The sequence below is a fragment of the Loigolactobacillus iwatensis genome (assembly GCF_003950295.1).
GTDB lineage: Bacteria > Bacillota > Bacilli > Lactobacillales > Lactobacillaceae > Loigolactobacillus > Loigolactobacillus iwatensis.
The window spans coordinates 1-57671 of sequence record NZ_RHNP01000009.1 but is presented as its reverse complement, the minus strand read 5'-3'; the positions used below and the strand labels follow the sequence as shown (position 1 = coordinate 57671).

Sequence of the window (57671 nt, the reverse complement as noted above, 5' to 3'; positions counted from 1 at the left end):
TATTACAGATATTTGGTCGTTCGGATCTTTTCTTACGATTAGAAGTGATTAAAAAAGGTGTCGGCCTGGGATTGTTTGGCCTAGTTTACCTCCTACAACTAAATATTATGGTACTAATTTGGTTGTTAGTTGTTCACGCACTGTTTTCTTTCGTACTTGACTCATTTTATTCTGGGCGCTTTGTGTCCTATACAACTTTTCAGCAAATTAAAGATAGTCTGGTAATTTTAGGATTAAGCGGCTTTATGGGAGTTAGTGTGGCGGGATTGCATTACTTCCTCGGGCAAATCACCTGGATTAATCTAATGATTGAAGTGACGTTTGGTGTAGGAATCTATCTAGTAGGTAGCCATTTACTACGCATCAATGAATTTAAATCTTATTTGGCCATTTTTGGCCGATTATTCCAAACAGGTTTTAAGGACCGTTTCATGAAGAAGGGAGCAATTAGCGATGACGAAGATAGTTGATAAAAATGGCCTTTTTAAGGTTATAAAACGTTGGTGGTGGTTAGTAATAGTCGTTACTGGTGTCGGAATTTTTGCCGGTTGGGCCGCAACTAATTATTTAATTAAACCCCAGTTTCAATCGGTCAGCGAGTTAGTTTTACGACCTAAAAAAAGTGCACCTCAAGATATGAGTGGTGAGCAAATTAACACGACTGTAGCCGGTTATCAAGATTTGGTAAAAAGTAATTTTGTACTTAATCCATCTAGACAACAATTACGTGAAAATGGAATTTCGGTTAATGCTAATTCGTTAGCTAATAATGTCAGTATTCAACACCAAGAAAATTCTAATTTATTTAGACTAATTGTTACTGCTGATACTGCGCGGAAGGCCCAGCAAATAAACCAAACACTTAGCAAAGTTTTTGCTAAAAGGGCAAATACACTTTCAGTTACATTACGGCCAATCAGAATCTCGCAGGCCCAATATAGTGGTGAATCGATTGCACCCAGCAGCTCATTTAATATGATGGTTGGTGGCCTAATTGGACTAATGATTAGTAGCCTGCTTCTGGTAGTAGTTGCTTGGCGGCGATCAAGTTAGTAGTGAAATCGGTAGTCGTTCAAGGTTAAGGAAGGAAGTTACGGTATGAAAAAGGCAGATGAGAAATATACGTCCTCAGTTTCTAAAAATATCGAAGCTATGACGACTAATAACCGTAAAGAATCGCAGGTTTATCAATTTAGTAAGCGGGGGCTAGACATTATTTTGGCAGGCGGCGGATTGGTTGTTGGCCTACCATTGATCTTAATTATCAGTGCTTTTAGCAAAATCAGCGACCCCAAAAGTCCCGTTTTCTTTTCACATGTCCGCCAGGGGAAGAATCAACGTGGTTTTAATGTTTATAAATTTCGCACAATGATTTGTAATGCCGAACAGACATTAAAGCAAGACGAAAAGTTATACGCCGAATTTATTCGTAATGGGCATAAGTTTCCTGAGGGCAAAGATCCGCGCATTACCCGCTTAGGTCGTTTTTTACGAAAAACAAGTTTGGATGAGCTACCTCAATTATTTAATGTTTTAAAAGGTGATATGAGTGTTGTTGGGCCACGGCCAATTACTTTTGAAGAGTTAAAACATTATGGGAATAAAACGGCGCTATTACTAGCAGTTCGGCCTGGTTTGACCGGTTACTGGCAAGTTAATGGTCGTAGCGATGTTCAGTATCCAGAGCGTTGTGAATTAGAGTTATTTTATGTCCGTCATCGCAGTATGCCGTTTGATCTTAAAATTATTGGCCAAACTGCCTTAACGGTTGTGACGAGGAAAGGAGCGCATTGATATGGACGAAAAGAAGAAATTATTACTTATTGCCGAAACAATGAGCGGCGGTGTTCGAAGGCATTTGGTGGATCTTATTCAGGCCCTGGACCAAAATGTTTTTGACATTACTTTATTTTATGGAACGCGCCGAGTTGATGCGGCCTTTACGAAAGTAAAATCTCAACTGGAGTCTGTTGCAACGCTAATTCCCTGTGAGGCGCTTGGTCGTGATATTGATTTGTATCAAGATGGGGTTGCTTTTTACCAATTATTAAAAGTAATTCGAAAATTACGACCAGATATTGTTCACTGTCATTCTTCTAAGGCAGGAATTTTGGGCCGTTTAGCGGCCAAGACTTGCCGGGTAGACAAAGTCTTCTATACACCACATGCATTTTCATTTCTTGCTCCAGAATTTAGTAAGCAGAAAAGATTTGTTTTTATCCAAATTGAACGCTTTTTAAGCAGAGCCGCAACAACTCGAATTTTTGCCGTCTCTAACGGAGAACGCACACGAGCGGTGTTGGCTAAGATTGATCATCAAAAAAAATTCAAGGTTATCTATAATGGATTACCCAAAAGCGAACAACGATACCGCGGCTATATCCGGCGTGAATTGAATATCCCTGCTGATGCAATCGTGATTGGAAACAATTCGCGCTTGTGTGAACAAAAAGATCCCTTCACTTTTGTCAAAATTGCAGAGAAAATCACGCAAAAATATCCTCAAATTCATTTTGTTTATGTGGGGGATGGTCCCTTGTTCAAGGAAGTTTCGGACTACGTAGCTAAAAATAATTTAGGTGGTCAAGTACATCTAATGGGCTACCGGGCGGATAGTGAACGTTTGGTTACGGGTTATGATTATTTTCTATTACCTTCCCTTTATGAAGGTTTACCATACGCACCGTTAGAGGCATTGCGCGCCCATATTCCTGTTATTGCTTCACGAGTTGTTGGCAATACCGAAGTTGTTCAAGAAGGCGTTAACGGCTACCTATTCGATGCAACGGACATTAAACAAGCAGTTTTGATGGTAGAAAAAGCAATCCAACAGGAATTATGCAAGGAAACAATTCAAAAGGATTTTCAAAAGCGCTTTTCTTTAGAACAGATGGTTGCTCAAATTTCCGAAGCCTATGGGACCTAATTATTAAGACGGAGGTGCGTTATGCAGACCATTGAATTACTTTATTTTGTTGATACACTAGCGCTTGGCGGTATTCAATCGTTGTTAAAAGAGTATATTGACCATTTTCCAAAAGGACAAATCAATGGCACTATCTTGACCCTTGATGAAGATCCACCAAGTCCACTAGAAATAGAACTCCAAAAAAAGATAACTATTCAACGCTTGGTGGGGGTAAAACTTAAAACGCCCCTAGATTTTTTGAAATTTGAAACTAAGCTTAAGCAATATTTTAAACAACATTCGAATTTTGATATTGTTCACGCCCATGCTTCGAGCAAAAGTTTTCAATTGTTACGCCAGGCAAAAATAGCTGGAATACCAGTTAGAATTATTCATTCACATAGTACAGAATTTACAAGTCAGAATTTTGCCAAACGTGCTGTGGGCAATCTTTTGAAACAGCCTGTCAAACAGGCCGCAAACACATATTTTGCCTGTTCACAGCTTGCAGGTAGTTGGTTGTTTGGTGATAAAAGCTCATTTGAAGTTATTCCTAACGCTATTTCATTAAAGGCATTTCAATTTTCACCGGCTACGCGTAAACATGAACGGGCCAAGCATCAGTTAACTGGGAAAAAAGTTTTTGCTCACTTTGGCCGCTTTACTGCTTCTAAAAATCACCGGCAGTTGTTGACCTTGTTTGCAGCATTTTGCCAAAAGGAAGCCAACGCACACTTACTACTTGTGGGAAATGGTGAATTAATGGCCCAAGTAAGAGAGCAAGTACAGCAGTTAGAGCTGCAATCTAAGGTTTCCTTTCTAGGTTACCGAACGGATGTGGCCGAACTATTGCAGGCCTGCGATGTCGTTTTGCTACCGTCGTTTTACGAAGGGTTACCAATTATTTTATTAGAGGCCCAGGCTGCAGGGGTTCCCTGTGTTGTTTCCGATAGAGTAACGACCGAAGTTTCACTAGCCCCAAACTATGAGGCTATTTCATTAGATGCACCGACTGTTGCCTGGACCCAAGCAATGCGGCGTGCATTAACTCAGCCATTAATTCAGCGAAAAAGTGGGCTTAATTACGTTCGCGCCGCTGGCTATGATATTAATGAAGCTGCTCCCCAAATGTTGCAACTTTACCGGCAATTGATAACTGAAAATAATTCCTAAATAAAGAAGGTGAATGTATGTTAATTAGTGTGATTGTCCCATTTTTTAATGCCAGACAATATGTTCAAGGTTTTGTACGGGATATGGCCGCGCAGACGTATCAAAATTATGAATTAATTTTGATTGATGATGGCTCGACTGATGGTAGCCAAAAGCACCTTTTAAAGTTATTGCAACGAAAAGAAATACCAACTAAAATGTTGCAACAGTCACAAAATCAGGGTGTCTCTGCCGCAAGAAACCTAGGCTTAGAGCATGCCCAGGGCGATTACGTTATCTTCAGTGACATTGATGATCACCTACGTTCTAATTACTTAGCGCGATTAAGTGAAACGGCAATGAAAACCCAACAAGATTTGGTCGGCTGTTGTGCTTTAAAAGTAAACCAAAAAGGTCAGTCAGAAAAAATTGGTCAGGCCGCAGAATATGCCACGCAAAAGGCACTTTTAACTGCATTCTTAGATGATCAGTTACCAATTAATCTGTGGACTAAGTTAATCAAACGTAAAGTTGCTAAACAAGTTAGATTTTTAGAAGATATCAAAATTAACGAAGATAAGCTATATCTTTATCAAATCTGCCGGTTAATTACAAAAGCAACTTTCATAGATGATATTTTATATGAATATCATTCTAATCAGGGCTTTAATTCACGAAATCCGAATGAGAATTTTAACCCAATCGTATTTGATATCGGTCGTGTCTCCCGCCTAATTTATTCAGATAGTCCCCACTACGCGCAAGAGCTGGCAAACAAACATTTTTATAGAAGTCAAATGATTCTCTTACGTTCATTAATACGCGCAAAAGATGGGCCAACTAATTTTTCTACGCAATTACACGAGCTACATCAAGAGCTCACGCAAAGTACCTACCGCAAACTTGAATTGGCAAGAATAGAACGAATTGAGGGCTGGCTATTTAATCACTTATGGTCCTTATATCAGATAATCATTAGATCGGGTGTGCGTGCCTATGGCTAAAATTAAAGGTAACATCATTTCTATACTGGCTTTTCTTATCGGCTTATTTGCTTGTTGTGACTCAATTTATTTCTTACTAGTTGGGATTACGCCTATTCTTTGGGTATATGTTTTTAGTTTCTTATTATTATTTTACCTTTGTATTAGTGATCGAAAGCGACTCATTTCTGGGTTTAAACGCGTCAGTGGTTGGTATTGGCTCTTTCTAGCTTCTTGTTTTCTTTCAATCATACCAACGGCAATCACCTTTGTTTATAAACCAGTTGTTTTTAAAAGCTTTTTTACCTGTCAATTTATGTTAATCTTGGCAACCTTCGTCTACTTAGCAGTTTTATGTCTACCCGATCGCTTAAGCATCGTGTATAAGGGCGTTTGGTTTGGCATTATCGCCAATGTTATTATGGCAGTTTTACAGTACATTGGTTTTACTACCAGCCGCTTTATAACACTTTATAACCTATTTCCACAGAAAGATTACTACGTTTCACTGCCATGGAACGCACAATTGAGAGAAATTACGGATATTAATTTCTTAACAACGTACCGTGCTTCGGGGCTTTACTTGGAAACGTCCTACTACGCAGTCTTTTTAATTGCTGCATTGTTAGTTGCGTTATATTTTCAAAAGATGGGCTTCTTCCATTGGCTTATACTCCTTCTATTATTTAGCTTTTTGATTATTTCTTCATCGGCAAATACTGCTTTACTGATTATTTTATTCATTGCCTTTCTGATTATTCAACGTAAATATATTATTCAGTCGTTAACGTATAGCAGTTTATCGCTTTTGATTATTGGGGGGACAGCAATATTTGGTCTTTTATTTATAAATTTTGCGAGTATTATTGATTTCTTCCAATCAAATCACGTAATGACTTCATTAATTGAGTCAGTAAGAACAATGAATTTGCAGGATCAAGGTAATCAGGAACGTTATCAAAATATGATGACTGTCCTGGGCCTGTATCAGAAAAATTGGTTTGGTGTTGGCTTTAACATGTTACCTAGTTATATCGAACAAACAATTGGGTCACAATTACGGTATAACACCGCCTTTAATTGGTTTATTAATCTGTTATTAGAAGTTGGTCCGTTGGGTGTCAGTCTTTATTGCTTAATGATATTTAGTTGGATTAGAAAAAATTTGCTGGCCGGCCGGTTAGGCTTACTAATTAGTATCAGCCTAATTGGGGTTACTGCAGTACAGTTTGCCAATGGGGTTAAACTTTTCCCAATTTTCCTAATCTTATTTGGTGCCGCAACCTTGAATGCTGAAACTGCTAAGTCCACTCAAAAGAAATTGAAGTCAACGTCTGACAAAGGTGAGTACTTGCTGCCACAGACTTTAGGATACTAGGGAACGAACCAAAAGGAGTGGAATAAAAGTCGGTTTGAAGTTCACGTTCTAGAGCAATGTTTGAAAACAATAAGCAGTTTTATCCCAGCCTCTGCAATTAAGAGTTGTTATTGGCCACACTAATGGCGATCAGATTAGAATAGATTGAGACAGAACCAGGGGCTCAAAGCACATCACTAATTCAAGTTGTGTTCTCGGCCAGGACGTGCTAAACTAATTTTAATTTAAAACGAAGGGATGTTGATGGGATTGAAGAATACAAGTTGTCGCTAATTGAAATTCGGCCGGTGCAGGGAACTATTCCTGAAGGCTATTTTCGGTGCAACTTGGACTCACTTTGATCACAATAACATCAAGTTTAGGTACTAGAGAGTGTTTGAAAAAGCAGATTCCTGCGGTTGCCATGTTTCAACTTGGCGCCTTTCGCCGTAGTTGAATGGATAACGGATGAAGCATCAAGATTATTAGCGTACTTGGCTAATAATCCTCAATTGCGGAATAGTAGCTACAACAGCCAAATCACCTTTTTCAAAGGTAATTCGTCTGTTTAGGCTGCGATTCGGACTTGGGTTCATCCTAGTCCGATCGACAACGTCAGTAATCCTCGGAATCTAAACGCTTGTCCCAACACTCTCCCAGGACATAATTTGTTAGTTGATCAAAGGACACAGCACTGTGTCCTTTTTTGTGTACCAGAAAATGGGTTTTAGCCGGTCATCACAAGATAACGGGGTGATCAGATATGGGAACAATTCAAATTCAAAATTTAAATTTTCACTATCCAGATATGGCAACAGCAATTTTTAAAAATACAACTTTAAAACTAGATGCCAGCTGGAAACTAGGCCTAATTGGACGTAATGGACGAGGAAAAACGACTTTATTACGCCTATTGTTAGGCCAACTAGCTTATGATGGTCAAATTATAACGGATCAAGTCTTTACCTATTTTCCACAAAAAGTCATTGATACTAGCTTGCCTTTTATGACAATTTTACAAACCGATGGTCAAATTGATCTCGGCGAGGAATGGCAAGTTGAGCGCGAATGTGAATTATTGGCTGCTGATCCAGAAATACTTTACCGCCCGTACCGGACGTTAAGTCCAGGCGAGCAGACCAAAGTTGGACTGGCCGCGTTATTTGCGGATAATACACATTTCCAACTGATTGACGAGCCAACTAATCACTTAGACCAATCTGGTCGGGAGATTGTTGCCAAATATCTTCAAAAGAAACGGGGGTTTATTGTCGTTAGTCATGATCGATTATTTCTAAACCAAGTGATCGACCATACTTTGGCAATTGAACGTGCTCAAATAACCGTTCAACAGGGTAACTACAGTACTTGGCAACAGGCCAAAAAAGAGCAGGAGCAGTTTGAACAACGAACAGAACATAAATTGCGCCACGACATTAAACGTTTGGAACAAACGGCTGCGCAAAAAAAGCAGTGGTCTAAACAGGCCGAACGCGGTAAGTATGTTAGTCATAAAAGTGAGGAGCACGCTAACCTTGATCGTGGTTTTGTGGGCCACCGTGCGGCCAAAGTAATGAAGCGATCACTGGCAATTCAGAAGCGGTCCACTGCAGCCGTCAAGGCCAAAAAGCAATTATTGCAAAACGTTGAGGAAACAGATGAATTGCCACTTAACTACCAGCTTGGACGAACTAAGCAGGCATTATTGACTATTGAACAGTTAGTTGTTAAGCAGCAACAACCATTAAATCAACCGTTGGCTTTCAGTATTTCGCCAGGTGAACGTTTAGTTTTGTCCGGTGCTAATGGAACTGGGAAATCAACTATTCTTAAGGCCATTTTAGGTGAGCAGCGATTAATTGCTAGTGGAAATGTTAATTTGGCGACTAGTCATTACTCATATTTGGCCCAAAAATTTTCTGAACTAACTGGTAGCTTATCTGAATTTGCCGCAGAAAAGCAAGTTGATTTAACGCAGTTATTAACGGTTCTGCGAAAATTAGGTTTTGAACGACAATTATTTAGTAAACGAATTGAGCAATTCAGTATGGGGCAGAAGCGTAAAGTGGCACTGGCCCGCTCGCTGTGTGAACCGGCAGAACTTTACATTTGGGATGAACCGCTAAATTACTTAGACGTTTTAACGCGGGAGCAGATTCAACAATTGGTTTTAGATTACCAGCCAGCAATGTTACTGGTCGATCATGACCGAATGTTCACTGCGGCTGTTGCCACACAAAAAATCGAACTGAAAAGTATAAATTGAGTAAATAAAAATAGTAGGCGGCTGGGACAAAAGTCCTGACTGCCTACTATTTTTGGGCATTACTCTAGAACGTGCGCCAAAAGTCTGGGCTCACGTGCCTAACTACAGCTAATTTAATAACCGTATTATGGTTATTAAATTAGCTTACGTTACGCAGTGAACCCAAAACCGACTTTTGCTCCACTCCCTAGCCATTTTTAGTGGATTAGAAAGTTAAACGATTATTACCATTACCTAGGCCAAGGTCAACCTCAGTCGAGTGAATGTGGATTTCATAGACAGCTAATTGATCGCCAATTAGGTTAAGTACCTTATCAAAACCGGGAATTTGTTTAAGGAAAGTTTCGCGCATTTCGGCCAAAGTTCGTTTTGATGCAATCCCCGTCGCATCGTTGGTTGCTACGTGAGCGTTACCGGAGTCAGGAATCGTTGAAAAGGCGATTTTTTTACTACTTAAAAACTCCTGAACACCTTGTGAATCGTGAACTGAAGCAAAATAGACAACTGCGGGTGTTTCTTTTTCCCAAACAAAATTTACAATTCTTAGATTAGGAATATTTTCCAAACTAGTGGCGTACGCTAATTTGTTGGCACCAAGCATTACTTTTTCTAAATCAGTCATTGTTAGATCCTCCCTAAAATTCAGCTAATTTCACCTTTATAATACCAGTTTTTTGGCTAAAACAGCATTACTTTGGCCAAATTAGTTCTTCATTTGCGCGTCTAGTCGGTCCACGGCAGTTGTTGGGCCAACGACTGACAATTCGTCATTTAGCTGAACCAGTGCGTCGCCCGCGGGTGAAACAGTTACTTTATTGCCGTGTTGAATGGCAATAACCGTTAGTCCAAATTGTTGGTGAAAGTTAATCGCCTGAAGTGTTTTACCGGTAAACTTAGGATTCGTAATTTTAATTTCTGCCATCGTTACATCATCATTTAGTGCCAAATAATTTAGAATATTTGGGGATAGCAAGTGATGAGCTACACGCTCGCCCATGTCACGTTCAGGGTGAACAACATGATCGGCACCAATTCGGGTCAAAACACGAGCGTGGGTATTATTTTCTGCCTTGGCGGTGATGTCAGGAACACCTAATTCCTTAACAATTAACGTCACTAGAATATTTGCCTGAATATTTTTACCGATCGATACGATGACGTGATCAAAATTACCAATTCCAAGTGATTTTAAAGTTTCTTCATCCTGACCATCGGCAACAACAACCTGAGTTGCAATATTTGCCAGACTATTCACGCGTTCTTCATTAATGTCAATTGCCAAAACATCTTGGTGCTCTTGGGCCAACACACGGCAAATGCTGGTACCAAAACGACCTAGGCCGATGACAGCAAAATTTTGTTTCATAAGGCTGGTCCTTTCTGGAAAATATTTTTGATACACACTTAAGTTAGGTAATTAGTGGTCATTTTTATAGCAGTCGACCAATGATTATTACCACATCCTAAAAGGTTCTAACCGATAAGAATATTTTCGGTAGGGTAGCGGTAACCTTTTTTTGTGCGGTTCGTGTTTAGGGCAGTGAACATCACGGTGTAAATTCCAACACGGCCTAGAAACATTAACAACATGATAATCAGCTTGCCAATTACGCTTAGGTGAGGTGTTAAACCAAGTGACATGCCGGTGGTACTAAAGGCCGAAACCACCTCAAACGTGACGTACTCTAACCCGTAGCGTGCCGGCGTTGCTTCCGTTGCCGTTAAAATCATGATAGCAGTGACGACAAGCGCTATGCTGGCAAAAACCAACATGAGTGCGCGCAGAATATTTTGGTCACTGAAACGGCGTTTGCTAAATTCGACATCGTGGTGGCCACGTAAAACTGCCCAACTCTGTAAAGTTAACAAACCGAACGTGGTTGTCTTGATTCCGCCGGCCGTTGAGCCAGAGGTCCCACCAATAAACATGAGAACGATCGTCAGGACAATTCCGGCAATTGAAAGTTGGTGGTAAGGCAGTGTTGTTAGGCCGGCCGTTCGTGGCGTTACCGCTAGAAAGAAGGTGTTAATCAAACGATTAAACGGGCTAACGTTAGGCGTCAATACAGCCAAATTATTTTCAGTCAAACTAAAAATAAGCGTGCCACCAACTAACAAAATGGCACTGGTGCTCAAAGCCAACTTAGTATGTAAGGACAGTCGTTTCCGTTTTCGGAGCAGAAGTAGATCCCGCCAGACTAGAAAACCCAGTCCACCAGCAATGATTAACGCACTAATCACTAAAAGTAAATAGGGATCATTTTGGTAGCTTTCTAAACTATTGCCAAATAAATCGAAACCGGCATTACAAAAAGCCATGATTGATTGAAAGACGCTGATAAATAATCCGCGGCCTAATCCATAGCGCGGGTAAAAATCGATAAATAATAGACCAGCACCAATGCTTTGGATAAGTGCGGATAGACCAATGACGTACTTCATAACACTACTAACATCTGAGAGATTTTCGAAGTTAAGTGATTCTTTGACCAGTAGCCGTGTTGTTAGATCGACATGGCGGCGGAACAGGATAAATGGCAGAACTGTAAATGACATGAAGCCCAGTCCACCAATTTCAACGAGCAGCATAATAATGCTTTGACCAAAGACCGACCAGTGCGCCGCTGTATTAACGGTGGTCAGTCCAGTGATACAAATGGCCGAAGTTGCAGTGAATAGTGCATCTATAAACGAAGTTGCGTGGCCATTGCGCGTGGCCATTGGTAATGATAGAAGCAAGCCACCTAGAATGATCAAAATAAAGAAACCAAAAGTTAATATTCTAGGCAGTGGTATCCGATGTTTGAAACCAGGCAGTTCCACTAGCTTACCCCCTTATTGTTAATGCCTTCATTATGCCATATTTGAGTGACAGTCACAAAAAGAGGCCAATAGGCAGTAAGTACATTTACTTTTTCAAGCTATGGTTGAAGACAAAAAAAACCTTCTAATTAGGGTTAGAAGGTTTGATTTAGAGGTAGCTATAGTTAGGGCTATAGCTGCTTATCATTAAATTAGGAGTTTTTAGGGTAGATTGATAAGGTAGGAAAGTACCTCATCTCTATGTAATTAGCATACTAATGGTTTTTGAAGAAAGCATGAAGACCTGGTAATCATTTTATGAAATAAATACTATTATTAGTATTTTTCAAGTACGCTTTAGTTCTGATTTTATAAAAATAAAATTGACAAGCGATCAATTTTGCGCGATAGTTTTATATTGTTAATGGCATATACGATATAGCCCATTAACAAGAATCAAAAGTGGCATTAAATTCTTCAGAAGGTCATATTTTTCGTGCTATCTGGTAATAAGATTTTGTACCAAGCACAGAATAGACCTTAAACTATTTAGGAGGTTGCTAGGGAGATGCAAACCATCAAGAATCATTCACGCCAGTTGCTACTCGTCGGGCTCATTATTATTATTCCGCTATTATTATTATTTATTGCGTTAAATTTTGTTGCCTACGAACAACGAACGAACACTAGCCGCATTAATGTGGCAGTTGTTAATCAAGACCAAAATGCCAAATTCCAGGGAAAGACGGTGGCATTGGGAACAGGTGTTGAAAAGGCATTACGGCATAATCATCAGGTCACGTGGCATTTTGTTTCCAAACAAACGGCCAACGAAAAATTAAAAGATGGTAGCTATTTGATGAAGTTAACGTTACCAACTAATTTTTCTAAAAACGCAACGACTGTTTTAAACAAGCGGCCAAAGGTCAGTCAAATTAAGGTTGATCTATCCGATCACAATAATTTTGCTTCACATTTGATTACTGATACGGTGGCCCAGAAGCTACGGTCACAAGTTGTTGCCAATGTGCAACGTGCTTACGATCAAGCAATGCTGAGTTCAATTAACCAGTTAGGACAGGGCGTTGAGCAGGCTCACAATGGGACCAAAAAATTAAAGAAGGGTACCGGCCAGCTTGTTAGTGGAAATAAGCAGATCGCTAGTAATTTGGATATATTAGCGGATAAGATGGTCACCTTTAAGGCGGGTGAAGCGAAATATACCGCTGGGGTTGATCAGCTAGCGGCCGGCGTTAAACAATTACAATCGGCCAGCAAACCCTTAGCCAGTGGTGTGTTCCAATTGTATACAGGTAGTACACAATTAAGCGCTGGTTTGAACCAATTACAGACCAAAACGCAACCTTTGGCCAGTGGTGTCTCACAGTTGGCCAGTGGTGGCAATCAATTAAATAGTGGTGTTACTGCTTATACAAATGGCGCTAGTCAAATTGCGACTGCCAATCAACAATTGGCCAGTGGTAGCCAGCAACTAGCAACGGGCAATCAGCAAGTTGCAACTGGGCTTAATCAGCTGCAAACAAAAATTCAACCGCTAGCTAGTGCTGTTTTTCAATTATATGATGGCAGTCAGCAAGTAAATAGTGGCGTTACTGCTTATACAAACGGTGCTAGTCAGGTGGCAACGGGTAATCAGCAGCTAGCAACTGGTTTAACTCAGTTACAATTGGCCAGTCAACCATTATCTAACGCAGTCTTTCAGTTAAATGATGGCGGTAGTAGCTTAAGCACCGGGGTTACAGCCTACACATTAGTTGCTAACAAATTGAATTCAGGCCTAGGTCAACTAACGAGTTCCAGCGCAACTTTAAATAGTGGTGGTCAACAAATCAATGGTGGTGTTAGTCAGCTAGTTCAAGGTAGCGGTCAATTACAGCAATCATTAACCCAGGCCGCACAGGAAATTGATGATCAAGTGAATACTAGCCAGCCAGATATTCAAAAGTTAAACGCCGGCTTTGATCAACTAAGTAAAGGAATTGATCAGCTTAGTGCCGGTATCAGTGGGCCAGTAACTTCAATTGATAGTGGTAAAATAACGACCGATTTAAACACGGTCAGTACAGCAGCGACAACTAGTGGTACTGCTGCAACCGCCGCTGGTAGTAATTTAAGTGACCTTAGTGCCAAAGTTTTTGCTAATAATCAAAGCTCGGCGAGTGGTCAATTGGCGACTGCTACAACCAGTTTGAATGATACCAAGGCCGCTGTAGCGAGTTTAGCCGCGGACGCTACACTCAAACAGAATCCTGATTTAGTTAAACAAGTGAGTGCCATTCAGGCTAAATTAGATACCAGTACTACTTCTGTCGCTGCTGCAGGCAGTCAGCTACAAAGTGCTGGTGGTGACGCAACGGCCTTACAAGCCAATTTAGGCAAAGTAGGGACAGCATTAGGTACTGTCAAACCTGCATTAGAAGATACTCAAACGCAGTTACAACAATTAAACGCGTTACAGCCTAAGTTAACGGCCTTGAAGAACGGTATTAATCAATTGGCCGATCAACAAACTGGCGCGCCAGCAGTGATTAGTGGTGCTAAAACGGCTATTAGTCAGCTTCAAGCAGGATTAGTTAAAGTTAGTTCTGGTTTAAAACAACAAGGTAATACGGCAACGACAATGGGTGCCATTCAAGCAACCGAACAATTACACACTGGCCTGCAACAGGTAGCCAGCGGATTAAACGGTGGCAATGGCCAAGTTGGGTTACTGCCAGGAATTCAGGCCTACACAAATGGTGTGGACACAGCTGCAGCAGGTAGCAAACAGTTGGTTGCTCAAAATGATAAATTAACTGGTGGTGCTACTGCATTAGCGGGTGGTTTAAATCAATTAAATGGGCAAGTGCCAAGCTTAACGGGCGGCATTACCCAATTGTCTGCAGGGGCCAATAAGGCCGCAACTGGCAGTCAGCAATTGGTTGCTCAAAATGATAAATTAACTAGTGGAACACAGCAGTTGGCTAGTGGTTTAGGCCAATTGAACGGTCAAGTTCCAAGCCTAGCAAATGGCGTTAACCAACTAGCTACTGGGGCCAATCAAACCGTTACTGGGGCCAATCAGTTAGCTAACGGTGCTAGTAAAGTCAACACTGGTAGTCAGCAGTTAGTCGCCCAAAATGGGCAATTAGTTAGTGGAACACAGCAATTGGCCAGTGGTTTAGGTCAATTAAATGGTCAAGTACCAACTTTAATTAGTGGTGTTAATCAGTTGGCTGGTGGTTCTAATCAGTTGACAACTGGCTTGAATCAGTTAAATAGTCAAGTGCCAACACTAATTAGTGGGATCAATCAGTTAAATTCAGGTGGTAAACAATTAACAAGTAACAGTAGTACGTTAAATGATGGTACCAGTCAATTGGCTGATGGCGCACAACAATTGGCCACTGGGGATCGTAAGGTTGATTCCGGCATTAGCAAAGTGGATAACGGAATGGGCACGCTCAATAAAAAATTGGCTGCCGGCAGCGCCCAAGTCAGTAATTTAAATACTGAACCGGCTAACGTTAATCATTTTGTCACGCCAGTTTCAAACAAGGTTCAGGCTGATAATTTGGCCAAACCATTAATGAATGTTTTGGCGCCATTAGTTGTATTGATGGTTTCATTTGTAGGTGCCATTTTAATCGAATTAGGTTTTAATCGTTATAGTTCACGTTGGCGCGCACAATCGCGGCGGCAAAAGGCATTGTTATTAGGTAGTGTATTAGGGCTATCAGCACTTTTGATGACCATCGTTATCATGTTAATGGGCATTACAGTTGCACATCCAGTCAGCTTATTCGGCTTCTTATTGTTGGGTGGCGGAATATTCACACTGATTGTCTTTGCTTTTGATCGCTGGTGGGGAACGCTAGGAGTTCTTGCAACCTTAGCCTTGCTTTTCGTTCAATTAATTGTCTCAGGTGGTCTGTTGCCTAATGCGATGTTATCAACCGTTTACCGCGGAATAAGCCTGATTTTACCAGGTACGTACTTGTTAAATGGTTTGAATTACGCAATGAACGGATTGGCAACTAGCCCAATCGCAAGTCTCATAGCTCTACTTGTATTCGCGGTTATTTTCAGTTTACCTTTATTAAAGGCCAAAAGAATTTCCAAGCAAGCAGCATAGTATGCTATTATGGAGGTATAAAATCGCTAATAAGGGGTGTGTCAAATGGCAAAAGAAAATAATGATTTACTAGAGAAATACATTAATGTTTATTTGACTTCCTTTAAGTACGTTGGCGATCTGGTTTCTGAACCGACCAAACGTTATCATTTATCCTTTGAACAATTTTTGATCATGCGTGATATTGATAACGGCCAGCAGATGGGTATGTCAGAAATTGCGGCCAAGCGGGGTGTGACTCGCGCTGCAATTTCCCGGCAGATTCGCGTCATGCTGGAACAAAATTACATCGTACAAGAACGCGATATAAATGATCGGCGCCGCCTATACCTTCTTTTAACAACTAAGGGCCAAGAAGTTACTGAAAGGATTAACCAGGCCATTCATAAACGGTTTTACGCCTGGGTTGATTTATTAGGTGAAGATGAGGCTAACGATTTATTACGGATTATGCAAGATGTTAGTAAGAAGATCATTAGCAGAGATAAAGCAACAAAAGAATAGTGATTTTGAATTTAGCTGAGCCAAAAGGTAATTAGATGTTGTAATTACCTTTTGACTCATTTTTGTTGCCAACTAATGAAAGAGCTTACCTTTCAGGAAAAATACTCATCTTTTATTACAAATAACGTGGACTAATCTCAAAATTTAAAAAAAACGGTGCGTTTTGTGTACGTGAAGGTAATTCGTTGTAGAATTCACTTGCTTAATTAGTGTAATCTAGAGAGTGTTTGAAAAAGCGGTTAGATTATGGCGTATAGCCTACTACTCCGCAATGCAGGAGGAATAGCAGCAAAGAACGCTAATATTCTTTGCTGCTATGAACGTTGTCCATTCTTGTGGCGAAAATTAGGGAGCACAGTTATAAAGTCCATAACTGTGTTTCCTCGACTAAGCCCGTCTCAGTCACCGCAAGAAACATGGCAGCCAGGCGAAAAAGAGTCGCGCGGCGGATCGTTCGACCGGCGTAGCTATCCGTAATAATCTGCTTTTTTAGACACGTTTCCGTCAACTTAGTCAGGAAAATACTAACGAGCGTATTTTCCAAATACGATCTAGAGTCATTGGAGGTGGCATAAATGAAAAAATGGTTATGGGGTCTGCTTGCTGGGATATTACTTCTATTAGTGGGAGCCAGCGGAATTATGTGGTATCAACAAAGGCAGCAAGCTGAAAGAACGGTACGTCAGTTTACCAGCCACTTTAATAAACAAGATTTTGTCGGGATGGTGAATTACATCGATAAGCGGCAGTTAAAGGGGATGGATTACCATTATACGACGAAAAAAGTTGTTCAAAGGAGTGTCAACGTTTTTGGGCAAATTAGTGCCAAACAAATGAACGTTAAAAATTTAAAATTAAAACGCGAAACTAAGCAGCGTTATCAATTTAGTTATGAACTACATTTAGTAACGGCGCTAGGACCGCTTACTGTTCGTAATTATCGTGGTGAAGTGGTTAAGCGGCAGGGAAAATGGCGGGTTATTTGGACACCTGCGCTACTTTTCCCGAAAATGTCTGGCACTGAAACAATTGATGTTGTTTGGGATCAAGGCCACCGCGGAAAAATTTTGGATCGGAAAGGCCGGCCATTGGCAGAAGACGGCCAGTTAATGCAGGCAGGAATGGTTCCACAAAAAATAACTGAGCAAAATTTAACTAAGATTAGCCAAACGTTTGCCGTTTCTAAGAAAACGTTACAACAAAATTTAAAACAATCTTGGGTTCAGCCGGATAGTTTTGTTCCCGTGAAGACGTTAGCCGAGGGTGCTGCACAACCACAATTGGCGGGTATTACTTACCGAGCAGTTGCTGCGCGAAAATACCCTAGCAAAGAAGCCAGCGCTCAATTAGTGGGCTACGTTGGCCAAGTAACGGCGGAAGATTTAAAGAAACACCCAACCTTACAAAGTGGCGATCAAATTGGGAAGACAGGTTTAGAACGAACTTACAATCAACGGTTGAGTGGTCATGATGGTGGTCGAATCGCTATTTATGATGACGATCAGTTAGTGCGGGTCATTCAAAAGAAACAAAAAAAGAATGGGCATAATCTAAACTTAACAATTGATCGAACGCAGCAAGAAAAAGCCTACCAGAGTTTAGCGGGGCAACCTGGTGCTGTGGTAACAATGGCTCCGAAAACGGGACAACTGACAACCTTGGTTAGTAGCCCAAGTTATGATCCAAATTTGTTTGCTAATGGTATAACGCAAAAAGATTATCAGAAATACCTTGATAATTCCAATAATCCATTTCTGGCTCGTTATTTAACCCGCTATGCGCCTGGTTCGACCTTTAAGGCTGTAACTGCAGGAATTGCGCTTGATAACGGGACCATCACTACCAATACGACCCGGAAAATAAGTGGTTTAAAGTGGCAGCCAAATCATAGCTGGGGAAATTATCAAATTACACGGGTTACAAATACACCAGAGGAAAACATGGCCCAGGCCCTGATTAATTCGGATAATATTTGGTTCGCTCAAACCACTTTGGCAATGGGCCAATCCGCCTTTTATAAAGGCCTGAAACCATTTATTTTTGGTAAAAAGTTGGCCATACCACTAACAATGCCAACTGCACAGGTTGCCAATCAACAACATTTGTCGGCCCAATTATTGGCCGATTCCGGCTACGGTCAAGGCCAGTTACTGATGACACCAATTCAGCAGGCGGTAACCTATAGTGTTTTCGCCAACCAAGGACGTATTCAATTACCAACTTTGCTGAGCAAACAGTCGGCGAAAAAAGGGCAACAAGTAATTAAACCGCAAAATACTGCGGCGGTAGTTCAAGCATTAGAACAAGTGGTCAGTGATCCGGCTGGCACGGCGCATGATTTACAAATTGATGGTCACCAAATGGCGGCAAAAACCGGAACGGCCGAATTAAAGCAGCAACAGGATATTCAAGGTAAACAAAATGGTTTTGTCTTTGCCTTTGATCCTGAGCAGGGCCGTTACTTAACGGTGGCAATGATGGAAGGCAAAGGCAGTGAGCCAGTTGTTCAAATGATTAAACCCTATTTAGAAGATTTCTATTAATGAATGTTGCGAAAAACGATCTGTTTTTTATAGCCGTTTAAATACTTAGCCGGCCAAGTAAATCTTTAAAGTTTTCTGGCTAATTAGGTTGTTAGCAGTTTAATGTTTTAAATCAAAAATGAGGCTGTGAAGTGAACCCCAAATATTGGACGAAACTTTAAGCAACTTTCTGGGTGGTAAGAACACGGTATTTAACCGGACGCTTACCACCCAGTTTTGTTTTGGTTCACGTGAAACGGTCTATTGGTACCTCGTTAAGTCAACGATTAAGCGTTAATCCTAAAAAACGTCACCTTGGTAAGCAATTTTCGGTAGGTTAGTAAAATTCAAGGTTGCAAGTTGTTTAGCTTCAGTAACGTAAGTTGTTAGACCTTGGCTAATCATTAGGTTCAGTGGCTCAGGGCCTTCGTGATAGAGGACTACTGGAATTTTTTTAGCAGTGGCGTAACCAATTTCGAACATTGTGCCGGGATCAGTGTAGCCAGGTATATAATCATAAATGGCAACAACAACATCAGCGGTTGTTAAGCCAGCCATGTCCTCTTGGTAGACTAAGGCTTGCCATTTTTTTGTGCCTTCTTCAAGTCCGGCGTGATTGGTATCCATCATGGGCGAAAAATAATTTTCGACAGTTGGATTCTGTTGTAATTTGACGGCAACTTTTTTTAAGCGTTTGATTTGTTCAGTTGAAAAAAAGGGGCCTGCTAAGTAAATTTGGGTCATAGCCGTTCACCTCACTGTTAGATTAGTTTTTATTATAACGATTTTTTATTAAGTTGCCTAGAAGCGCGTTTGGAAACACGCCGTTCTTCTTAGACCATTCCGAAATTATAGCACGTAGCAGAAAAAAACGCGGCGTAAGGCATTCAGTTTTTAAGTAGGGCTTCTTTGGTGGACTTTAATCGGCAGTATTTATTCTAAATTAGTGGAGCAACTAATATTATTATTCTAATTTGGAATGGATTGCTAATAAATTTGAATTGATGCCAGTAAATTTTAGCTATACTATAAGTTTGCTGGAAGTATTTTGTTTTGAATAGCGATCTAAAAATATTAAATGAGAGCAGTTTAGAACGCGTTTTTGAGATAATTAATTTTTCATTCACGCAGAAATCAAATATTAAGGAGGAAATAAATTGAGCAAACAACCTTATGATTTACGTAGTGTTTTGGCTGAATTAAAAGAAGAACCAACCCAGTACCACGAAACTGATGAAGCAGTTGATCCCAATGCTGAATTAGCCGGTGTTTATCGCTATATTGGTGCCGGGGGAACGGTCCAGCGGCCAACACAGGAAGGGCCCGCCATGATGTTTAATAACGTGATCGGTTTTCCCGAAACTCGGGTGCTAATTGGTCTATTGGCCAGCCGTAAACGGGTTGGACAACTATTTCACCATGATTACCACACGTTGGGTCAACTGTTAAACCAGGCAGTGGAACACCCCGTTGCACCGGTAACCGTTAGTGAGGAGCAAGCACCTGCCCATGAAGTAGTTCACCGCGTGAGTGATCCTGATTTTGATATTCGAAAATTAATTGCGGCACCAACTAACACTGAATACGATGCCGGACCTTACATCACGATGGGGTTAGTCGCCGGGTCCAATCCTGAAAAAACGATGAGCGATGTAACCATTCACCGGATGGTTTTGGAAGATAAGGATACAATCGGTATTTACATTATGCCAGGTGGCCGGCACATTGGCGCCTTCTTGAAAGATTATCAAAAGATTGATAAGCCGATGCCAGTCACAATTAACATCGGTCTCGATCCGGCAATCACGGTGGGAGCAACTTTTGAGCCACCGACGACACCACTTGGCTACAATGAATTAGGTGTTGCTGGCGCGCTGCGTCAAGAGCCTGTTCAATTAGTAGCCGGTCTAACCGTTAATGAAAAGGCGTTGGCCCGTGCTGAATTTACGATTGAGGGGGAAATTTTGCCGCAAACGACAATTCAGGAAGATATTAATACTAATACAGGCAAAGCAATGCCTGAATTTCCTGGCTATGATGGTGATGCAAATCCAGCGGTTAACGTTATTAAAGTAAAGGCCGTTACGCACCGGAAGGACCGGCCAATTATGCAGACGGTAATTGGTCCTAGTGAAGAACACGTTAGTTTGGCCGGAATTCCGACTGAGGCCAGTATTTTGTCGTTGGTTAATCGCGCCTTACCCGGCAAAGTTTTGAACGTCTACAATCCTCCTGCTGGTGGTGGTAAGTTAATGACCATTATGCAAATTCATAAAGAGGACGAAGCTGACGAAGGAATTCAACGGCAGGCTGCTCTATTAGCCTTTGCCTCGTTTAAAGAATTGAAGACGGTCATTTTGGTTGATGAGGATGTTGATATTTTTGATATGAATGATGTGATGTGGACGATTAACACACGTTTTCAGGCCGACGAAGATATTGTCGTACTACCGGGAATGCGTAATCACCCGTTAGATCCCTCAGAACGGCCAGAATATGATCCTAAATCAATTCGTACTCGCGGGATGTCTTCCAAATTGATATTGGATGGTACAGTACCAGTTGATATGAAAAAACAATTTACCCGGGCACAGTTTAAAAAAGTGTCGGATTGGCGGAAATATTTGAAATAATGGTATTAATGAAATGAAAGACGACCAAAAAGTAAACTAACTTTTTGGTCGTCTTTTATTTTTGTAGTAATTAAATTAGTAAAAAAGAGATGGCGGTAAGTGAATTCATTAGCTCAGTGACCCGTTTACTTAGTTGGTTTAGACAGTTTGGCGTAGGAAATGGCTACTTGTTTGGCTGGGTGTAAATTAAGCCAGTTCAGGGCCTGATTAGCAAGCGTATCAACCATGGTAAAAGAGGCATCGATCTGTGCCTGGGTAATCTGATTGACGTGTACGCCACCAATAATTGTACAAGTCCCAGTCAATTGAGATTGCAACTTATTGGCCAACCGTTCCGTTAGTACGTTTTCTTTGTGTAATCGACCGGCGTGGCTTGGAAAGCGGACAGTAGCTGGCGTTGTCGTCTTCGTTAGTGTAGTTACAACACCGAAATGAGGAACGTCGCCGCCAGTTAAAATTAATAGTAAATCCTGGTTCTCACGTTTTAAGTCAAGCTGCATTTCATAGGCTGTTTGTTTAACCGTAAATTTAGGCATTAATAGACCTCCTTAATGTATCTATATTAGCGGTAGGTTCTAATCACCTTGCCACCGGGGACTGATGCCAGTTGAAATGCCAACTGCGTCTAATAATTTCATTGTTGTGTGGTTGACGATATCATTAATTGTCTTTGGTTGATTGTAAAAAGCGGGAATTGGTGGAATGATTTGAGCACCTAAACGAGATAATTTTAGTAAATTTTCTAAGTGGATCGTGCTAAGGGGTGTTTCACGTGGAACAATAATTAATTTACGCCGTTCCTTCAGTGCAACGTCAGCCGCCCGACCAATTAAATTATCCGCAAAGCCACAAGCTATACCGGCAACGGTTTTCATGCTAGCCGGGACAACAACCATACCGTCATTTAGAAAAGAACCTGATGCAATCTTTGCACCTTGATCACGTTCGGAATAATTGAAGTTGGCTAAGGATCTAACATCCGTTAGGGTTAAAGTTGTTTCTAACGCTAAATTTTTCTGGGCCCAGGCGCTTAAAACTAAGTGAGTTTCAACATCAGAACGTGCCTGTAGCGCTTGAAGCAGCGCAATTGCATAGATAGTCCCCGAAGCACCGGTAACGCCGACAATAATCTTTTTCATAGGTTTAGCCTGCCTTTCAAGACAATTCATTTAATTCATTGTAAAGTTTGCTAGGTAGGCGAACAAGTCGACTTTCAAAGCGACTTATTCTATGATGGCATAATAGGAAGGTGACGTAATGAATTTCGATCAGTTAAAGGCATTCGAACAAGTTGTTAAAAGTAAAAGCTTCTCTGCGGCCGCGGTAAGCCTGAATATTTCACAGTCGGCCCTTTCAAAGCAGATCAAGCGCTTAGAGGCCGAATTAGATATTCAGTTAATTGATCGGCATAATCGGCGCCGCGTCATCATTACTGATGCTGGTGAAAGTCTCGCTCGTTATGTTGCAACTATTTTAACGCAACAGCAGCTTTTGTTGAATGAAGTTGGTGGTTACCAAACTTTGCAGCGGGGCAAAATTCGAATTGCGGCCGTTCCGGTTATGGCACAATACGGTTTAACGGCACGGCTGGCCGCTTTTTTACGAAAATATCCCCAAATTGATGTTGATTTAGAAGAGGCTGAAAATGACCAAGTATTGCAGCAATTAACTGCTGGTGAACGTGACTTAGCAATTGTGCGCGATACGCAATTACCCGCTAATTTCAAACGTGTAGATGTACTTGCCGAAGATGAGTTAGTTGCCGTTGTTCCTAAAAGGAGTCTCTGGGCCGACAATAAGCGGTTAGCGATTAATCAATTGCGAACGGCCAGTTTCGTTACTTTACCGGCAGATTCAGGTGTTCAACAGCCAATTTTAGATTTATGTCAGGCGGCGGGATTTACGCCCAACATTCATTTTGTTAGTTCCCACATTGAAACCGTTATTGCTATGGTTCGGGATGCCCAGCAGGTCGCAATTTTATTTCGGCGGGCCGCACAGCCATTTTTGGATGATCAAGTTCAATTGGTACCATTAAAGCAGACACTTCACAGTCAGTTATTATTGGTTCTACCAGAGGGACACGTAAAGGCACCGGTGAAACAGTTGCGGCGAATGTTGCTAAAATAATTTTGTTTGCTGGATTTGCCGGACGATCTCGCGAATAACAGTGGCGGTCGCATTAGATTTTCGGTAGGAAATACCAAAATTTAAAGAAAGTAGATCAGCGGGAATTTCCAGTAAATTAATCCCATCTGCGTTCGTTAAATGTAATTGTTCAATAATCTGTCCGGTTGTAATTGTGCAGCCTAGGCCACTAGCAGCTAGTGCCGTCGTAATTTGCGAATTTGGTGCCTCAATTCTATTTTCGATAGTGACGCCGCTATCGCGCAAGAAATGATCAACCATTTCTTGAAATCGTGACTCTCCGCCTAAGCTGATAAAAGGTTCGCTGTTTAGTTTTTGGATATCGGCAGCAGTAATTTCCCGATAGTATTGATTAGAGTGGTATAACTTTGATGTGCTTGGCACTAGTAAAAGTAGCTTAACGTTACCTAATTCATGACAAATGATTCGTTTATTAAAGATGGTTTTGCCAATAAAAATATCAATCTTACCGGAAGGAAGTTGCTGTTCGGCTAGGCTAGTTGTTAATTCAACAATATTAATGTGCAGTTGGGGGTATTGTGCAGAAATGGCCGGCAAAAACTTAGGTAGCCAGCGATCAGATAGAGGCTGGTTCAGCGCTAAGGTGACCGATCCAAATTTGTGCTGGGCCAAATGACTGAGTTCTTCCGTCATTTCCTGCTGCATTTGATCTTGTTTTTGTAAATAGGTTAGCATCCGTTCGCCAGCGTAGGTGAGTGTGATTGGTTTTGCATCGCGATTAACTAATTTAAGGTTAAAGTGCTTCTCAGTTTGGGCCAGTAGCCGACTAATATACGGTTGGGTCACGAAGCAAGCTTGTGCAACTTTTGTTATTGTTGGATATTTTTTCACACCAATGAGGATTGAGTGCAATTGGTTGTTCATTAAATCGCCTCTAAATGTAAATAGTTATAAATAAATTGATTATAACAGTATTTATACTATTACTAAATAGTTATAAAATTAATCTTGAAAAGTAATTTTACTTTTCAAGCAACCGATTACATAATGAAGATGTTCTATTTTAGGCTTCTTTTTAGACAATATTGTTAAAAAATATACAAATTAAGTGGTGATTGTTAATGAAATTAGTTGGCATTGTAGGGACTAACGCTGATTTTTCCTATAATCGATTTTTACTGCAATTTATGAAACGACATTTTGCATCCAGAGCAACGATTGATCTTTTAGAAATTCAGGATATTCCGTTGTTTAACGAAAATAATAGTGATTGCATACCAGCGGTTGTGACTGAATTTTCGCAAAAAGTTGCTCAGGCCGATGGCGTAATTATTGCAACTCCGGAATATGATCATGCAATTCCGGCCGCGTTAAAGAGTTTAATTGAATGGCTTTCTTGTGCCGATCATCCATTTGCGCATAAGCCGGTTATGATTGTGGGTGCCTCTTATGGTCCCCAAGGAACTTCCCGGGCCCAAATGAATTTACGGCAGATTTTGGATTCACCAGGTGTCGATGCGTCAGTTTTGCCGGGAAATGAATTTTTATTGAATTACTGTAAGGATGCTTTTGACGAACGGCATAATTTAAAGGCCGCCCAGACGATTTCATTTTTAGAGCAATGTTTTGCTAATTATATCGATTACGTAAAGAAATTGAATCCAACTGTTAAGGAAGGAGTAGATAATATGGCTTATACTGATCAAATTAATTGGAGTGCGACCTATGATACACTTGTTCTTGGTTTTGGTGGTGCCGGTGCAACGGCAGCCCGGTTTGCTGCAGATAATGACGCAAAAGTTTTATTAGTTGATGCGGCCCCTGCAGGTAAGGAGGGTGGTAATACACGTTATTCGGCTCAATTAATTGGAACGGGTGATAATTTTGAGGATGCAAAAGCGTACTATAAGATTTTAACGGCGCCAATGGCTCTTCCAGAAGATATGATTGATGTTTACGTTGATGGAATGGTCCATATGCGTGATTACGTCAAAAAATATTTAAATGTTGAACCATTTAGTTTTAAAAATGAGTTTGATTTGAGCCAAACTAATATTCCGATTAAAGACGCAATTTTTGAATATCCAGAGTACAAGGGTGTCGAAGCGTATGATTTCACAACTGTGCACGCAGGCATGTTTGATGCGGCCTTGTGGAAAATTTTACGGCAAAAAGTTCTGGATCGGACGGATAAGATCGATGTTTGGTTGAACTCACGGGCGACGCATTTAATTCAAGATCCAGAAACAAAGGTTATTTTAGGTGCGACAATTAAACGAGCAGGCAAACTTTATAATATTCGTGCTAAAAATGGTGTTGTACTGACTGTGGGTGGTTTTGAAAATAATAAGCAGCAAATTCAGAATTACTTAGGTGCAGAACATTTGGCACCACTAGGCTCACTTTATAATCGCGGCGATGGCCTGAATATGGCCGCAGAAGTTGGCGCCAAAATGTGGCATATGAATAATTATGAAGCTCTAGGAATGTTGCACGGAATGGCCTTTGATGTTCCAGAAGGCCAACGAGCACGCTTAATTATCGATCAATGGCCGGATCTTTATACAGGAAGCATCATAACCGTTGCCGATGATGGCAGTCGTTACTTTAAAGAGGATGAAACAAATCGCCACGGCCACATTTACGATCATGGTACTTGGCGTATTCCACGAACAAATGTCCACCCCTATTTAATTTTTGATCAGTCCCAATTAGACCAATTTAAGCAGAATAAAAAGATTCCGTACGCTGCCTTCTTGGAAAACTTAGTTAAAGCGGATTCCTTAAATGAATTGGCGAACAAGATCGAGGCTAATCCAGAAAAATTACAACAAACCGTAACTGATTTTAATGAATTTGCTAAAAACGGTCGTGATTACGCTTATAATCGTGATCCTAAAACACTACGGGCATTTGACGCAGGTCCATTTTATGCCGCTGCATTAACGCATGATGTTTTGAATACGCAAGGTGGACCACAGCGAAACGTTGATGCAGAAATTTTGGATATCAATAACCAGCCAATCCCACATCTCTATGGTGCTGGTGAGTTGGGCGGTATTAATGCTAATCAATATCAAGGCGGCGGAAATTTGGCCGAGTGTTTAATCTTTGGTAAAATTGCTGGTGAAAATGCCGCAAAACCAAAAGAAGATACTGAAGTTGTGGCCGATCCAGTTGCGGGTGCTGCCGCAATTGTTGGTCAAAATGATCTGGCTCAAAAGACTGATCTTACTGACATTAAGATTGAACCTAATCAATACTTAGGTGTAAGTGATGCTGGTATTGGCGGGCAGGTTGTTGCGCGCGTCACTTACGCGAATGATAAAATCAAAAAAGTTGAAATTGTTCAACAAAGTGAAAGTGCTGATGTCGGCCAGGCAGCTGTTGAAAAATTACCTACTGAGATGGTTGCTAAGAACACCTATGACGTTGATGCCATTTCAGGTGCCTCAGCCTCTAGCAGAGCAATTAAAAGTGCTGTTAAAAATGCCGTTGCTAAGGCACAGAATTCAGTTACTAACTAAAGCCGTTTTAAGGCAGCCTTAGTTTGGGCGTATGTTCTAGAAAAACGATTGGAAATAGCAATAGGCCAGGACTTTTGTCCCGGCCTATTTTTGCTGGGAATTATTAGAGGCCCATTCAGATTCTATTTTACAGAGGAGCTTTAGAGCATTTTTTAGTAGTGGGTAATTATAATGTAAAAGTTATTATAATGGACAGAAATAAATAAAAAATTGGGCCAAATTACAGTGCTGGACTGCCTTTTGATCACCTTGTCACTTTGTTAGTGACAAATAGCATATTAATAAAGTAAGCGCTGACAGATATAATAAAATTATGCTAAATAAAGGATAGCTACTTCAAGGACAGATTATGCTTATCATTAAGCAGGGCGTTCTTGTCAAATAAAAATTGTAATAAGCAAATGAAGGGGGAAATTCTATGAGTTTATTTTCAAAAGATAATATGATTATGGATTTAAAAGCCACGACACAAAAAGAGGTTATGCAGGAATTTGCTGAACTTGCGCAAAAGAACGGTCACGCTAAGGATGCCGACAATTTGTACAAGGACTTATTGGCCAGAGAAGAAGAATCAACAACAGGTTTTGGTAACGGTGTTGCGATTCCACATACAAAATCCAAAGAAATTTTGGAGGCCGGCGTTTTCTTTGCACGTAGTTCTAACCTAATCGAATGGCAATCATTGGATGATAAACCCGTTAATACCTGGATTTCTCTAATGATTCCTGTAGATCAATCGGATGTTCATTTGAAATTATTAGCAAAATTAAGTCGCCAATTAATGCACCAAGATTTTATTGCTATTCTAAAAAATGGTAGTCAAGACGAAGTGTTTGAAGCAATTCAAAATATTCTAGTTTCCTAAAAGTGAAGGAGGTCATCATATGACAAAATTGAAAATTGTTGCCGTGACAAACTGTCCTGCTGGTATCGCCCATACTTACATGGTAGCTGAAGCGTTGGAACAAAAGGCCAAATCGTTAGGTTACGAAATTCACGTTGAAACACAAGGTGCTAGTGGTGTTGAAAATAAATTGGCGCCAGCGGATATTGCGAAGGCTGATTACGTTATTCTGGCGCTAGGAAAGGGAATGACGGATGAGGATAAGGCACGTTTTGATAACAAGAAAGTTGTTGAACTACCAGTGTCCGAAGCTTTAAAACATATTGAAACTATTTTTGATAACATCGCTAAAAAGGCTAAATTATTTAATGCCTCTAAGGTTAAACTTGGCGACAGTGCAGTTGCCCAAGACGGCATCATGAGTCATTTGATGGCCGGGGTTTCCGCAGCTTTACCATTCGTTATCGGTGGTGGATTACTTGTTGCTATTGGTAGCATGATGGTTCAATTCGGGATGCCAGACACGGCGTTGGCAAATGGAGTGCGGCCATCCTTAGCCTGGGTTGTTCAACAAATTGGTAATTTAGGCTTCACTTTTATGATTCCAATCATGGGGGCCTACATTGCAATGTCGATTGGTGATAAACCAGCCTTTGCGCCGGCCTTTATTGCAACGTATTTGGCCAACGATAGTACATTATTGGGAACTGAATCAGGTGCTGGATTCTTAGGAGCAATTGTTCTTGGGCTTAGTATTGGTTACTTTGTAAAATACTTCAAGAAAATAAAATTACCTAAGAGTATTGCGTCATTGATGGGTTATCTAATTATCCCGTTTATTACGCTCGCAATATTTGGACTATTAACTTATTACTTAATCGGACCTTTCATGGCCTTTATCATGAAAAATATGCTCTTGTTCCTTAATAATATGCCACCTTCAGCCAAAATTGCTGGTGGGTTCCTTGTGGGTTGTATGTTGGCCTTTGATATGGGTGGCCCAGTTAATAAGACGGCCTGGTTCTTCGGCTTCTCGCTGTTAAGTTCACACGTTTACACTTGGTACGGTATTGTGGGTGTTGTTACGCTGTTACCACCTATGGCCGCAGCAATTGCAAGCTGGATCAGACCTTCAATGTTCAGTAAAGCAGAAAAAGATTCAAGTGTTTCAGCATTTATCGTTGGGATGACCGTTGCCACCGAGCCTGCTATTCCGTTTGCCTTAGCAGCACCGTTGCCAATGATTGCGGCTAATACGTTGGCCGGTGGTATTACGGGGTCATTATCGATGGCGTTTGGGCTGGAACGACTTGCTCCTGGGATCGGTATCTTTGATCCATTAATTGGCTTGATGAAACCTTGGTATTGGTTCTACCTAGTTCTTGCAATTGGTCTGTTCCTGAATGTAACTTTCATACTTGTCTTTAAAGGCGCATGGCTGAAGCATAAGGCGAAAAAGCAGTTGGAAAAATTACAGGTAGCTGGTAATGATGAACCAGATAGCACAGAAATTAACGCTAAAGTTGGTGTAGAAGCCAGTACAGAAACTGATACAAGTGCAAGTGTTAAACATACAATTAATTAGCGTTTAATTACAGGTGTGCTGAAGTCGGCGCATCTGTTTTTATTTCGAAGCAGATTTAAAATGGAGGTTACTAATATGAAAATTGATTTTGATAAAGTAATTGATCGGCACCATACTTCTAGTACACAATGGGATTATATTTCCGATCGTTTTGGCAGAGAAGATATCTTACCGTTTTCGATCTCGGACACTGATTTTCCCGTTCCAGAGGAAGTGCAAACCGCGTTAGCCAAAAGAATGGCACACCCAATTTACGGTTATACTCGGTGGAATCACTCAGAATACAAGGACAGTATTGTTAACTGGTTTAAAAACAGACATCAAGCAAAAATTGCGGGCGATTGGATTTCCTATAGTCCAAGCGTGGGGTTTTCAATTGCTAGCTTTATTCGAATGAAAAGTGAAGAAAATGATGGCGTTATTGTTTTTGCACCGATGTACGACGCCTTTTACAATATTATTCAGAGTAACCACAGACGATTGCTGCCGGTTAAATTAACTGGTGCGGACCAGGATTACCAAATTGATTGGGATACATTACGACTATTTTTAGAAGAAGAGCATAATAAGATATTGTTATTAACTAATCCGCATAATCCAACCGGAAAGGTATTTTCCAAAAAAGAGCTGCAAAAAATAGTTCAGTTATGCCAGCAGAATCATGTTTTTATTATTTCTGATGATATTCATAGTGACATTGTTTACGGGACTAACTGCTATACGCCAATTACCGAGCTTACGCATAAAGATATCGTTTTATGCAGCTCGGCGAGTAAAACATTCAATATTCCCGGATTAGTTGGATCATACCTTCTTTGCCCAGATGATGATTTATTGGTACAATTTTTACATGAGCTAAAGCAAAAGAATGCCTTATCCTCAGCAAGTATTTTTGGCATTACTGCCCAAATTGCCGCTTACAATCAATCGGTTACTTACGTTGATGAGTTAAAAGCTTATTTGGCGCAAAATATGCAGTTGGTTCAAGATTTTATAGCCAAAAATATTCCAGAACTAATTTTTGTTAAACCAGAAGCGACCTATCTTGCTTGGATAAACGTTAGCAAATTAAATTTAACTAGTGCAAAATTGCAAGATAAACTGGTTAATACTGGTCGTGTAGGCATCATGGCGGGAGCGACGTACGGGGATAGTCACTATATCCGAATGAACATTGCCTGCCCAAGAAAAAAGCTTGAAGATGGCCTGAAGCGGCTGGCATTGGCTATCCACGCATAAAAGGAGTCAATGTTGCTATGTTCAATGATCGCCAAATTAAAATAATTACTTTACTGGAACAACACGATTTATCCGGTGATGAGCTGGCAAATATTTTGGATGCATCACGGCGGACAATTATTCGCGACGTTGCGGCAATTAATTATTGGTTAAAAGAAGAAAACTTAGGTGAGGTTACGAATTTTAAGGGCTATCACCTTAAAATAACTAATCAGGCCGTCTTAAATCAACATCTACAGCAGATAAAACAAACGAGTAATCAAATCCTTTTTTTGCTGCTGGCCAATAAGTTTATAACGGCAGCAACGTTAGAGGAAACCACTTTTTTGTCTAAGGTTGCCATTCAAAGTGAGCTAGCCTATTTGCGGGAAGAATACGCAAAAATATTAAACATTAAATCACAAACTGGTAAGGGCTATTTCGTGGAGATACCCTTTGAACGGCGGTTAGATTTTATGTCGAACCTTATTTTTAAAGATCCAGAATTAGTTGAATTTTCTTATCCGCAAGAAAAACAGTTGCTTGAATTAAAAATTAATTTACAAAAAAGTAATTCCGCTAATGAATTTATTTTAAAAAACGAAAATACTAAGCAATTTCAGGCACAGGTTTTGGCAGTAGTGCAGTACGCAACCACCTATTTAGCTATTAAAGGCGATAATAATATTTTTGCCCAAATTAATTCAGCCGGTGAAAGCGGAGATTCACTTTTAACCACTTTCTTTGCTCTAAAGACTGCCAATTTAGCTAAGTTGGATATTGATGGTATTCGCCAAATAATTGACACGATTAATCAAAAGTATCACTTTGATTTCAGTGACCGTCTATTCTACCAGAAAATTTTAAAGCATTTAACCAGAAGTATTACTTTTCCAATCTATCAAATTGACGATCTTGATGGCCAAATGGATCTGCTGCGGATTAGAAATCCATTTCTTTTCGATTTTGGATTAGAATTAAAGAATATTCTTTCTGTAGAATTCAAAAATAGCTACATTGATGAAAACTTATTAGCGCTTTATTTAATTTATGCAGTTCAAAATCATAGGGAAGCACGCGTGAAAATTTTATTACACGCCACCAGACCATCATTTGGTGATATTAATAAATTAATTATTGAAGAGAACACAATGAATGTTGACGTCACGCTGGTCACATCGACGAAAGAAGCAATTCGGCTGGCGGCAACCAATAAGTTTGCCTTACTTATTTATAATGGTGAGTTGCAGGCGGCAGATAAGAAACATGAATTGCAGTATAACTTGACGTTTACTGGCGTAGTGAATCAAGATGTGATCGCGCAGTTACATGAACTGGCTGCTAAAAATTATTTTCAACAAAATTTAATTAACTTTTTCCCGGAAATTAATTGGGTGCATGTCCCTGGTACAAAGAATATTGATTCCTTGCTGGAAACTGGGTTGAAAGACTTTGTAAAAAGAACAGTGATGACCAAAAAGCAAAAAGAAAGTCTAATTAGTCGTGAACGAGAAGGCAATCGGCTTGTGTTGAATCACATATCAATCCCTCACGCAACGACTAGTTTAACCAGCTCATTTCGTTTATTTGCAATTACTTTTGATGGTGATCGAAAGCTTGAACGAACATCGGTAAACATGATCCTAGTCGTTTTGGTTGATAAGGATAGTGAACAAGAGAGCAATATTTTCGGCTACCTTTATCGGCAATTAAAGCAGCAGGATATTAATCTGTTAAGTCAAAAGAAGGACTACCTGACAGTGCTTAAGCTGCTAGGGAATGTTTCAAAAAGTAGCTAGATTCTACTTTGCAATTGAGGATTATTACGGATGCTGTCGATCGGATTAGGGTGAAACAAAGCCCGAATAGAAACAAAAAAACTGTGACGAAGTATTTTCGCCACAGTTTTTTTGTCGTTTAGAGATATTTTACCTAATCATTTTATGAACGGATCTTAGTCTTGCTCTTTTATAAAATTAACAAAGTGGTTAACTGCAGGGGTTTGGTAGTGTTGTTTCAACGTTGCCATGTAAAAGACACGTTTCCATTTTGGAAAGGTTAGTGGAATTATTTTAATTGGCATTGATTTTAAAATGGTCATGTTAGGGACGACCGCGATACCAAAATTATTAGCAACTAGGCCGGCTACTGCTTGATCTTCTTCAATCGAGTAAACGCTTGTTGGATGACCGCCGCACTCTGCAAATAATTGCCGCATTATTGAATATAACCCACTTCGCGGTGAAAAGGTAATTTGTTTATACGGTAATGTTTCTGCCAGATTAATCTCTTTTTTGGCCGCTAGTGGGTGATTATTTGGTGTAATAACTACCAATTCTTGTTCCGCAATTGGAAAATAGTCAATGTCCTCTTGATCGTCAACTTTAGAGCAAAAACTAATATCGTATTTTTCAGTGCGAAGGCCTTGAATGATGTCTGGGGAGAGCCCAGTATCAGTTGAAAACTCAAAGTGAATCTGTGTTCTTTGATTAGCTGCCAAAAAATCATGAACGGTGTTTGGTAACCATTGGGTGCTAAGTGTTCTTAAAGTCGCAATTCGGATTAATGTATCGTGCTGGTTACTCTTTTGAACTTCAGAGATGCCATGATCCAGCGTTGTCAGTGCTTTATTGACTTCGGTAACAAATAGTTTGCCCGATTTTGTCAAGTAAACATTGCGGCCCTTCTTAGCGAATAATTTAACTTTAATTTCTTGTTCTAACGAATGAATTGCGTTGCTAAGGCTGGGCTGTGTAATGCTTAACAATTTTGCCGCCTTGGTGTAATTCTCGGTTTCGGCCAAAACTGAAAAGTAACGTAAATGGTATAGATTCAAGTGTTGGGCCCCCTTTTCTACTGTCATGATCAAGCTAATTATAGCCTTTAACTATAGATTAGTCGATGATAATCAATTAGACGCTATTTTGATGAGCGCTTACAATGAATTTGTGAATTAGTTCATTTGAAATAAAAGCAAAGTATTTAGAGGGACTATCTTTCGTGTTTACGAAGTTTATGCCAGTAACTCAATTGCGGAGCAGAAGCTAACCGCTTTTTCAAACACACTCTAGTAATAAATTTTATCTTCACAAAACATAGATCCTACAAAATTGAGGGGGTTTTTAGAATGGCAGAATCACATCCAATTACAGTTAGTTCATGGACACTCGGTGATAAATGTACATTTGAGCAACGGTGTAAGGCCGCTCACGAAGCAGGTTATGATGGTATCGGTTTACGGGCAGAGACTTATGTAGATGCAGTAAATGAAGGTTTGTCAGATGATGATATTTTGGCATTACTTAGAAAGTATCAAATTCGGTGTACAGAAGTTGAGTATATCGTTCAGTGGTGTGAAGAATCACGTTCGTACGAACAAAAGTATAAAGAACAGGCTTGTTTCCACATGTGCGAACTATTCGGTGTTAAACACATTAATACTGGATTGATGGAAACTTATTCAGTTGAATATACTGCAAAGAAATTACAGGAATTATGCAGCCGTGCGGGGGATTTGATTATTGCTTTGGAACCAATGCCTTATAGCGGGTTACCAAACCTTGATAAAACTTGGAAAATTTTACAGGCGGCAAACTGCGACAACGCCATGATGTTGCTAGATACTTGGCACTGGGTACGCGCAAATCAGCCCTACGATTTATTAACTAAGGAACAAGCCAAAAAGGTAGTTTCAATTCAATTAGATGATGCTTATGAACGACCTTATGCAGAAACAATTTTACGTGATGAATCAATGCACGATCGTTTGGCTCCTGGGGTTGGTAAAGCAGATACGGTTGCCTTCGTTAAGATGGTTAAAGACGCAGGTGTTGATCCAAAGGTTGTCGGAGTCGAAGTTATTTCTGACGGTTACATGAATAAAGGAATCGATTGGGTGGCTAAGTACACCTACGATAATACCGTTAAAGTATTACAAGAAGCCTGGCCCGAAATTTTGAAATAACAGTTGTTGATTTCTATGTTGTAACGCAAATTAAACAATAAATTAATTATACGGAGGTTCAATTTATGAGTGATAGTTGGTTAGGATTAGAAGGTAAAGTTGTTGTTGTAACTGGTGCTGTTGGTGGTATGGGGACTAAGTTTACAGAAGAATACGCTAAACAAGGTGCTAATATTGCTTTGGTTGATTTACTTGAAGAAAAAACGGAAGAACGTGCCAAAGCATTACACGATAAATATGGGGTTGATACATTAGCCGTTAAATGTAATACAACGAGTGAAAAAGAAGTTGATGCAGCAGTTAAAAAAGTTGTCGATCACTTTGGCCGAGTAGATGTCTTGGTTAATACGGCCGCAATTTTGCGTTTTTCACCATTAGAAGATCTACGCCTAGATGAATGGAATATGGCGTTAAACGTTAATTTAACGGGTTACTTCTTAATGTCACAACGCTTTGGCCGTGTGATGATTAAGCAACATAAGGGCATAATGATTCATATTTCAACGATTGCTTCACGCTTCCCAGAAACTTATAGTGGAACTTACAGTACAACTAAAGCCGGCGTAAACATGATGTCTCGGCAAATAGCTGCTGAATGGGGCCAGTTCGGTGTACGAAGCAATTGTGTTCTCCCTTGCTTAGTTAAAACACCGTTATCACAGGACTTTTATTCCGACCCTAAAGTTGAAGAGGGTCGCAAGAATTTAACCGCTAGCAAGCGGATTGGGACACTTGATGATATTGCGAATGCAGTTATTTATCTATCTAGTGACCGTTCCGACTATACAAACGGTGGCGAATTAACGGTTGAAGGTGGATTCGGAATCATGATGGGTGACCAAATTCCTAAGCCAGGTGGCCGTCGTGAATACGCCGTTAAACACCACCAACCTGCTAAGAAATAATAGAGAAAGCAAAGTATTTTCAAATAGTCACTAAATCAGTTGGAGCTATTGATGCAAATTGGTAGTTCCAATTTTTTAGGATGATTAGTGATAAATTGAGCTTGTAAAATTGATTAAGAAAGGTTCGTTATGATAATGGAAAAACGAATTTCAGGGACAACAGGGTTATTTTGTTTAGTTGGTTCACCCGTTGGTCATTCCGGCTCGCCAGCAATGTATAATTACAGTTTTCAAAAACAAGGTCTAGATTACGCATATATGGCTTTTGATGTAAAAAAGGAACAAATGGCCGCGGCAATGAAAACGATTAAGTTATTTAATATTCGTGGTGGCAACATTACGATGCCGTGTAAAAACATTGCGGCAACTTTAGTTGATGAGTTGTCACCAGCGGCCAGAATTATTGGGGCAATCAATGTTTTCGTCAATGATAATGGTAAAATTACGGGTCATATTACTGATGGAATTGGCTTTGTTCGTAATTTGAAAGAGCATGGGATTGACGTTGCGGGTAAAAAATTAGTGGTTATTGGTGCTGGTGGTGCGGCCACAGCGCTTCAAGTTCAAAGCGCGTTAGATGGTGCCAAAGAACTATCAATTTTCAATCGCGACGATGAATTTTATGCCCGTGCCGAAGAAACCGTTAAAAAGATTCAAAAAGAGGCCCCAACTGTAACGGCTAATGCTTTCCATTTAGAAGATAATGATAAACTTAAAGAAGAAATTGCTTCAGCTGATATTTTAGTTAACGCCACGATCATCGGTATGAAGCCACAAGACGGTCAATCCTTGGTTGATCCAAGTTTTCTACGCAAAGATTTAGTGGTCGCTGATACTGTCTATAATCCGCTGAAGACCAAATTAATTTTAGATGCTGAAAAGATTGGTTGCCGGACAGCCCCAGGTAAGGGAATGTTATTGTGGCAAGGTGCAGCAGCCTATAAATTATTTGTTGGCAAAGAGATGCCAGCGAAAGAGTACCAAGAATATGAGCAGCAACAGGCCAAAGCTAACAAATAGTGCTACCTGAATTTTATTTAATAACGGGTGATTTTTATGGAAAAAAGAATTGATGGACGTACAGTATTATTGGGATTGTTTGGGACACCAGTGAAACATTCTGGTTCACCAGCAATGTATAATTATAGTTTTGCTGACAAGAAAATTAATTATGCTTACTTAGCTTTTGATATAAAAGCAGAAGAAATGGCAACGGCACTTGATTCCATGCGGCTTTTTGGTATGCGGGGAGCTAATGTGACAATGCCCTGTAAACAAAAAGCGGCTGAATTGGTTGATCAATTGTCGCCGGCCGCTAAATTGGTTGGTGCCGTCAATACGATCGTCAATGATAACGGCATTTTGACTGGCTATAATACAGATGGTGCTGGCTATGTTCAAAATCTAAAGCATAATGGTGTTGACGTTAAGGATAAAGTCATTACGTTGATTGGTGCCGGTGGGGCCGGAACCGCAATTGCCGTTCAGGTTGCATTAGATGGCGCTAAGCAGATTAACATTTTTAATCCAAAAGATGTTTTCTTCCAAAATGCTGAAAAGACAGCCGCTAAGATTATGAAGAGTGTTCCTAATTGCCAAGTAACGGTCAATGACATTCAAGATAAGGCCAACTTATACCAAATGATTGCTAATAGTGATATTTTTGGGAACGCAACTAAAGTTGGAATGACTCCGAATATTGCAACGACTAACATTGAAGATTCAAGTGCTTTTCGACCAGGATTAGTCGTTACTGATACAGTTTATAGTCCTGATAAAACAAAAATGCTTCAAGATGCTGAAAAACAGGGTGCAACTGTGATTGGTGGCCGGGGAATGCTTATTTGGCAAGGCGCAGCGGCTTTTCAGCTTTATACGGGTCAGGAAATGCCTGTTGATGAAGTTAAGGCTCTGTTTTTCAGTAAGGAGTAGTGATTATGGAAAATAATACAAAGAAGTTTCTTCCCACTGCCTTTGCGCTTTATTTTGCTTACGCGATGTTGGGGATTGCCTCATCAATTCTCAGTCAGTATAAAAGTGAATTTGCCAAGGCCTGGGGCGCACAAACCTTATCTTCGGGAATGGTCGACGTTAGTATGGTCGTATCCGTGGTGGCTGCTTTTGGACTTGGTCGCTTGATTGCTTACCCATTTTCTGGTCCGGTATCGGATAAATTCGGTCGCCGGGTTAGCGGGTTAATTGGGGTTTTACTTTACGCACTGTTCTTTTTTGGAATCACGATCGTGCAAAACTTCTGGTTTGCCTACGCAATTGGGATTCTAAATGGGATCGCTAACTCGTTTTTAGATACTTGTGTTTCACCAAGCTTAATGGAAATGTTTCCGAAATCAGCATCAATTGCAAACTTATTTACTAAATTTTCCATTGTAATTGCCCAATTTTTACTTCCTTTCTTTATCGGTTGGGTTACAATGGCCAATTTTTCCTACCACACCATTTTTGTGATTTGCGGAATTGCCATGTTAATTGATGCTGTTTTGGTAATGACCTTACCTTTTCCAGTTCAAAACAAAGTCGTTACGGATAAGAAGGAAGCTAAGCCAGCTGAGAAAAAACACATGCATTTCACGCCCGCTTCTATAGCAGCGATTCTAATTGGTTTCACAAGCTCGACAACTTTTATGCTCTGGCTGAACTGTAATCAAGAATTAGGAAGCAGTTATGGAATTAAAGATCCAAGTGTTCTTCAATCTTTCTATGCTGCCGGGGCTGCTGTTGCAGTTTTGGCAACGGCCCAATTTATTCACATGGGAATTAAAGAAACAACTATCTTGGTTCTTTACCCAAGTATTGCCGTTATCATGTTATTATTGTGTTACTTTATTCAACAACCGATTATTTTGTACATTGGTAGTTTTGTAATTGGTTATTCAGCCGCTGGTGGTGTTCTTCAATTAGCTACTTCAACGACGATTAATTTCTTCCCGCTTAATAAGGGAACTGCGACATCGTTAGTGATGATCGCGTCAAGTATTGCTAACTATGCTGTCTTATCATTGGCGGCATTCATTACAGGTTCATTCAGTGGCAACGCGCCACGTTTGATTATTTTATTAAATGTAGTGATCACAGTAATTGGGATCTGCCTCGCGTTATTTGTTAAACGAAGTAAGCAACAAGTAGTTAGTGCTAAGTAAACAAGTTTGGCGCATACACTCTCTAGATTGAGGTTGTTAAAAATGAAGAAAAAGCAATTTATACCATTAGCATCCGGAATATACATCAATTATGCCATTTTAGGGATGGCAACGATTATTATTTCTCAATATAGTTCGAATTTTCAAAAAATGTGGAACACAAACTTAGCGGGAATTTCGACAGTTATTTCAATGATTGGGATTGGTCGTCTAATTACGGTACTGTTTGCTGGCGATTTATCTGATCGAATTGGGCGTAAACCAACGATGATTGTCGGGATGGTCGCTACTATTATATTTTTAATTGGCTTGGCCCTAAGTACCAGTATGATTATGGCGGCAATTTTTGCCTTGTTCCTCGGCGTGACAAATTCTTTTGATGATGCTTCTAGCTATCCAGCATTAACGGATGCTTTTGAATCTCGAGCCGCGAGCATGAATTCGTTAGTTAAAGCAGCAATGTCACTAGCACAGTTTGTGCTACCATTTATTGTTGCTGTGGCACCTGATGCTAAAATTACGCTAATTTTGATGGCAATTATTATTGCTGTAGATATTATTTTAATAGCCAGTAGTACATTTGCCGCGCAGACTACAAAACCGGCAGCCACAAAGCAAAAGATTGCAGCGGCAGCAACAAAGCAAACCAATAATCGACCAAAAATGGCAATTGATGGTATGGCGTTAATTATTCTTGGGTTTACGATTTCATTTACCTTTTACGTCTATTCACAGTATCTGCCAAATTTTGGGAGCACTGTTTTGGGACTCAGTGCTGGTACCGCAAAAGGATTAATCTCTTGGTACGCAATTTCTTCACTATGCTCAGTATTTATAACCTCAGTGCTAGTTACTAAAATACGACCAATGTATTTAGTTACGATTTATTCTGCGATTTCTTTATTGTTCTTAATCCTTTTGGTTAGTGCGCCTAGCCTTTTGATGATTAGAATAACCAGTATTGTTATCGGCTTTTTTGCCGCTGGCGGAATCTGGCAGCTAGGATTAACCGTATTGACCCAGTACTTTCCACTGAAAAAGGGAAAGGTGACTGGCTACTATAGTTTTGCAACGGCGCTAACCTATTTTGTTGGTCCGTTTGTATCAAGCTTTATTATTAACGACACGGCCGTTAGTGTGCTCCGAGTTTTTCAGATCGACGTTGGTGTCACACTAATTGGTGTTGCAATAATTTTAGTTGTACTATTAAGAAATCTAAAATACCATTTCATTTAAGGTTAGAGCGTAGGGACTGGGCCGTTATTTCATGTCACTTTAAAGAATTAATTGTTATTGGTCTACAGAGTTTATTCAGATATTTATTTGAATAACTCCTGTAGACCAATATTTTTTTTGAAAATTAATTTGGTGAAGCCTATTCATAAATATTATTTATTGATTAATCTAATTTTTATTATTTATTTAATTAGTTTGGAAGGCTATCATTTAATGTGAATAAGGTAACAATCAAACTTCTGAATGGATCGCGGTGACTAACAATAACGGGTAAAAAGCTTATTTCACAATTTTCATTAATGGGAATAATTATCTCCTGCATATTATTTCAAAATCGGCTGCAAGTTGTCGCAGCAGTCTACCAACATTTGGTTGCTGCTGAGAAAGAAATATCAGCAAATAATAACGATTTTGAAATAATGCAAATTAATCAAAATACTGAATTAGACCAGTTAGTGTTAGCTCACTGTTTTTGCTGAAATTACTGCTGGACAACAAATGATTAAACAAACTTTCAACGTTGCTGAAATTTTGTAACGGGTGCTGGTGAAATTAAATTAACGTTAGATTTAAATCTTAAAAAGATTGCTTAGGAGGCTATTAGTTTGAAAAAAGTTGATAAAATTGAAACACAAGCAAAAGGTCATAACGGTATGATTACGTTTGAAGTTGATGTTGCTGGTAACCAAATTGATGATGTTAAAGTCATTAAACATTCAGAAACTCCTGGCATTTTTAATCAAGCTTTTGGTAAGTTAAAGGCCAGTATTCTTAAGCAACAAAGTTTTTCGGTTGATGCAATTAGTGGCGCAACGGTTATGACAAAGGCGATTCTGGATTCGGCCCAAACAGCGGTTGCTACTGACGGGGTTCAGATTGCGGCTAAGCCAAAAGCAGAAGTTCCTCACAAAGTGATTGATTTAACGGCGGACGTTGCGGTCATTGGCGGTGGTGAGGCTGGTTTGGTGGCTGCATGTCGTGCGTTAAGTTTAGGGAAGAAAGTCATTTTAGTTGAAAAAAATGGCTACTTAGGTGGTGCAACCATTTTAAATGGTTCTAACGTCACTGGAACTGGCTCCAAGGTTAGTCAAACGATTTTCGGTGCTAAAGCTAAGCAGGACTCACCACAGCGTTTATTTGATGATGTTTCCCGGGAGTGTGCGTATACGAATTATCCAGAATTAACCGACTTAATGACTGATAATATTGGTCGGGCCATTGATTTTATCAGCCAATTTGCTAGCTTAGACTATCAAGCAGCCCAAACGCAAACGCCGGAACACTCTGTTGAGCGCCAGATTGAATTACCTAGTGCCAGTAGTTATGAGCTTATTAAAAAAGTGGCCCATGCATTTGAGGCCAAAGGTGGCCAAATTTTATTGGATACGCGGGTTGAGAATCTATTAAAAGATGATAAGGGTCAACTAACTGGATTTGTTGCGGCGGGTCAGCACACAACAATTAACGTGAAGGCAACTTCTGTGGTCCTGGCCTCTGGTGGGTACGGTGCCAATACGGCGATGCGCAGTGATAAGAGCAAGCAAATCGATTATTACGGACCGATGACTTCTACCGGTGACTCATATCAATTTATGAAATCAATGGATTTAAAGGCACACGATTTGGATTGGTATAAAGTTTACCCGCACGGTTTGGAAGTCGAACCTGGAATTGCCAAATTAACAACGTATGCTTCGAAAAAGGCAACGGACATGGGTGCAATTTACGTCAACAAAAATGGTAAACGGATTGTAAATGAATCTGACGTCTACGTTACATTCCGCGATGCAATCTTGAAGCAACCAGATCAAATTGCTTTCTTAGTGATGGATGCACGTACTTGGCGCGCATTTTATAATTTATTGGTTCTGCACGACTTTACTGCCGAAGAAATTCAGAGCTATTTCAATAATAATGGTGCTAAAAGCCCAATTTTAGTAAAGGGCACTTTAAAAAGGGCGGCCGAACTTGCCGGAATTGATGCGGAAAAGTTAGCAACAACCGTTAAAAATTATGAAGGTTATGTTCAGGCTAAAAAGGATCCCGAATTTGATCGCGATGCGCAATATTTACACGACTTTGAGGGTGACACGTATTATATTATTGAACAACGTGCGCGGTTTGCCACAACCTTAGGCGGCTACATGGCACAAGCAACCGATATGGCCTTGGAAGATAGTCACGAACGGCCAGTTGCTCATTTATACGGCGCCGGGGAAGTAGTCGGTGGAGCTAACGGCCATGACTCAATGCCAAGCATGATGAATACATGGGGGATTGCTTCAGGTTATGTTGCCGGCAGTAGTGCCAGTCAAGTTAAATAAAAGCAGGTTTAATTTTAAGATGAGCGGTTGAAGGGTACTGAAATTGCCTTTTTCAACCAACTGTTGATTATCATAGTAATCAAATCAGAAAATCAAAAAGGGCTAACTCGTGAGTTTAATGGAGTTAGTCCTTTGAATTCTAGTATTTATTTACTGGGTAACAGATAGTTTTGAATTGCGGTACTATAACGTTGAATTAAGACCGACTTATATTGTTTGGCACCGCGACCTAGTTTAACCTTCTGCCATAAAATTGCTGCGACTTTAAGCTTATTTGAGTAGTTAGTAGACTGTGGATCTTTACAAAAATCTCTGACAAAATTATTCCACTGATAAGTACTTTCCTCGGCGTTATTAAAGCTTTTTTCGTGATTTTGATCATCTAAATAAAATTTAATTAAAGCGGCAACATCCGCATGCACATCTTTTGTTCGTTGTACTTCACGGAGTTTAATTGTCATGATCTTTTTAAAGAAAAATTTAGTGGTGTGAAAGTAATCGGTGAAAAATTGTCGAGCTTCGTTGTTTAATGAGAACCCTGAATTGAGTAACTTAGTTTTTGGGGTAATTTCGTAAGATTTTAACGACTTTTGTCTAGTGACTTTACGGACTGTTTTTATTTTGTTCGAAGGGATATCATTTAAAAATGCCACTAAGTAATTGGTTAATTCGGCCTTAGTGCCAAATGTTGGTAGTTTATTTTGCCGGCAGATTGTCTGTAATTCCGTTTTGTACCAATAATGTTCTAGAAATTCGCTAACTGGCATGGTATTGGAAAATTTAGGATGTTCACTCATTTTTAGGCCCCCTTTTTTTAGCGACTAAGATTACCACGGGATGAAAGTAGCAGAAAAATCAAAGCCTAGCAAGACTATTAACCCCAAAATACTCCCTAGATTAACCGTTTTTTGGCGGTGAAATTTTTCTGGCAGTAGTTTTCGACAAAATTCTGAAAGCGTGAAGAAGATGGTGGAGAAAAATGATTATTTTTTAAAACTAAATAAATTTGATGAGTGGCGCTACTTTCTTTAATATGTACAATATGAACTAATGAGTGGTCCAATTGTGGTAAGTTGGGAACTAAAGCAATGCCATAACCGTACTGAACAAAGCCGATTATAGTGTGGTCTTCCTCAATTTCACAACGAATATTTGGTTTAACGTTTGCCGTCTTCAATAAATTATCTAGTAACGGTCGTAAGCCGCTATTTTTAGAAAAATAGATTAGAGGATAATTTTGAATTTCCTTTAGCGAGACAGTATCACGACTAGCTAGAGGATGATCATTGGGAACAGCCAAAACAATCTCTTGTTGAACAATTGGGGTGAAGGTCAATTTATTGTGCAGGTTTTGATCGCCGATAGCAGCAATATGGGAAGACAGAACGAAATCATATCGTTCGGCCAATAAATCAGTCAATAATTGCGTTGTGTTGCCTTGCGCAAAAGAAAAAGTGATTTTTTGATTGGCCGGATCTTTTTGAAATTTGGTTACTAGTTCAGGAACTAAGCGTTGCCCAAGCGTATAGGTAAATCCTAAGTGGATATGGCCTTCATTCACATTTAAAAGCTGACTAATTAGTGCTTGACCATTGTCTAATTCAGTTAAACCACGTTGAACAAATTCTAAATAAATCTTGCCAAAAGAAGTTAACTTAATATTACGGCCGTCTTTTTCAAATAACGGTGCTCCTAATTCTTGTTCTAAATGACTAATAGCGTAACTTAATGAAGGCTGTGAAATATTTAGATTTTCGGCCGCTTTTGCCATGTACTGAGTGTGTGCCAATTCTCGGAAAAAGATTAAATGGCGTAAATTCATAATGATCACCTCTAAACTAAATAATAGATACATTCTATTATTTAATCAAATTAACATTATTTATTTCACTAATTGAAAGCACTACCATTATAAGTGAACTATGTAACAAATGATTTTTTGACTAAAGCTAGCTTAATATATTGTAAAATGAACTATGAAAGAGGGATTTTTATTATGGCAGAAAGACTTGATGGACACACTATTTTAATTGGATTAATGGCCTATCCCATTCGCCATTCAATGTCACCAACAATGCACAATAATGCTTTTGCAAAGTTAGGATTAAATTACGCTTACCTTGCATTTGACGTCACAAATAAAGAATTGCCAGGCGCTATTGATGCTATTCGGACATTAGGTATGCGTGGTTCAAATATTTCAATGCCTAACAAGCAAAAAGTCATTCCGTTATTGGATAAATTGGACCCTGCAGCAGAAATGGTGGGCGCGGTTAACACAATTGTGAACGATACTGGTGTTTTAACTGGCTACACAACTGACGGTACTGGTTTCATGCAATCTCTAGATGATGAAAATTTAGATATTCGGGGTAAAAAAATGACCTTGGCAGGAGCAGGTGGTGCAGGTACGGCAATTGCGATTCAGGCAGCTCTTGATGGCGTTAAAGAAATTTCAATCTTTAATTTAAAGGATGCTCACTGGGAGCAAGCAAAAAAAAATGTTGCAACCATTAACGCCCAAACTAAGTGTAAAGCAACTTTACATTCACTGGACGAACAAGATAAGTACCGTTCTGAAATCGCTGATTCTGCTATTTATTGTGATGCAACTAGTGTTGGTATGAAACCACTACAAGATCAGAGCTTAATCACGGACCCTAGTTTTTTCCGGCAGGATATGATCGTTTTTGATACAGTTTACGCACCGCGAGAAACAAAGTTAATGCAGGTTGCCAAGAAGGCTGGCGTTAAACACGTGTTTAATGGTTTGGGTATGATGCTTGAGCAGGGCGCCCAGGCCTTCAAACTTTGGACTGGTGAAGATATGCCGGTGGATTATATTCATGAACTGCTTTTCTCAGACGCTAGTAAATAGCAGTAGATAGTTTGCTATTATCATCAGGTATTTTTGGTTAGTAGCCTTCGTGGTTGCAAGTGCGCACCATCATTTTCAAGGAGTTTGTTTATTCAGATTAAGAAGGGAATTGATCTTCATTGACAGTTACCACGGTTAAATTAAAACAAGTTGTGTTGGGTAGTGGCCGACCAAAAATTGCCGTACCAATCACTGGTAAGGATCGGTCAACCATTTTAGAACAAGCAAATAAGATTGTTGCTGCTAGGCCGGATTTAATTGAATGGCGACTGGATTATTATCAGGACATTCTTAATTTTGAAAATTATCGCGAAACGGCGCTACAATTAAATAAACTACTTGGTGATATTCCGCTACTGACAACCTTCCGTACGCAAAAAGAAGGCGGTGGGATGCCACTTAGTGCAGATAACTATGTTGCCATTTATCAACAAATTATTAATCATCAGCTAACTGATGCACTTGATATTGAATTATTTTTACCACAACGAATTGTTGGCGATTTAATTACTGCCGCACACGATTCAAATATTGCGATTATTATGAGCAATCATGACTTTCAACAAACACCGGCTAAGACCGAAATCATTAGTCGGCTCACTCAGATGGCTCAACTGAACGCTGACGTTGCTAAGATAGCTGTAATGCCGCAGTCTGCTGCAGATGTTTCAACACTATTGGCGGCAACCGAGGCAGCACACCGCCAATTAACAATTCCATTGATTACGATGGCAATGGGTAACCTTGGTAAAATCAGCCGAATTAGTGGGGAAGTATTTGGTTCAGCACTAACGTTTGGAACGGTTGGTGCAGCTTCAGCGCCAGGTCAAATTGAACTTAAAATGTTGCGCCATAATTTGGCTGAATTAGCACTTGACTGATGATCAATGACTGTAAGCGGCTGGGACAACAGTTCTAGCCGTTTGCCATTTTTGAGTAGCACTCTAGAACATGTGCCAAGAGTCTGGGTTCACGTGCTTAGCTTACGTTACGCGGTAAACCCAAATGTACGCCATTGAGTAGCGTTAGTTTAAATCTGATTTAAACTACATTAGTGAAGGCCATTTTTGATAAATAAGGATGTTTAACGGATAGTAGTACTAGAAGGTTGTTCTAATAATTTTAAGTATGTACGGGGATATTTGTACTAATAAATTATTTCAAAAAGAGCGCCTGAGCAATTATCTTGTAAAAATAGTTGCTCAGGCGCTCTTTTTGCAAAATATAATTTTCGTATTTCGTTTTATTGGACTTTAACCTTAGCGATAATTCGGCCTAATTGAGTTACGAAATAATTAATATCTGCCGAAGTTATCCTTACTGAAGCTAACACGAATTATTTCGTATAAACGCGGACAGCAGAACCACACCTAGTAATTAATCGTGTGAAGATTATTGGCTGATAGCAGTACAAGCAGAGCCGACGGAAATTGCAAAGACATTTTCGGTATCAGCTTCAGAATTGCCATTTATACTTAACTATCTAAAATATCAAAAAATCGTCAACATATTCGTTATGTTGGCGATTCTTTAATTATAAATATAGTAACAAAGATATTATAAGTTCTGTCCACGATCAAAGAAATATTTTGAAGATAACAACGATTGTTTGAATAAATCACTTAATAATACTTCAGTTTTATTTGTGATGTTTCCTGCAGTATCATCATTGGCCTTTGTCAGATAGCTTGTGATTTTATCAGCTGATAACTGAGCAGCATCAGTGTCGATTTTTTTCAAACGTCCCAAAACGTAACTTTGACTTGTATCGCGGTAATCGTTAACCTGGCTAATAAATTGATGATAATGCGGTTCAACAACTACTTGTAACGCCTTGTACAGCCAATACGCACTATTTAGCGAAACTTTAGCATCCGCAACTTGATAATTTTTAGGGGTATCGGTGACATTTGTATAGAATGGAACAAACGGGCTATAGCAGTAGAAACCTAGGTTGATCCATTGTACTGCAGCTAATTGTTCGGCCACATGATTACGGATTTGGAGTATGCAGGCGCAGTGATTACGATCTAATGCAATTGAACGGAATTTTTTCTGTTCGTCTTTTGTTCCAGAAGCATAGGTATCAAAAGGATCATAAGGCGTGCCATTATAATGGGAGGATAAAAAGAATTCGACGTCTTCAACTGCAATTTTACGATTTGCTCTTTGAATAAAGGGAATATCCTGACTAGTTGGTGCTTGCTCTAAGTCTGGTGTAAATAATTTTTGACCATACCATGAGCGAGGCGTGTTATAGTAGGCGTCTGCTTCATCTTTTGTTCCAAATATATTTCTAAAATTAAAAGTTTGTGGATTTGGATTTAAATGATTTGTTTCGACAAAGGCTTGGATATTACTTGAAGTCATAAAAAAGTCTGAATTGTTAAAGTCGATTTCTTCGATACACATAATATTTGGTGCAACAGCGTAGGCATCGTCTGGAATCCGTTGGGCAACCCATTGATGGCCGCCGCCTGTTTCGAGATACCAAATCTCGTCTTTATCATTGAAAGCAATACCGTTAGTTTCTCCAGTACCATACTTTTCAATGAGGCCACCTAAACGAATAACACCTTCACGAGCTGTCTTAATATAGGGTAATACCAAGGTAACCATTGAATCTTCATCAATTCCATCCTCAACTAACGGATCATAGCCTAAAACACGAGGATTGGTAAACTCAGTTTCTGTAGCGCTCATTCCAACGTTATATTCATTAATACCTTGTTCGTCCCAAATACCTTCACTTTGATCGGCATTTGGAGTTGCTGTGTAACGGCAGGCTTTTTCGGTTAAAGGAACCTTAACGCCATTATAAGTCGAAATAAATGTTTCACCATTGTGATCTTTTGCTGGATAAGTGACAAATAATTTTGGTTTAACACCATCATGACCATCTTCATCACGTGCAATCATAGTAGAGCCATCCATACTGGCATTTTTCCCAACTAGTATTGCTGTACAATCTGAATTGAAATTCTTTTTATCTTTTATCATGAGTATTACTCCTTAAGGTTGGCTTCATTAAAAAACAGCATCTTAATAAGTTAATCTTTTGAAAATAAAAGGCGAGAACTATAATTCAATTAAATCATGGGGAATACTGATCATATTTTCAAAGCCATCTTTTTTAACAAGCACTTGGTCTTCGATACGAATTCCACCCCAATTAGGTAAATAAATACCTGGTTCGATGGTTATAACTGTATTTTCCTCCAGAATATCGTTAAACTGAGTAGAAAGGTAAGGTAATTCGTGAACAAATAAACCAATACTATGGCCAATATTAGCGTAAGTGTAGTCAGCGTAATTTGTTCCTTGAAGCGGCTCTAATGATTTTGGATAGAATTCTTTAGCAGATACACCAGCTTGCATGATTTCTTCACAAGCTTCCAATGAACGCTTTTCGTACTCGTAAACTTCACGCTGCTTTGCGGTTGCCTTACCAACAACAACTGTTCTTGTCATATCGGATAAATAACCATTATATTGACAACCGTAGTCCATCAAAACAAAATCACCGTATTCAATAGCCTTTTTTGAGGGAATACCATGAAGTAAAGAAGTGCGAGCACCTGAAATTAAGATATTACCATAAGGCTGAGTATCGGCACCTTCTTCGACCATGTATAGAGAAAGTTTTGCGGCCAATTCTTTTTCTGTGACACCGACATGGATATCTTTCAAAATACGTTCGAACGCACGACAAGAAATATCACAGGCAATGCGCATATTTTGAATTTCTTCTGATGTTTTAATGATACGCATTTTATCAATAACACCGCCGGCCTTAATTAAATCTACGTTACTTTTTTCTCGAAAATCATCGTACATATCAAAATTCAGATAATCCGATTCAAATGCTATTGTTTTCAGGTTGTTTTCTTGGGCTAACTGCGCAACAGTGTCACCAACCGTTTTTCCCGGTAAGCGCCAGTTAATAATATTGTAGTCTGGAATTTCAAGGTCCGCTTGTTCCGTATAACGAGGGTCAGTTAAGAAATATTGATTTTTTTGAGTCAACAAAATATAAGAGTCATCGCCAGTCCAACCACTTGCAAAACGGACATTCACTCTTTTGGCAATAAAAAAGGCATCTAAATGTTGTTCTACCAAAAAGGCTTGAATCTTTGTTTCGTTTTTCAAAAGCTTCACTTCCTTAGATATAATTGAATTCACAGTAAGTATAGTCTAAAATTTCATCAACTAAAACCAGTTTGAGATAATTTCACAAATACATGTATAATTTTGCTTATATTAGACTAATTTATTTTTTTAAAAATGATTTTTAGCGTTTTTTATGAAAGCGCTTATTAAACAGTGCTTATTCAATGCTTAATTAAAATTAATTTGAAATATACTCTTTAAATATTTTATGTTCAATTTATTTTATTTTTTTGATAGCTACATAAGTCCTGTCATATGGGCGTAATCATTGGAATCACTTATTTATAGAAAAAGTATAAATAGGACTAATTACTGCTAATTAAAATTTAATACAAATATTAGTAATTTTAAAGATGCTATAATTAACACGGTAAATATAAAATTGTTAGGTTAATTATTAACAAATCTAAATCCTTTTAAGTGAATAAATGATCAATTGCGAGCTACCTGTAAACTTATTAGAATATTTAGGAGGTAAAATTGGCAAAAGCTATCTATCCCACAGATTATTATTTGTTGTCTTACTTAAATACTATTACGTTAAACAGAAATTCGTAGTGTACTTAAACGTGATCCTTGATGAAAGAAGAGAACGGAAAGTTATTTTTTAGAAGGCTGGCTTACATTAATATGATTAGTAGTTAAAAATAGATTTGGTTGAAAGAAGGTAAAACTATGAATACACCGATAAAGAAAAAGAAACCATTTGGTTTTTATGTCTGTTCCATAGGATTTACGCTGGAACGAGCCGCCTTTTATACAGTTAAGTATATGCTGGCGATTTGGATTGCCACTTCCGTTGGTAATGGCGGACTAGGGCTTAGTGATGTAAAAGCGGCTTCAATGGCGGCAACTTTCATTGCAATGACGTATATCGCCCCCGTTATTGGCGGATATATTGCGGATTATTGGCTAAGTCCGCGAATTTGTGTCACCTTGGGCATGTTTTTAATGGGCGCAGGATACCTAGTTACCTGGCAGGCACATTCAATACCAATGGTTTGGATTATGATTATCTTAGTAGCAGTGGGTACGGGCCTATTTAAGGGTAATCTATCGGGTGTTAATGGTCTTTTATTTACCGATGAAAAAGATCTTAATGAAGCTTTTTCAGTGCAATATTCATTTGTAAACGTCGGTTCCTTCATTGGGACTACATTTATTGTGTTATTAATTGCCTCATACGGATTTAATTTTGTCTTCTTGATTTGTGGATTATTACTTTTTGCTGATGCTATTTGGTTTACGGTTAACGGAAAGTCATTGGGTGATGCTGGTAAAAAGCCATTTAAAGTTGATCAGCGTAAATTTAAAATCAGTGATGAAGAACAAGCAACTAAAGAAGCAAATAAGAATAAGCCATTAACTTCAGGCGATAAAAAGAGAGTTATGGCAATTATTTTAGTAACTTTATTCTCTGTAGTATTTTGGATGGTCTGGTATTTGGCTTACATGCCAACTTACTACTACTTTGGTTACGGGGATGGCGCTGCTTTCTTAAATCGTGCCAACTGGGTAATTGGTAGTTTTAAAGTACCAACTTCTTATTTTGATTCAATGAATGCACTGGCCTGTATTGCCTTAGGTCCAATTATTGGTAAATTATGGACTAAGTTGTCACAACGACCACAAGGCGATTTGAGTATGTTTAAAAAAACGGCTTTGGGTATAATTTTCATTGGGGTTGCTTACGTTGTTATGGTGGTGGCCGATATTGTCGGTCATGGAAGTACTTCAATACTATGGATTGTATTGATTAGTATTTTAATGTCAGTCGGAGAAATGGTCTTCTCGCCGGTTGGTAATTCCTTTATCACAAAATTAGCACCATCTAAATTAATGGGTGTTTTACTAGGATTTTGGCCAATTGCCGTCTTTTTCGCGACTTTAATTTATCCTAAAGTTTATGAGCTACTTAAAACGGATGTCCCTAGCCAATTCCAAAAGGGCTATGGTATTTTGGCAATTATCGTGATTATTTTAGGCCTTATTCTCTGGTTTTCGAGTAGCAAGCTTGATGATCTTGAAAAGACAGAATAGGTAAACAGAATTTACGGCAAAGGCACTAGTTTTGAGAAATTTAGAAAAATATTACTAAAACAACTTGCGACTCGCTATGAAATGGAAGCAAGAATCTAATATAATCGAACAAGAATTTTAATGCATCAGAACTAGCACCTACTAAGCTCATGTTTAAACTTAGTAGGTGCTAGTTCTTTATATTTTAGTCGTTCAAATACAACAATTTTTTTAAAGGATTAGTCTTTAAATTATTTATGATTAATAGTAAAGCAATAGTTTCTTTTTTGGAAAAGGGTTACATTCATTTTTATTTCTGCTATTATTAACGTGTGCTATGTGTTTTTCATTTGTGAAAAAACATAAGGGAATGATTAAAGTGCAACAAATCACTTTGTTATTAAAGCAAAATGTTGGCGGACCTGCAAAACCAACTATTAAAGTCGGTGAAGTGGTTAAACGCGGACAATTAATTGGAATTCCAGAAGGCTTAGGTGCTTACCTGCATGCCAGTGTTAGTGGTAAGGTCAGTGACATTACTGATTCTGCTATTGTAATTGATGCGGATGATGAGCAGCCTAAAGATTTTGTACCAATAGAAGCAACAGATTCTAATGTAGATGCGATTAAATTAGCGGGTATTGTTGGTGCCGGCGGTGCTGGTTTTCCAACGTATGCTAAATTGGCAAAACCAATTACTAACGGTCATTTACTAATTAATGCCGCTGAATGTGAGCCAATTTTGGGTCATAATATTTCTAGAATTCAGACCGATGCTGAAAAGATTATTCGGGGGATTGAATACGTAAAAGAAATTGTTGACGCTGCTGATGTTCAGATTGCCATTAAGCGTAAGCATACCAATGCTGTAGCTCTTTTAGAAGAAGCTATTCGTGGACATGACGATATTTCTTTAGAAATCTTGCGTAACCGTTATCCAGAAGGCGAAGAAAGAGCAATTATTCGTGATTCTAAGATTGATAAGCTTTTGAAGACGGATGAGTTACCTTATGCGGCTAATGCGATTGTTATTAATGTAGAAACTGTTTTTCGAGTTGCACAAGCAATTGAGGATCGCCAACCAGTTATTACTAAAGATATTACCATTGCTGGTCGTTTACAGGGCGATAATGAAATTGTTTCTGTTCATAAGGATGTACCAGTTGGAACACCCGTTGGGACATTGTTAGATCAGTATCCTGAAATGGCCGATTATGGTGAATTAATTATGGGTGGTCCTTTCACTGGTAAACATACTGAACGAGATCAACCAATTACCAAAACTACTGGTGGCATTATTGCTACTATTCCATTCCCACAGTTGAATGGTGAAAAGGTTGGTTTGTTAGCCTGTGCCTGCAGTGCGACACCAGAACGAATGAAAGAAATCGCTGGTAAAATGGGGGCCGATGTTGTCGGTGTTCAATGGTGTAAAAATGCTGTTGTTAATCCTAAGACTGGGACTGCTAAATGTATTAATCCAGGTGTTTGCCCAGGACAAGCTGAAAAAGTTCTGAATTTACGTAAAATGGGAGCAAAGACCTTATTAATTGGTAATTGTACTGATTGTACAAATACCGTTATGGGAATTGCACCAAAATTAAATTTACCAGTTTTCCATACAACCGATTTTGCTCGTCGTGCTACTGGAGAACGAATTATGCGTCATATGTTGCCAGAGAACGACCAATAATTTTAATTAGGAGAGTGTGATTACTTGTGTTGATAAGTATGGGCACTCTTTTTCTATAAGAACTCATGTGAAAAAGTTTCAATTAATTAAGGTGCACGCTTGTGGCGTAGAAAGTGTTCGAAGCAGTACAGAAGGCCGTTCTTTCAGACAATTCTAAATAAATTTGGTCAGAAAAATACTAGTAAAAATAATTTTTCAAACACTTTTCAGTTACCGATACCGTTAAGTGTTATCGGATAAGGATTTAGGTAACGTATAAAAACAGTTTTGAGAAAGTAACTTAAGATAAATCAATAATTTTTTAAGTTTAGCAAAGTACCTTTTTGATTTGTTCTGTATTCAAATTACTGGAGGAATATTATGGATAAATATGATCATCAATTTTTCGGTCATCCCAGAGGGCTTTCAACCCTATTCTTCACTGAATTATGGGAACGATTTAGCTATTATGGTATGCGTGCTATTTTACTTTTTTATATGTTGGATAAGATTAAAAATGGTGGCCTAGCAATTGATGCACCTTTAGGGGCGTCAATTATGGCAATTTATGGTGCCCTTGTATTCATGTCCAGCGTTGTTGGTGGGTTTGTTAGTGATCGAATATTAGGACCCCGGCGAACGGTACTTTATGGTGGTATTTTAATTATGTTTGGCCACATTGTCCTATCAACTCCAATGGGCATGATTGGATTACTTTTATCAATTCTTTTAATTACTATGGGTACTGGGTTATTAAAGCCTAACGTATCGGACATGGTTGGTGGTCTATATAGTAAAACGGATTCCCGGCGTGATGCAGGTTTCACAATTTATTATATGGGTATTAATATTGGGGCGTTGATTGCGCCTTGGATAGTGGGTTGGTTAGGTCAAACTTATAATTATCATCTTGGCTTTTCAATTGCAGCAATTGGTATGTTTGTAGGGCTGCTTCAGTATTACTTTAATGGTCGTAAGTATTTAAGTGATGATGGCTTAAAACCAACTGATCCACTCAATAGTGATAGCGCTAAAAATGTTATTAAGGGAATAATCTTGGGACTAATTGCACTAGCCATTATTTTAGGTATTATGGGGATTACTGGTGAATTTTCGATCACTAATATTATTTTACTGATTACAATTGTAGGTGTTGTTTTACCAGTTGTTTATTTTACGGTTATCATCAGAAGCAGTAAGGTAACCGACCCAGAACGAAAGCGAATTTATGCTTATATTTTTCTGTTCATTGCAAGTATTGTTTTTTGGTCCATTTACGAGCAAGGTTCCGTTGTTTTAGCATTATTTGCTTCTTCACAAACGAATTTACATATACTGGGCATGCACATTGAACCTAGTCAATTGCAGAGTGTTAATGCTTTATTCGTTATTATGTACACCCCAATGTTTGCTTTTCTTTGGACTAAATTGGGGAAACGCCAGCCTTCTTCACCAAATAAATTTGCTATCGGTATGGTTTTTGCAGGAATTTCGTTCTTGGTTATGGTTATTCCCGTAGCACTATTCGGAACTTCCGCCAAGGTTAGCCCGTTTTGGTTAATTCTTTGTTGGGGATTAGTAGAAGTTGGTGAAATGTTGATTTCACCAGTCGGTTTATCGTTAACCACTAAATTAGCACCAAAAGCATTTCAGGCACAAATGATGAGCGTTTGGTTTTTGGGCGACGCCGCGGCGCAATCAATTAATGCACAAATTGTCCGCTTTTATCAACCAGAAACAGAAATTGCCTATTTTAGCACTTTCGGAATTATTGCAATTTTAGTTGGTCTATTACTGTTTGCTTTTAGAAATAGACTGCAAAGATTAATTCAAGTCGTTTAAAAGAACATTGACAACTATTTACGTTCTGTGTAATATGTTTGGTGGGAGTGGATGGGTTCTGGTGTTCCCTCTGGTCTTCAAAACCAGTATGAGGAGTTAAGAGCTTCTTAGGTGGGTTCGATTCCCACACATTCCCGCCAATAGCAAATTAACGCCGTTTAAGGCAAGGCGCGAAACTAATCTGGTTTCGCGCTTTTTTTATAGCTTAGATTATGTTTGGAAAATACCTTTAGTATTTACCTGACTAATTCAGTGTAAACGTGTTTGAAAATACAGTTTTCTGTACCTACCATAATTGTGACGTCGAACTTGAGTGTTTTTCCTGACATTCCTTGGTTTAAAATGGATTGGTTTATAGTACACTGAACATGTAAGCGCATTTTTAATCAATATAAAAAAGAGGAGGCCGTGATGGTTAGGGTAAAAAGTTAAAGGGCATAAAAATTTTAGGCTTGGTAAGTAGGAGGCGCGACTAGTGGATGAGCGGGAACGGTTTGATTTAGTTTATGATATCGGGGAGTCGCTGTTAAAAAATGGTGCGGAGATTAAACGAGTTGAACTGACAATTCGGCATGTGGCCGTTTCTTTAAAATTAAAGGATTTTGATAGCTTTGTTTTAATAAACGGTATCTTTATGACGGCCTACTGTGATAATGGCATGGTTCAAGCACGTGTCCGGGTCATTCCAATTTCACCAATTTCGTTGGGACGAATTGAAGGCATCAATACATTATCACGACAAATGTCTGAAGGCACAGTGACTGCTGAGGAGGCTATGGCTCGGCTGGAAGAAATAAAAAAGCAAGGTTTTACTTCAACTAGATTAAAAATAGTTGCTTACGCTTTGGGAAGTGCTAGTTTCTGTTATATTTTTGGCGGAACGATTTGGGATTCGTTAGGGGCACTGATTTTAGGGATTATTTTATCCATCTACAGTATTTTTATTTTACCGCGAGTCAATATGTCAAAAATTGTTATCAACGTTACAAGTAGCATGCTGGTCAGCATTTTAGCTTGTATTGCCGTTAAATTATTTCCCGTTTTACGGTTAAATAGTTTAATAATTGGCGGTATTATTTCGCTAGTTCCAGGAGTTCCATTAGTAAATGGTATTCGTTATTTATTTAACGAAGATTATAGTTCTGGTTGGGGCCAAATGATTGATGCAGTGGTGACTTCACTCTGTATTTCGGTTGGTGTTGGTATTGTTTTGCAGTTGTTTAATATGCTTTAGGGGGGTGCCAAATTATCTTACTTCAATTAATTGCTGGTTTTTTAGGGACAGTATCTTTTGCCATTTTGTTTGAATCACCAAAAAGGTATTACCTTTATTGTGGGGGGATTGGCGCCTTTGGTTGGTTTATCTACCTAGTTATTATGCATTATTGGACCGTGCCAGTTACCGCAACATTTGTGTCCGCGTTGGTGCTAACCTTTTTATCCCGCGAAGCCGCTTATGCTTTACGCGCACCCGTAACTATTTTTCTGATTTGTGGTATTTTTTGTTTAGTCCCAGGAATTGGTATTTATAATTTTACGTATAATTTTTTTATTGGTGATTCAGTAAAGGCCGCACAAACCGGTGTACAAGTTCTGAAGATTGCAATTGCTATTTCTTTAGGAATAAGTGTGGCTTATGAGTTTTCACCCAAGTGGTTCTATGCCTACCGGAGGCGTCAAAAATTGTTAGAACAAAAGAATAAGTAGGTCCTAAAATTTTACAATTAATTTTATTTTAACGAATTTAATAACAATGAATTATGGAGGCGGATATCAATGAAGATCGAAGAAGGTTATATGCCGTATTTGGGTTATAAAACTTATTACCGGATTGTTGGTGAACAAAAAGGTAACAAGAAACCATTGCTTTTACTTCATGGCGGCCCGGGTTCAACGCATAATTATTTTGAGATATTAGATCAAATGGCCGTAGATGGTCGTCAATTAATTATGTACGACCAATTAGGTTGTGGTCTTTCGGCTGTTCCATCTAATCCTGCGTTATGGCGATCGGAAACCTGGGTAAATGAACTGATTGCCTTAAGAAAATACCTTAATTTAGATCAAGTTCATTTATTAGGTCAATCCTGGGGTGGAATGTTGGAGTTGATTTATACTTGCGATTACGCGCCAGCTGGTATCAAAAGCATGATACTAGCAAGTACCTTACCGTCAGCCAAACTTTGGGCACAAGAGCAGCACCGAATGATTAAATTTTTATCAAAAGAAGATCAAAAAGCAATCGCTCATGCCGAGGCAACTAACGATTATACTGCTCCGGCTTACTTAGCGGCAAATGATCGTTATATGGTACAACATGCCGCAGCAACTCCAACGGCCAGTTCACCAGAACCTTTGCGGCGTAAAAAGGTTAGCGGAACTGAATCTTACGTGACGGCGTGGGGCCCTAATGAATATAATCCATTGGGGACGCTAAAAAATTACGATTATACTGCTCAATTAAAAGACATCAAGCTGCCAACTCTAGTAACTAGTGGCACTAATGATTTATGCACACCACTTATTGCAAAGACAATGTATGATGGGATTCCAGGAGCACGCTGGGAGTTATTCGCGCATAGTCGCCACATGTCATTTGTGGAAGAGACCGATAAATATATCGAGATTCTCGAAAAGTGGCTTACTGAACATGATTGATCTGGCCGCTTTGAAGAGTTGGCCACCTTTGCAAAAGTTAGCTGGTCCCAACCACAGAAAACATGACTAAGAATAGTTAATCTTAAATCCGCGAACAAGCTTAATTGTTGTTGCGGATTTTTTTGTGCACCAAGGTTCTTAATTTTAGGATAGATACAATTTTGATTGTGAACTAGTATACGATTTATTAAAAGCTGATTATAAAAGATAAAAAGTTCACAAAATTTGGCTCTCTGTCAAATCCTGTTGATAGCCAATTTTACAGCGTTAGAAGTTAGGCAACTTCTAATGCTGTTTTTT

45 protein-coding genes and 1 tRNA gene (1 of these 46 running past the window's edge) are annotated in these 57671 nt (G+C 39.3%); 34 read left to right on the top strand and 12 right to left on the bottom strand.

The window, feature by feature from the left end; all coding sequences use genetic code 11:
- The 8 genes from EKM98_RS04130 to abc-f all read left to right on the top strand — a co-directional run.
- Positions 1-470: the 3' end of a lipopolysaccharide biosynthesis protein gene (locus EKM98_RS04130; protein WP_068225818.1), read on the top strand. It extends 1042 nt beyond the left edge of the window; 470 of the gene's 1512 nt are visible here — the last part of the coding sequence; the start codon falls outside the window, past its left edge; it ends in the stop codon at positions 468-470.
- The gene (locus tag EKM98_RS04125) at positions 454-1053 is read left to right on the top strand and encodes a YveK family protein (RefSeq protein WP_068225819.1); all 600 of its coding nucleotides are present in this window, start codon (positions 454-456) and stop codon (positions 1051-1053) included. Before EKM98_RS04130 ends, EKM98_RS04125 begins: the two co-directional genes overlap by 17 nt.
- Before the next feature lie 45 nt (positions 1054-1098).
- A complete protein-coding gene (locus tag EKM98_RS04120) occupies positions 1099-1794 on the top strand; it encodes a sugar transferase (RefSeq protein ID WP_125980751.1) in 696 nt (231 codons plus the stop codon).
- Between the two features lies 1 nt (position 1795).
- Positions 1796-2926: a glycosyltransferase gene (locus tag EKM98_RS04115; RefSeq protein WP_125980749.1), complete on the top strand. Its 1131-nt coding sequence runs from the start codon at positions 1796-1798 to the stop codon at positions 2924-2926.
- Positions 2927-2947: 21 nt separating this feature from the next.
- Positions 2948-4081, top strand: a complete 1134-nt coding sequence (locus EKM98_RS04110) for a glycosyltransferase (protein ID WP_125980747.1) — start codon at positions 2948-2950, stop codon at positions 4079-4081.
- A 17-nt stretch (positions 4082-4098) separates the two neighbouring features.
- Positions 4099-5064 (top strand): glycosyltransferase family 2 protein, encoded by a 966-nt coding sequence (locus EKM98_RS04105; RefSeq protein ID WP_125980745.1) that lies wholly within the window; start codon positions 4099-4101, stop codon positions 5062-5064.
- Entirely contained in the window at positions 5057-6421 is a 1365-nt protein-coding gene (locus tag EKM98_RS04100) for a hypothetical protein (protein ID WP_125980743.1), read from the top strand. Before EKM98_RS04105 ends, EKM98_RS04100 begins: the two co-directional genes overlap by 8 nt.
- Positions 6422-7163: 742 nt before the next feature.
- Entirely contained in the window at positions 7164-8666 is a 1503-nt protein-coding gene (gene abc-f / locus EKM98_RS04095) for a ribosomal protection-like ABC-F family protein (protein WP_125980741.1), read from the top strand.
- A 205-nt stretch (positions 8667-8871) separates the two neighbouring features.
- Here the strand turns inward: abc-f and EKM98_RS04090 are convergent, their stop codons facing one another.
- The 3 genes from EKM98_RS04090 to EKM98_RS04080 form a co-directional block, all read right to left on the bottom strand.
- Complete coding sequence (locus EKM98_RS04090; protein ID WP_125980739.1) at positions 8872-9288, bottom strand: hypothetical protein; 417 nt, start codon at positions 9286-9288, stop codon at positions 8872-8874.
- A gap of 81 nt (positions 9289-9369) precedes the next feature.
- Positions 9370-10032 carry a potassium channel family protein gene (locus tag EKM98_RS04085; protein WP_068279345.1) on the bottom strand — a complete coding sequence of 221 codons (663 nt, stop codon included), beginning with the start codon at positions 10030-10032 and terminating at the stop codon, positions 9370-9372.
- A 107-nt stretch (positions 10033-10139) separates the two neighbouring features.
- On the bottom strand, positions 10140-11489 hold the full coding sequence (locus tag EKM98_RS04080; RefSeq protein WP_068279342.1) for a TrkH family potassium uptake protein: 1350 nt from the start codon (positions 11487-11489) through the stop codon (positions 10140-10142).
- A gap of 547 nt (positions 11490-12036) precedes the next feature.
- On the opposite strand from EKM98_RS04080, the gene EKM98_RS04075 reads away from it, so the two are divergent.
- The 3 genes from EKM98_RS04075 to pbp4 all read left to right on the top strand — a co-directional run bounded on the left by EKM98_RS04075 (position 12037) and on the right by pbp4 (position 18650).
- Positions 12037-15603, top strand: coding sequence for a YhgE/Pip family protein (locus tag EKM98_RS04075; protein WP_125980737.1), 3567 nt, complete (start codon positions 12037-12039; stop codon positions 15601-15603).
- 45 nt (positions 15604-15648) lie between these two features.
- Entirely contained in the window at positions 15649-16107 is a 459-nt protein-coding gene (locus EKM98_RS04070; protein ID WP_068279337.1) for a MarR family winged helix-turn-helix transcriptional regulator, read from the top strand.
- Between the two features lie 575 nt (positions 16108-16682).
- Complete coding sequence (gene pbp4 / locus EKM98_RS04065) at positions 16683-18650, top strand: penicillin-binding protein PBP4(5) (RefSeq protein ID WP_125980735.1); 1968 nt, start codon at positions 16683-16685, stop codon at positions 18648-18650.
- A gap of 279 nt (positions 18651-18929) precedes the next feature.
- Here pbp4 and EKM98_RS04060 read toward each other — a convergent pair whose 3' ends face one another.
- Positions 18930-19373: a nucleoside 2-deoxyribosyltransferase gene (locus tag EKM98_RS04060; RefSeq protein WP_068279332.1), complete on the bottom strand. Its 444-nt coding sequence runs from the start codon at positions 19371-19373 to the stop codon at positions 18930-18932.
- Positions 19374-19786: 413 nt separating this feature from the next.
- Here EKM98_RS04060 and EKM98_RS04055 point away from each other — a divergent pair, with 413 nt between their 5' ends.
- A complete protein-coding gene (locus tag EKM98_RS04055; RefSeq protein ID WP_125980733.1) occupies positions 19787-21262 on the top strand; it encodes a UbiD family decarboxylase in 1476 nt (491 codons plus the stop codon).
- Positions 21263-21387: 125 nt separating this feature from the next.
- Here the strand turns inward: EKM98_RS04055 and lpdD are convergent, their stop codons facing one another.
- Together lpdD and EKM98_RS04045 are read right to left on the bottom strand one after the other, a co-directional pair.
- Positions 21388-21798, bottom strand: coding sequence for a prenylated flavin chaperone LpdD (gene lpdD, locus EKM98_RS04050; protein WP_125980731.1), 411 nt, complete (start codon positions 21796-21798; stop codon positions 21388-21390).
- A 39-nt stretch (positions 21799-21837) separates the two neighbouring features.
- Entirely contained in the window at positions 21838-22401 is a 564-nt protein-coding gene (locus tag EKM98_RS04045; RefSeq protein WP_125980730.1) for a UbiX family flavin prenyltransferase, read from the bottom strand.
- Between the two features lie 118 nt (positions 22402-22519).
- Between EKM98_RS04045 and EKM98_RS04040 the strand changes: the two genes are divergently transcribed.
- The gene (locus EKM98_RS04040) at positions 22520-23392 is read left to right on the top strand and encodes a LysR family transcriptional regulator (protein ID WP_125980728.1); all 873 of its coding nucleotides are present in this window, start codon (positions 22520-22522) and stop codon (positions 23390-23392) included.
- Here the strand turns inward: EKM98_RS04040 and EKM98_RS04035 are convergent.
- Positions 23384-24295 carry a LysR family transcriptional regulator gene (locus EKM98_RS04035; RefSeq protein WP_125980726.1) on the bottom strand — a complete coding sequence of 304 codons (912 nt, stop codon included), beginning with the start codon at positions 24293-24295 and terminating at the stop codon, positions 23384-23386. The genes EKM98_RS04040 and EKM98_RS04035 overlap by 9 nt on opposite strands.
- A 197-nt stretch (positions 24296-24492) precedes the next feature.
- Here EKM98_RS04035 and EKM98_RS04030 point away from each other — a divergent pair, with 197 nt between their 5' ends.
- The 5 genes from EKM98_RS04030 to EKM98_RS04010 all read left to right on the top strand — a co-directional run bounded on the left by EKM98_RS04030 (position 24493) and on the right by EKM98_RS04010 (position 32344).
- Positions 24493-26898 (top strand): NAD(P)H-dependent oxidoreductase, encoded by a 2406-nt coding sequence (locus tag EKM98_RS04030; RefSeq protein WP_068279314.1) that lies wholly within the window; start codon positions 24493-24495, stop codon positions 26896-26898.
- Between the two features lie 418 nt (positions 26899-27316).
- Positions 27317-27763 (top strand): PTS fructose transporter subunit IIA, encoded by a 447-nt coding sequence (locus tag EKM98_RS04025; RefSeq protein WP_125980722.1) that lies wholly within the window; start codon positions 27317-27319, stop codon positions 27761-27763.
- A gap of 19 nt (positions 27764-27782) precedes the next feature.
- Positions 27783-29327: a PTS fructose-like transporter subunit IIBC gene (locus EKM98_RS04020; protein WP_125980721.1), complete on the top strand. Its 1545-nt coding sequence runs from the start codon at positions 27783-27785 to the stop codon at positions 29325-29327.
- Positions 29328-29402: 75 nt separating this feature from the next.
- Positions 29403-30566: a MalY/PatB family protein gene (locus tag EKM98_RS04015; RefSeq protein ID WP_125980719.1), complete on the top strand. Its 1164-nt coding sequence runs from the start codon at positions 29403-29405 to the stop codon at positions 30564-30566.
- A gap of 17 nt (positions 30567-30583) precedes the next feature.
- Positions 30584-32344 (top strand): HTH domain-containing protein, encoded by a 1761-nt coding sequence (locus EKM98_RS04010; RefSeq protein ID WP_125980718.1) that lies wholly within the window; start codon positions 30584-30586, stop codon positions 32342-32344.
- Positions 32345-32499: 155 nt separating this feature from the next.
- On the opposite strand, the gene EKM98_RS04005 is transcribed toward EKM98_RS04010, so the two are convergent.
- Positions 32500-33381 (bottom strand): LysR family transcriptional regulator, encoded by an 882-nt coding sequence (locus EKM98_RS04005; protein ID WP_125980716.1) that lies wholly within the window; start codon positions 33379-33381, stop codon positions 32500-32502.
- 291 nt (positions 33382-33672) lie between these two features.
- Here EKM98_RS04005 and EKM98_RS04000 point away from each other — a divergent pair, with 291 nt between their 5' ends.
- From EKM98_RS04000 to EKM98_RS03970, 7 genes are all read left to right on the top strand, one after another.
- Positions 33673-34509, top strand: coding sequence for a sugar phosphate isomerase/epimerase family protein (locus tag EKM98_RS04000; protein WP_125980714.1), 837 nt, complete (start codon positions 33673-33675; stop codon positions 34507-34509).
- A 65-nt stretch (positions 34510-34574) separates the two neighbouring features.
- A complete protein-coding gene (locus EKM98_RS03995) occupies positions 34575-35414 on the top strand; it encodes an SDR family NAD(P)-dependent oxidoreductase (RefSeq protein ID WP_068807422.1) in 840 nt (279 codons plus the stop codon).
- A 135-nt stretch (positions 35415-35549) separates the two neighbouring features.
- Positions 35550-36434 carry a shikimate dehydrogenase gene (locus tag EKM98_RS03990; RefSeq protein ID WP_068807437.1) on the top strand — a complete coding sequence of 295 codons (885 nt, stop codon included), beginning with the start codon at positions 35550-35552 and terminating at the stop codon, positions 36432-36434.
- Positions 36435-36470: 36 nt separating this feature from the next.
- Positions 36471-37346, top strand: a complete 876-nt coding sequence (gene aroE, locus EKM98_RS03985; RefSeq protein ID WP_125980712.1) for a shikimate dehydrogenase — start codon at positions 36471-36473, stop codon at positions 37344-37346.
- A gap of 5 nt (positions 37347-37351) precedes the next feature.
- Entirely contained in the window at positions 37352-38572 is a 1221-nt protein-coding gene (locus EKM98_RS03980; RefSeq protein WP_068807415.1) for an MFS transporter, read from the top strand.
- Positions 38573-38614: 42 nt separating this feature from the next.
- The gene (locus EKM98_RS03975) at positions 38615-39808 is read left to right on the top strand and encodes an MFS transporter (protein ID WP_068279282.1); all 1194 of its coding nucleotides are present in this window, start codon (positions 38615-38617) and stop codon (positions 39806-39808) included.
- Positions 39809-40461: 653 nt separating this feature from the next.
- Entirely contained in the window at positions 40462-42132 is a 1671-nt protein-coding gene (locus EKM98_RS03970) for an FAD-dependent oxidoreductase (RefSeq protein WP_125980767.1), read from the top strand.
- Between the two features lie 146 nt (positions 42133-42278).
- Here the strand turns inward: EKM98_RS03970 and EKM98_RS03965 are convergent, their stop codons facing one another.
- The gene (locus EKM98_RS03965) at positions 42279-42929 is read right to left on the bottom strand and encodes an SAP domain-containing protein (RefSeq protein WP_125980710.1); all 651 of its coding nucleotides are present in this window, start codon (positions 42927-42929) and stop codon (positions 42279-42281) included.
- 95 nt (positions 42930-43024) lie between these two features.
- On the bottom strand, positions 43025-43954 hold the full coding sequence (locus EKM98_RS03960; protein WP_125980709.1) for a LysR family transcriptional regulator: 930 nt from the start codon (positions 43952-43954) through the stop codon (positions 43025-43027).
- Between the two features lie 174 nt (positions 43955-44128).
- Here EKM98_RS03960 and EKM98_RS03955 point away from each other — a divergent pair, with 174 nt between their 5' ends.
- Positions 44129-45010: a shikimate dehydrogenase gene (locus tag EKM98_RS03955; RefSeq protein ID WP_125980707.1), complete on the top strand. Its 882-nt coding sequence runs from the start codon at positions 44129-44131 to the stop codon at positions 45008-45010.
- Positions 45011-45129: 119 nt separating this feature from the next.
- Positions 45130-45891: a type I 3-dehydroquinate dehydratase gene (aroD, locus tag EKM98_RS03950; protein WP_125980705.1), complete on the top strand. Its 762-nt coding sequence runs from the start codon at positions 45130-45132 to the stop codon at positions 45889-45891.
- Between the two features lie 676 nt (positions 45892-46567).
- Here the strand turns inward: aroD and EKM98_RS03945 are convergent.
- Together EKM98_RS03945 and EKM98_RS03940 are read right to left on the bottom strand one after the other, a co-directional pair.
- Positions 46568-48010 carry a C69 family dipeptidase gene (locus EKM98_RS03945; protein WP_125980703.1) on the bottom strand — a complete coding sequence of 481 codons (1443 nt, stop codon included), beginning with the start codon at positions 48008-48010 and terminating at the stop codon, positions 46568-46570.
- A gap of 78 nt (positions 48011-48088) precedes the next feature.
- Positions 48089-49168: a M24 family metallopeptidase gene (locus EKM98_RS03940; protein WP_225418519.1), complete on the bottom strand. Its 1080-nt coding sequence runs from the start codon at positions 49166-49168 to the stop codon at positions 48089-48091.
- A 687-nt stretch (positions 49169-49855) separates the two neighbouring features.
- Between EKM98_RS03940 and EKM98_RS03935 the strand changes: the two genes are divergently transcribed.
- The 7 genes from EKM98_RS03935 (at position 49856) to pepI (ending at position 57371) form a co-directional block, all read left to right on the top strand.
- Positions 49856-51220, top strand: a complete 1365-nt coding sequence (locus EKM98_RS03935) for a peptide MFS transporter (protein WP_125980700.1) — start codon at positions 49856-49858, stop codon at positions 51218-51220.
- Positions 51221-51569: 349 nt separating this feature from the next.
- Positions 51570-52892, top strand: coding sequence for a proline reductase-associated electron transfer protein PrdC (gene prdC / locus EKM98_RS03930; protein WP_318531609.1), 1323 nt, complete (start codon positions 51570-51572; stop codon positions 52890-52892).
- 360 nt (positions 52893-53252) lie between these two features.
- Complete coding sequence (locus EKM98_RS03925; protein WP_125980698.1) at positions 53253-54713, top strand: peptide MFS transporter; 1461 nt, start codon at positions 53253-53255, stop codon at positions 54711-54713.
- Between the two features lie 43 nt (positions 54714-54756).
- A tRNA-Sec gene (locus EKM98_RS12050) sits at positions 54757-54853 on the top strand.
- A gap of 335 nt (positions 54854-55188) precedes the next feature.
- A complete protein-coding gene (locus tag EKM98_RS03920; protein WP_125980696.1) occupies positions 55189-55947 on the top strand; it encodes a threonine/serine exporter family protein in 759 nt (252 codons plus the stop codon).
- 11 nt (positions 55948-55958) lie between these two features.
- On the top strand, positions 55959-56420 hold the full coding sequence (locus EKM98_RS03915; RefSeq protein ID WP_125980694.1) for a threonine/serine exporter family protein: 462 nt from the start codon (positions 55959-55961) through the stop codon (positions 56418-56420).
- Positions 56421-56489: 69 nt separating this feature from the next.
- Positions 56490-57371, top strand: coding sequence for a proline iminopeptidase (gene pepI, locus EKM98_RS03910; RefSeq protein WP_125980692.1), 882 nt, complete (start codon positions 56490-56492; stop codon positions 57369-57371).
- Positions 57372-57671: the final 300 nt, after the last annotated feature.

Coding starts and splice junctions, on each gene's coding strand:
- EKM98_RS03925 (WP_125980698.1), top strand. CDS start 53,253: ATGGATAAATATGATCATCAATTTTTCGGTCATCCCAGAGGGCTTTCA.
- EKM98_RS04025 (WP_125980722.1), top strand. CDS start 27,317: ATGAGTTTATTTTCAAAAGATAATATGATTATGGATTTAAAAGCCACG.
- pbp4 (WP_125980735.1), top strand. CDS start 16,683: ATGAAAAAATGGTTATGGGGTCTGCTTGCTGGGATATTACTTCTATTA.
- EKM98_RS04030 (WP_068279314.1), top strand. CDS start 24,493: ATGAAATTAGTTGGCATTGTAGGGACTAACGCTGATTTTTCCTATAAT.
- EKM98_RS04045 (WP_125980730.1), bottom strand. CDS start 22,401: ATGAAAAAGATTATTGTCGGCGTTACCGGTGCTTCGGGGACTATCTAT.
- EKM98_RS04105 (WP_125980745.1), top strand. CDS start 4,099: ATGTTAATTAGTGTGATTGTCCCATTTTTTAATGCCAGACAATATGTT.
- EKM98_RS03995 (WP_068807422.1), top strand. CDS start 34,575: ATGAGTGATAGTTGGTTAGGATTAGAAGGTAAAGTTGTTGTTGTAACT.
- EKM98_RS04070 (WP_068279337.1), top strand. CDS start 15,649: ATGGCAAAAGAAAATAATGATTTACTAGAGAAATACATTAATGTTTAT.
- EKM98_RS03990 (WP_068807437.1), top strand. CDS start 35,550: ATGGAAAAACGAATTTCAGGGACAACAGGGTTATTTTGTTTAGTTGGT.
- EKM98_RS04075 (WP_125980737.1), top strand. CDS start 12,037: ATGCAAACCATCAAGAATCATTCACGCCAGTTGCTACTCGTCGGGCTC.
- EKM98_RS04120 (WP_125980751.1), top strand. CDS start 1,099: ATGAAAAAGGCAGATGAGAAATATACGTCCTCAGTTTCTAAAAATATC.
- EKM98_RS04100 (WP_125980743.1), top strand. CDS start 5,057: ATGGCTAAAATTAAAGGTAACATCATTTCTATACTGGCTTTTCTTATC.
- EKM98_RS04010 (WP_125980718.1), top strand. CDS start 30,584: ATGTTCAATGATCGCCAAATTAAAATAATTACTTTACTGGAACAACAC.
- EKM98_RS04020 (WP_125980721.1), top strand. CDS start 27,783: ATGACAAAATTGAAAATTGTTGCCGTGACAAACTGTCCTGCTGGTATC.
- lpdD (WP_125980731.1), bottom strand. CDS start 21,798: ATGCCTAAATTTACGGTTAAACAAACAGCCTATGAAATGCAGCTTGAC.
- EKM98_RS03935 (WP_125980700.1), top strand. CDS start 49,856: ATGAATACACCGATAAAGAAAAAGAAACCATTTGGTTTTTATGTCTGT.
- EKM98_RS04000 (WP_125980714.1), top strand. CDS start 33,673: ATGGCAGAATCACATCCAATTACAGTTAGTTCATGGACACTCGGTGAT.
- EKM98_RS03980 (WP_068807415.1), top strand. CDS start 37,352: ATGGAAAATAATACAAAGAAGTTTCTTCCCACTGCCTTTGCGCTTTAT.
- EKM98_RS03975 (WP_068279282.1), top strand. CDS start 38,615: ATGAAGAAAAAGCAATTTATACCATTAGCATCCGGAATATACATCAAT.
- EKM98_RS04110 (WP_125980747.1), top strand. CDS start 2,948: ATGCAGACCATTGAATTACTTTATTTTGTTGATACACTAGCGCTTGGC.
- EKM98_RS04015 (WP_125980719.1), top strand. CDS start 29,403: ATGAAAATTGATTTTGATAAAGTAATTGATCGGCACCATACTTCTAGT.
- EKM98_RS04090 (WP_125980739.1), bottom strand. CDS start 9,288: ATGACTGATTTAGAAAAAGTAATGCTTGGTGCCAACAAATTAGCGTAC.
- EKM98_RS03955 (WP_125980707.1), top strand. CDS start 44,129: ATGGCAGAAAGACTTGATGGACACACTATTTTAATTGGATTAATGGCC.
- EKM98_RS03945 (WP_125980703.1), bottom strand. CDS start 48,010: ATGATAAAAGATAAAAAGAATTTCAATTCAGATTGTACAGCAATACTA.
- abc-f (WP_125980741.1), top strand. CDS start 7,164: ATGGGAACAATTCAAATTCAAAATTTAAATTTTCACTATCCAGATATG.
- EKM98_RS04040 (WP_125980728.1), top strand. CDS start 22,520: ATGAATTTCGATCAGTTAAAGGCATTCGAACAAGTTGTTAAAAGTAAA.
- EKM98_RS04115 (WP_125980749.1), top strand. CDS start 1,796: ATGGACGAAAAGAAGAAATTATTACTTATTGCCGAAACAATGAGCGGC.
- EKM98_RS03960 (WP_125980709.1), bottom strand. CDS start 43,954: ATGAATTTACGCCATTTAATCTTTTTCCGAGAATTGGCACACACTCAG.
- EKM98_RS04035 (WP_125980726.1), bottom strand. CDS start 24,295: ATGAACAACCAATTGCACTCAATCCTCATTGGTGTGAAAAAATATCCA.
- prdC (WP_318531609.1), top strand. CDS start 51,570: ATGATTAAAGTGCAACAAATCACTTTGTTATTAAAGCAAAATGTTGGC.
- EKM98_RS03970 (WP_125980767.1), top strand. CDS start 40,462: ATGATTACGTTTGAAGTTGATGTTGCTGGTAACCAAATTGATGATGTT.
- pepI (WP_125980692.1), top strand. CDS start 56,490: ATGAAGATCGAAGAAGGTTATATGCCGTATTTGGGTTATAAAACTTAT.
- EKM98_RS04060 (WP_068279332.1), bottom strand. CDS start 19,373: ATGACCCAAATTTACTTAGCAGGCCCCTTTTTTTCAACTGAACAAATC.
- EKM98_RS03965 (WP_125980710.1), bottom strand. CDS start 42,929: ATGAGTGAACATCCTAAATTTTCCAATACCATGCCAGTTAGCGAATTT.
- EKM98_RS04125 (WP_068225819.1), top strand. CDS start 454: ATGACGAAGATAGTTGATAAAAATGGCCTTTTTAAGGTTATAAAACGT.
- EKM98_RS04085 (WP_068279345.1), bottom strand. CDS start 10,032: ATGAAACAAAATTTTGCTGTCATCGGCCTAGGTCGTTTTGGTACCAGC.
- aroE (WP_125980712.1), top strand. CDS start 36,471: ATGGAAAAAAGAATTGATGGACGTACAGTATTATTGGGATTGTTTGGG.